Here is a 57,671-nt window from a genome sequence, read left to right as displayed (position 1 = left end):
ATTGTATTTTTACCCGTACTACTTATTCTACCGCAACCCGATCCGGGAAGCGCGCTTATTTATAGTATTTTCATAATTATATTGTATCGCGAAGGACTTCCTGCTTGGTATGTTTGGACTGGATTTACTGCAATATTATTATTTATGCTAACCCTGGTAATAGAGCCTCAATACGTCATTTTAATCGCCTTATTAGTGATAATTCTTATCCATTTTAAGTCCAGATTAGCTGACAGAAATATTATAGCAAGCAGCCTACTTTTTGTTCTAATTTCGGGTTTTGTTCTCTCTGTAGATTATGTTTTTGATAATGTTTTCAAACAACATCACCGTGATCGTTTTAATATCTTGCTTGGTAAAGCCGTCGATTTAAAAGGCATTGGATACAATACAAACCAATCTGAAATAGCAATTGGTTCAGGTGGTTGGATTGGAAAAGGCTTCCTTGAGGGAACACAAACCAAAGGTGGATTTGTACCGGAACAACATACTGATTATATTTTTACCACCGTTGGAGAAGAATGGGGCTTTGCAGGCTCACTAGTGGTTATCGGTTTATTTGTAACTTTATTTCTACGTGTTATTTATTTGGCCGAAAGACAAAAAACAAAATTCAGCAGAGTTTATGGCTATTGTGTTGCCGGTATCTTATTTACCCATTTCTTCGTAAATATCGCAATGGTTGTAGGTATATTTCCTACTATTGGAGTTCCATTACCGTTCTTTTCTTATGGAGGATCCGGTCTTTGGGGATTCACCATCTTATTGTTTATTTTCCTGAAAATGGATGCCAACAAGGTAAATGAATGGTAATTTCAAGACTATTTTTATGACTATTTAGAAAGCCAAGACTTATAACTGGTGCTTTTTTCTAATTCCTTTTCGATCTTATCATCTAATGCAGGGAAGAAATCTATCCCTGTCATTTTCTCAATACTATCCATAGAAACGACAAAGTCGTACAAAGGCTTATCACTTTTCTTGTTGGGCATCAAAAAAGCAATCATTTTAAAATTTCCTTTAGAATCATCTAATATAATTTTATAAAAAAACTCTGGCACTGCAACCTTCTCTCTACCAATAGTCTTCAAAGAGGGACTTAAAACACCCCCAGTAACTACAAAAACGTCATCATATTGCTCTGCCCAATAACGTACTTTCTCTTCTAGTCTGTTCCAAATACCACCATTGAAAGCGCGATCTTGCGGTGAGATATTTGACGTATAAAACGTATCATTATAAGCCTCACTATCAAATTGCATATCAGCCGCTGGACAAAGATGGCCTTTATCAAATCCCGAATTTTTAAAATTACGCCAATCTGCTGAAACAGTTTTAACTTTAGGATCTTCAATAAAAAAAGGTCTTTTGAACCTATTTTTTTTAATATATCCCTTTTTCAATTCGTAAGCTACCCACTCTGCTTGCTCCCATTTTTCATTATAGGACAAAGTATAATAATTATGAATCACTATTTGCCCCGATGTGGAAGTAGGCAGAAAATTAAACGAGCCAGAACTATTAACTTCTGAACGGTCTTTTGTATCCAATTCTTTGGCTTCCTCATAAGACAGCACTACATCTTCTTGAATCTCTTGAGAAGAATAAAGAATCATAGAACTAACCCCAACGACAATGATCAAAAAAAATTTAATATATTTCATCTATGAATTTATATTTTGGCTCAAAATTAATTGAAAGTATAGGCCAATAAAAAAAGCTCCAAAATTACTTAAATTTCTGGAGCTTTTTGTGCTATGTTGTTTATTACAAATCTGATTTATGACTTAACAAGCTTCTCTTTTTTTAGTTTAGAAGGAATACTTTTCTTCAAATCAGTCTTAGGCTGTAAATCATCCAAAACATTCAATGCTTCCTCGATATATACATCTTTAGACAAACCTTGATGCCATCTTTCTCTTTTTTCTTTTAAAACACTGTCTTTTGCAAATTCTTCAATCTCATAAGGCAAAGAATTAAATTTCAAATTATTTTTATATTGAGAGATAGGTTTGTATTTTTTAGCTTTTTGCTCTATTTCATTTTGAGCCATTCTAAATTTATCAATATTTAAACTATAAGTATTGTCATCTTTTCTACTGTCTATCCATTTTGCATTATCCTCAATCAACTGAAATTGTGGGTTACTAGCAATTCTATTTTTACTATTCAAAATAGCCTTATTAAAATTTTCGTTTTTATTCCAAACCGTATAGTCAGCAGCATCAATTTTATCCCAAGGCATCGCGTTTTCTACGTCACGTTCGCCCATTTTTAAATAAGCAAATCTATCCGGCATAACAATATCACTGCTCACACCTTCTAGCTGAGTTGAACCACCGTTTATTCTATAAAACTTTTGGGTAGTCGTTTTCAATGCACCCAAATCACCTACAGAACTATTGCGTACAAATTGATTAAAATCAATCACATTTTGCACCGTTCCTTTACCGTAGGTCTGTTTACTACCCACTATAATTCCTCTTTTATAATCTTGAATTGCAGCTGCTAAAATTTCTGAAGCCGATGCAGAGAAACTATTGACCATAATTACCAATGGTCCATCCCATTCAATTTTTTTATCTCTATCGTATAAGACTTCTTTTTTTAATCCAGCAGATTTAATTTGAACAATTGGCCCTTGCTCTATAAACAATCCGGCTATATCAACAACTGTCGATAAAGATCCACCGCCATCATCACGTACATCAAGAACAATTCCGCTTATTTTTTCTTTTTTCAATCGTTCTACTTCAAGGGCGATGTCTTTTCCGGCATCTCTGCCGCCTCGATCTGCAAAATCAATATAGAATTTAGGCAAATAAATCACGCCATATTTCAATCCGTCTTTAACTACCACACTGGACTTAACATAGGTCTCTTCAATTTCGACAATATCTCTTATTATCGATATTACTTTAATGGTTCCATCTACTTTTTTTACGGTAAGACGGACTTCAGAACCCTTAGGGCCTTTAATCTTTTTTACCACATCTTCAAGACGCATTCCTACAACATCTACCGGGTCTGCGTTTCCTTGAGCCACTTTAGTAACTAAATCACCTGCTTCAAGCTCTTTCCCTCTCCAAGCCGGACCACCGGATATCAATTCTGAAATTTCGGTATAGTCATTCTTCTTTTGAAGACGTGCTCCAATCCCTTCTAACTTTCCGCTGATATCTACATCAAAACGCTCTTTTTCCTCAGCTGCAAAATAATTCGTATGAGGATCAAAACGGGCTGTAATCGAATTAATATAAACTGAAAACCAATCGTCACGATCTAAATCTTTCATAAAACCGAAATACTCATCCAGTGCTTTCAAGGCATTATCTCTGGTTTCTTTCTCGAGCTCTGCAAAAGTTTTAATCTTATCTGTATCTCCAGATACTTTGTTTTTAGTTTTTATTAAATCATTTTCAATTTTATCTCCGCTTTTTACCAATGCTTCATCATCGTCAGTAGACTTACTTTCAACTCCTTTTAGCCTGTCTTCTTGCATCTTCAAACGGTCAGTCAAAGACGAAAGAGTAGACAATTTAATTTGTTTTCTCCAACGATCTTTAAGCTCCTTTTCATTTTTAGCATAAGGCGCCTTATCATAATCCGTATTAAAACTCTCATCAATAGAGTAATTAAACGGAACATTCAATACTTCTTTATAAATTTTCTTGCTTTCATCCATCCTTTTCATCAGACGATCATAAGTCAAACTAAAAAAGGTCAAATCCTTATTGATTAAAGCATCATCTAATTCTGTTTCAAATTTGGAAAACTCATCTATATCAGATTGCAAGAAAAAACGTTTAGACGGATCTAAAGCTTGTATATAATCCTTATACACCCCTTTTGAGAAGTTATCATCAATCGCGGCAGGACTATAATGTCCTTTTTCGATGACGAAAGTCAATAATTCCAAAAGCAACTTGTCTTTTCCTGGATCAGCCTCAGTTCCTGATTTGATTTCGAAAGCAAATAGTGTTACCGAAACAACAACAATTGCAAGAAGTATTTTATAATTTCTCTTCATAAAGTTAATAATAGTATTCATCCAAATTTTTAAACTAATTTACAGTAAAAAACATGCCAAGCCTTATGCTATCCACATAAATTTTTGTTAAAGATATAAAATAGTTCTTTTTGTTTTGGCATTAATCCACAAGTTAATAAATTTTGTTTCCTTTGCTTGAAAGATACAAATCTGTACAATTTGATTTAATTTTCCAAATCATAAAACTCAAAATAGAATGAATAAAGTCAAACCTTTAATTTTAATCACAAATGACGATGGGGTTTCGGCTCCCGGACTTAGAGCCTTAATTTCCGTTATGGCCGAAATCGGAGAAGTGGTAGTCGTGGCTCCTGATCAACCACAAAGCGGCATGGGGCACGCCATAACCACTAATAACACTTTATATTTGAATAAAATTTCAAAAGAAAATGACTCCATTTTAGAATACAGCTGTTCAGGTACGCCGGTGGATTGTGTAAAATTGGCAGTAAATGAAATCTTAAAAAAGAAACCGGATCTTTGCGTATCAGGAGTGAATCATGGCTCGAACTCCTCGATCAATGTAATTTATTCCGGAACAATGAGTGCTGCCGTAGAAGCGGGTATCGAAGGAATCCCTGCTATTGGTTTTTCACTTTTGGATTACGACTGGAATGCTGATTTTGAAACCATGAAGCCATTTATTCGAAAAATAACTTTGGAAGTTCTTAAAAATAGTCTGCCAAAAGACATCGTTTTAAATGTAAATTTCCCCAAGTTAAAAAAAGACGATATCAAAGGAATAAAAATTTGTCGTCAGGCCAAAGCGCTTTGGGTTGAAAAATTCTACAAACGCCAAACGCCCCAAGGAAGAGATTATTACTGGTTGGCAGGCGAATTTGTGAACCAAGACAAAGGAGAAGATACTGATGAATGGGCTTTGGCAAACGGTTATATTTCTGTGGTTCCCGTTCAATTTGATTTGACGGCGCATCACGCCACGCAACAACTTAACTGCTGGAACTGGAATGAATAAAATTGATTTATTAATCGGACTACTAATTGGCTTTATGGCAGCAATTGCCGGCTGTTTTATTTTTATAACTTTTTTCACCCCTTATGATTTTGTAAACGGATTTTACATCCTGAAATCACAAGGTTCACTAGGAAAATTAATCACCCTCGGATCCATTCTAGACTTAGTTGCATTTGCAGTTTTACTGAAATTAAACCAAGAACTGATGGCTCGTGGCGTTATATTGGCCGTTATTATAATGACGATTCTTACTTTGTTTGTATAAAAATAACATTCAATTCGCTTGATTGATGCACTATCAATACCTATTTTTGGTATCGAAAATTTTTTAACCCATTGACTATCTCAAAAATGAAATACTACATTATAGCTGGTGAAGCCTCAGGCGATTTACATGGTTCTAATTTAATGAAAGCCTTATACAAGGAGGATGTAAATGCCGACATTCGATTTTGGGGTGGTGACCTAATGCAAAAAGTGGGCGGTACCTTGGTAAAACATTATCGGGAATTGGCTTTTATGGGATTTGTTGAAGTGCTATTCAATCTGAAAACGATTCTTGGCAATATTAAAATATGCAAAAAAGACATTCTTGAATTCCAGCCTGATGTGATCATCTTCATTGATTATCCGGGATTTAATATGCGTATCGCAAAATGGGCCAAAGAATTAGGAATCAAAACACATTATTATATTTCTCCTCAAATTTGGGCTTGGAAGGAAAACAGAATTACAGCTATTAAACGCGATGTAGACAAAATGTATGTTATTTTGCCTTTCGAAAAAAACTTTTACGAAGACAAACACCATTTTCCAGTAGAGTTCGTAGGACATCCATTAATTGATGCCATTCAAAACCAAGCAAGCATTGATCCAACGACTTTTAGGGCGGAAAACCAACTGAGCGACAAACCTATTATTGCCTTACTTCCTGGAAGCAGAAAACAAGAAATCACTAAAATGCTTTCGGTAATGCTGAGTGTTGTCAATGATTTTCCGGAATACCAGTTTGTGATTGCCGGTGCTCCAAGTCAGGAATATGATTTTTATAAGTCCTTTATTTCTAACGAAAACATTAAGTTCATTTCCAATAAAACCTATGATTTGTTGAAAAATGCGACAGCAGCTCTGGTAACATCTGGAACAGCTACACTTGAAACGGCACTTTTCAAAGTACCAGAAGTCGTTTGCTATAAAGGCAGTTGGGCTTCGTATCAAATCGCCAAACGCATTATTACCTTAAAATACATTTCGCTTGTTAATCTTATTATGGATGAAGAAGTGGTAACTGAGTTAATTCAGGACCAATTTGATACGAAAAACATCAAAAAGGAATTAGAAAAAATACTGCAACCCGAATACCGCAAACAGCTTTTGGAAAAGTATGATTTGCTAGAGAAAAAACTAGGCGGAATAGGCGCTAGTGAAAAAACGGCCCAATTAATTGTTGCCGATCTTAAATAATATTAATTCGAAAAAAACACCTCTTTTGAAACAACTATTTTATCTGTTATTGCTAGTCGTTATTTTTACTTCCTGTAATTCTTCTAAAGCCGTTTCTAATTCGACTTCTAATAAAAACAGGGATAAATCAAGTCTTTTAGTAGAGCAAATAATCAATTCTGCTTCAGAAAATATTGGCGTACGTTACAAAATGGCTGGCACCACAAGATCAGGTTACGATTGCTCCGGACTAGTATATTCCACTTTTAATATGTACGACATCCAACTTCCAAGAACCTCTTTTGAACAGTCAAAAATTGGAACTGAACTAGGAAAGAATATCGAAAAAGCTAAAAAAGGAGATTTGATATTTTTTAAAACAAATAACCGATCCAAAATCAATCATGTAGGAATTGTTGTCGAAGTAGCCAATGATGAAATCCTTTTTGTACATTCTTCTACCTCAAAAGGAGTTATCGTATCCTCTACAAAAGAACCTTATTACCAAAAGGCTTTTGTTCAATTGAATCGTATTATTCAATAAAATCTTTCAAAAACAAACTATATCTTTTTCGCTAAAAAGCTGTACTTTAGAACTATGAAAGTACTTCAATTCCCTTTGGCGAGAATTACAGTGGGCTTTATTTTAGGAATACTAGCCGTCTTTTATCTAAAACCAAATCCAATATTTGTATTTGGTTTGCTCTTTATTGCTTTTTTATTTTTTATAATCAGCTACTTTTTACAAAAAAAGACCTTCGACAAAACCATTTATTTCGGAATAGCGACCTATTTTGTATCGTTTTTTATTGGAGCCGCAACTCAAATTACGCAAACCGATGCTTACCAAAAAAACCATTACACGCATAACAATGTTGCGTTTCATAAACCACAAACCGTATCAATCACCATTAGAGAAAAATTAAAAAATTCAAACTTTAACGACCGATACATCGCTCTTATCAATCAAATCAACGATGAAAAATATACAGGTAGAATTATCCTGAATATCCCGAAAGACAGTCTAAATCTCCCATTGGAAGTGGGGACAACATTACGCATTAAAGGAATCTTGTATAAAAATAAATCTCCGAACAATCCAAACCAATTTGATTACGGCGCTTATCTGGAAAACAAGCAAATCTATGCCCAATTGTACTCTGACCGTGAAAAGCTAGAAATAGGTCTTATACCCATAAAAGACATTTGGTATTACACCTCAAAATTAAGAACCAACATTATTCATAATTTAGAGAAAAGCGGATTTAGTAAAACCGAATTGAGTGTTGCCATTGCCTTAATTATGGGGCAGAGGCAAGATATCTCTCCGGAAATCAACCAAGATTATCAATATGCGGGCGCCATTCACATCTTGTCCGTTTCAGGGCTTCACATTGGATTTATATTTCTTTTTGTCAGCTTTCTACTGAAACCCGTTCCCAATACCAAAAAAGGAGCATTCCTAAAATTATTAATCATCTTACTTTCCTTGTCGTCATTTGCTATAATTGCGGGCTTAGCACCCTCTGTTGTGCGATCAGTAACTATGTTCTCCTTTGTAGCAATTGGCTATTCTCTTCGAAGAACTGTCAATATCTATCACACTTTATTAGTCTCGATTTTACTTATTCTACTTTTTCAGCCTTCTTTTCTTTTTGATGTTGGATTTCAGCTAAGCTATATTGCCTTGTTTTTCATTATTTGGTTTCAACCGTTATTAAGCGCTATTTGGAAGCCAAAACCTAAGGCACTAAATTACTTTTGGGAAATACTAACGGTCTCTTTTGCGGCACAACTAGGCACTTTACCACTAAGCATTTATTATTTTCATCAATTTCCGGGCTTATTCTTTGTGACTAATTTAGCCATTATTCCCTTGCTGAACTTCATCATGATTTTAGGAATAGTAGTCATGATTTTGGCCTCTTTGGGTTATGTCCCTCTGCTATTTGCCAAGCCATTTGAATACAGTATTTACTGTTTAAATAAAATTGTAAATTTCATTGCTTCATTCGAACAGTTCATAATCAAGGATATTCCGTTAAACATCTACTTATTAATTAGTTTCTATTTAGCGATTATTGCAATTATAATCTACTTTAAAAACCCTAATTTCAAAAAACTTATAATAGCATTAATGGCCATCATAGGCATTCAACTTGCCTTTATGACAACCCAATGGAACATCAAAAAACAACAAGAATGGCTCGTTTTTAACTTAAAAAAGAACACATTAATTACGGAACGCCATGGCAACAATGTGATTGTATACGCTAATGACAGCATCCTAAAAAACTCTAGTGAAACTAATATTCTTCAATCTTACTTAGTGGCAAACTTTTCTTCGGTGAATGTAAAAGAAAAACTAAAAAATGTATTGTATTACAAGGGAACAAAAATTCTTGTTATCGACAGCTTTGCCGTTTATCCAAAAAACGTGAATCCGGACGTCCTACTGCTTACTCAATCACCAAAAATAAATCTGGAACGAATGTTAGAAACTCTAAGGCCAAAAATAGTTATTGCCGATGCCTCGAATCAAAAAACGATTCAAAACTACTGGAAAGCAAGTTGTGAAAAACAAAAAATCCCTTTTCACGCAACTGCCGAAAAGGGATTTTATATATTAAATTGACGTTATTTTTTTTTGAGAATACCATTTGCTACTTCAAGCCAAGCAACTGGCCCACCTGCAACATAACCTGTACTTCCTAATCCGTCAAAATTGACTTTTCCTGCTTTATTAGTCACCTTGGCAAAATGAATCGTTGGATAGCCTTGAATACCAAAAGCTTTCTGTAATTCGTCATTTTGTTTCTTAATTTCTGGAGTCTGCGGAGTTCTTCTTGGATAATCTAATTCTACCAAAACCACATTTTCTTTAGCCCATTTCTCAAAATCGGCGGTTTTTAAAACCTCTTTTTGCAATCGAATACACCAACCGCACCAATCGCTTCCTGTAAAAAACAACAACAAAGGTTTTTTACTTTTTTTTGAAATTTCAATTGCTTTATTGACATCAGTATGCCAAACTAATTCTTGGGCTTCTACTGCAAAAGAACCTATCAAAAGCAATAATGTGATAAAAATCTTCTTCATTTGTTACTATTTTTATAAAAGTATTTCTCAAAAACCAAACCAAAGTTTATCGAACACCATGCATTAATTTTTTAATCACTGGAGTCATTGCAATCGAAAATAAAGCAACCACTAATGAAATGATCGTTAACATCCAGAAGAAGTAACTCAATCCATGTTCATCGGCAATTTTATCAATATTTTCACCAAACATACCCGCACCTTTCATTCCAATTGCCACTGCAAGATACCAAACACCAAACATGAAAGCAATCATCCTTGCAGGAACTAATTTACTCACATAAGACAAGCCTACCGGAGAAATACATAATTCTGCCATAGTATGGAACAAGTATACTAAAATAAGCCAAATCATACTTACCGAAGCTGTCTTTGCACCCGCTTCAATTCCATTGGCTCCAAAAGCGATACAAGCCATTCCTAAGGCTAATAATCCCATCCCGATACCGTATTTCAAGTTAGCAGAAGGATTGTATTTACTTTCCCACCATTTAGAGAATAAAGGCGCCAAAGTAATAATAAACAAAGAGTTTAGCGTAGAGAACCAGGTAGCTGGAACTTCCGTTAAAGCCGTAGTTACTTTATCAATTTTTAATAATGCCAATGTATCATCTGATAAATCTAAATAACCGGCAGTGTAATAATCTTTGGCCAACATCCAAATTGCAATAGTCCAAATAATGACAAAACTCACACTTAAAATTATATTAGCCAAGGCATAATCTTTAAATGTTCGTTTAAACATCAGATACAAAACATATGAAATGATCGTTAATGGTAAAATCGTAATCAAGGAATTCATAACCAAGAAAACAACGCTCCAGTTTCCTTCCAAAATTCGGTTCGTATAATCATTTGCAAAAATGGTCAAACTGTTTGGAGATTGTTCGAATATGGCCCAAAAGAAAATCGTCAAGAACGCAAAGAAAGTCACCGCAATTAGTTTTTCTCTTGTAATTTTTGAATATTGTGTAAATCGGTAAACCAATAAAATGATGAACAAAGCCAATGCAGAAACAATAGCAATCGAATTTCCATTTTCACCCAGGAAGCCAAAAACATTCACTTTACCTCCTGAAATTTTAGAAGCAGGATCGTTCAAAATCCAAAGCAAACCTAAAATAGAAGATATGGCGATAAGAACCAATTGCCAAGAAGTAAAAGGATTTCTTTTATCCGTATCCAAAGCAGCTGCCTTAGCTACACTTTCTTTGTTTGGTTTTAAACCAATATCTCCAAATATATTTTGTGACAACCAAAATTGTAACATTCCGAAGAACATAAAAATTCCAGCTAGTCCGAAACCATAACTCCATCCTACTTTTTCTCCTAAATATCCGCAAAGTAAGATCCCGAAGAAAGCACCGGCATTAACTCCCATGTAAAACAAGGTATAAGCTCCGTCTTTTTTCTCTGGACGATCCTTGTACATTTCGGAAATTATAGAAGTCATATTAGGCTTGAAAAAACCATTTCCAAAAACCAATAATAATAATCCCAAATAAATAGAAAACTCCGTCTCAACAGCCATCGAAGCGTGTCCAAGGGTCATTAAAACAGCACCAACTACAACAGCCCATCTAAAACCGATTACCTTATCAGCAAAGTAACCCCCCATCATTGTGGATAAGTATACTAAACCTACATAAGAACCAAATAAAGCAGATGCATTTTCACGAGTCCATTCCCAACCGCCATCGGCAAATGAAGTGGTTAAGAATAAAATTAACAAAGAACGCATTCCATAGAATGAGAAACGTTCCCACATTTCAGTGAAAAACAAAACGAATAATCCGGCTGGATGTCCTAAAACGGAATTATTAAAAAACTGGTCTGTAGTATTCTGACTCATATTATTAAATTATATATTTATTTTAAAGCTATTATTTTTCGTTATCTTCTGCTCCGTGAGTTAAGCGTTTCAATGGTTTCAACAGCATGATAAACAAAGAACCGATAATTATTGTGAAAACCAATATTCCTAAAAACACTGAATATTCCCCCAAATTACTAGCCGATTCTCCTACTATCCCAGCTACTTTGTTCCCTAATCCCGTTGCGGCAAAATAAACCCCCATCATCAATGAAGCATACTTCACAGGAGATAATTTAGTAATAAATGACAACGCCACAGGTGACAGACACAGCTCTCCAATAGTGTGGAACAAATAGGCTAATACTAACCAGATCATACTTGATGTTCCTGATTTTTCAAACTCCATCGCAGCAAAAACCATAAATAAGAAACCAAAACCCATAATGATTATACCTGTTGCCATTTTAAACAATGAAGAAGCTTCACTGCCTTTTAACTTGCGCTTAGCCCAATATCCGGCAACGACTGTTGCAAAAAGAATTATAAAACCGGCGTTCAAACTTTGAAACATCACCGTTGGCACTTCCCAACCTAGAAGCATTCTGTCCGTTTTAGTATCGGTATACAAATTCATCAAACCACCTGCTTGCTCAAATGCGCCCCAAAATATAATGACCATAATAAAGGACAACAGCAAAACCATAAAACGGTCCTTATCTTGTTGAGAAGTCAGTTCTTTATAAATCATCATCATCAAAGCCGTAATTATTGTCAGAAAGAAAAACAGCAAACCAAAACCCCATCCTAAAGTATACCATCCGTAGATTGATAAACCCGAAAGAATAACTGTAAATAACAATTGATTTTGGGATTTAAGGAGGTTCTTAAAAAGATGTCCGTACGAACTTTCATCTACCGTATTAGCTTGCTTCACTTCAAAATTCCCAACATGTGTTAAGTATTTTTGTCCCCATAAATAAACAACAAGTCCCAAAACCATAGCAATACCCGCTAAACCAAAACCTGCATGCCATCCCCATTGAGCCACAACAAAACCAATAACCATGGTTGCCAGCAAGGAACCCGTATTTATACCAATATAAAAAATACTAAACCCTTTATCTCTTCTAATATCTCCCTGAGGATACAAACCTCCCACCATTGTTGAAATGTTTGGCTTCAATAAACCCACTCCCAATATTACTAATCCTAAACCGGTATAAAATGCCCATGTATCGGTCAATACCAAAACACCATGTCCCAAACAAAGAATAATTGCTCCCAAAAGAACCGCCTTTTTTTGCCCAACGAGCTTATCGGCAATCATACCTCCTGGAATTGACATTACATATACTAACATTGTATACCAACCGTATAAAGCTAATGCTTCTTGACTAGTCCAGCCTAATCCTGGCCCTCTTACATCCCCCAATGTTTCAGTTGTCATATACAAAACCAATAATGCACGCATTCCATAATAAGAGAAGCGCTCCCACATTTCTGTAAGAAATAATATAAATAATCCGGTTGGATGACCGAATAAATTCGATTTTGAATAATCCACTACACTGGTTTTTGACATAATATAATTTTAGATTAGTATTCTTATTTAACTTCTTGCATTAATTTTTTGATCAGTGGCGAAACTATTATTAGCAGCAACCCCGCAATTAAAGCGTATACTGCCAATTGATAATAGCCTTCTGTATAGCCTTCTAATTTTGTGATTAAAGATGCGCTTTCATCTGGAGAAGACATCCCTGCTCCTAATAAACCTGCAACATACTGTCCATAGGCACTTGCCAAAAACCACATCCCCATCATCATCCCTGACAATCTTTTGGGAGATAATTTGGTCATAATTGACAATCCAATTGGAGATAAACACAGTTCAGCAAATGTGATTACTAAATAAGCCGAAGTAAAAACATTTAACGAAGTCATCCCTTGCGCATCGGCAAAAAACCGAGTATAATAGAAAACATAGAAAGCCGCTGCCAAAAACAAAAAGCCAATTCCAAACTTAATCACAGTATTAGGTTCAATTTTCTTTTTTGCCATAGCAAGCCATAACAATCCCACTATTGGACTAAAAATGATAACAAACAATGAATTGGATGTGTTGTTTACAATATTGGGATTAATTTCAAAAAACAACAAGTTATGATGTAAATTATCTTTTGCAAAAAGAGCTAATGAACCACCACTTTGCTCAAAAAATGCCCAAAAAACAACAGAAAAAAGAATAAAAATAAATGCCGCTATTAACTTTTTCTTCGATGCGGCATCTTTCTCTTTAAACGTTTCATATAGAAAATACAAAACGGCCAATGGCCCAATTGCATACATAAAGTAATCTGTGTAATCCGTATTTTTAATCATTATAAAAATCAATGGAATACTAATTAAAGCTCCTACATAGACCGCAATTTCCCTTGTTGTTCTTTTAGAAGAGTCTAAAGCTAACAAAGGTGAATCACCAATAGGACCTAATGAATGCTTGGTTAATAAAAAAGTAATCAAACCAATAACCATTACAATTGCAGCCGATAAAAAGGCGTAACTCCAGCCGTAGTCAGGACTTGTTCCTAAATAAACACAAAGGGCTCCTCCTAATAATGCTCCAATATTAATCCCGGAATAGAACAATCCAAAACCGGCATCTCTGCGGCTATCCCCTTCTTTATAAAGCTCGCCAACCATTGAAGAAATATTTGGCTTAAAAAAACCTGTCCCAATTATGGACAATGTAATCCCTAAATAGAAAAATCCTTGTGGAGAAAATGCAATTATTAAATTTCCAAGAATCATCACTGTTCCGCCAAAAAGAAGTGACTTTTTGAACCCTAAAATTTTATCTGCAAAAATTCCTCCAATAAAAGTAAAAGCATATACAAAAGCCTGAATCGCTCCATATTTTAAATTTGCTTCCTTGTCAGACAAGGCCAATCCTAAAATTTGGTCTGCCATGAAAATGGTTAAAACTCCACGCATTCCATAGAAACAAAACCGCTCCCACATTTCAACAAAAAACAAATACCACAATTGTTTTGGATATTTACCTTCAAAATTTTGAATTTCTTCTAAAGTTGGACTTGTAGTATTCATTTAGGTTTTATAAATTTTCTTTAATAAAATTAGTCATCTTGTTATACAATTGAACTCTGGTTTTTCCACCATAAATCCCATGATTTTTATCCGGGTAAATTTGAGAATCAAATTGTTTGTTAGCCTGGATTAAGGCTTCCATCATTTGCATCGAATTTTGTACATGTACATTATCATCTGCACTTCCATGAATCAAAAGAAATTTTCCTTTCAATTTATCCACATGGTTAATAGGCGAATTCTCATCATAACCGCTTGCATTCTCTTGTGGCGTTTGCATATATCTTTCGGTATAAATACTGTCATAAAATCTCCAATTGGTCACTGGAGCAACAGCAATGGCCATTTTAAAAACATCATTCCCTTTCAAAAGACAATTCGAAGCCATAAATCCACCATAAGACCAGCCAAATATACCTATTCTGGATTTATCCACAAATGAATAATTCCCAATCACTTTAGCGGCATCAATTTGATCTTCCACTTCATACTTCCCTAACTGCAGCTGCGTCACTTTCTTAAAATCGGCTCCTTTAAAACCGGTTCCTCTTCCGTCAACGCAAGCTACAATATAACCTTGTTGCGCCAGCATCATAAACCAATAATCATTGCTGCCAATACCTTGGTTAGCGACCTGCTGAGAACCTGGTCCAGAATACTGATACATAAAAACCGGGTATTTTTTGTTGGCATCAAAATCTTTCGGTTTAATCATCCAAGCGTTCAATTCAATTCCTTTCTCCGTTTTTAGAACAAAAAACTCTTTTGTAGGCAAGTCATAGGTTTTTAATTTAGAAGCCAATGCTGCATTATTTTCAATAACTTGCAGTTGTTTGCCCGCTTTAGACTCATTCAAAGTATAACTTACAGGCTGTGTGGCATTAGAAAAAGTTCCAATAAAATACTGAAAGTTTGGACTAAAGGTAGCGCCACTTGTTCCGGTTCCCGTAGACAAACGCACTTTGTTTTTTCCGTTAAGTCCTATTCTATAAACATCACGATTAATGGAACCATTTTCTACCGATTGATAGAAAATAGTATTTGTTTTTTCGTCAAAACCATAGTAATTAGTCACTTCCCAGTTTCCTTTGGTCACTTGGTTTTTCAATTTACCATTTTTATCGTAGAGATAAATATGATTGAAACCGTCTTTCTCGCTTGTCCAAATAAAGCTGTTGTCTTTTAAGAAAGTTAAATTATCAGTTACATCCACATAAGCCTTATCTTTTTCATTCAAAACCACTTTTGATGCGCCTGTGTTTCCATCAACAAACAATAAGTCTAAATTGTTTTGATGACGATTTAAAACCTGTGCCGATAAAACATTAGCATCATTAGTCCATTTCAATCTGGCAATATAAAAATCATTGTAATTCCCCAAATCTACTTTTTGAGTCCCTTTAGAAGCCGCATCATAAATATGCAAGGACACTAAAGAGTTTTTCTCTCCGGCTTTTGGATATTTAAAAGTTTCAATGGTAGGGTATAAATCTTTGTGAAACATCGACATCGAAAATTCAGGAACCTGACTTTCGTCAAAACGAATATAAGCCAGTTTTTTACTGTCTTTGCTCCAATCGAATGCTCTTACAAAAGCGAATTCTTCTTCATAAACCCAGTCCGTTATTCCATTGATAACCGCATTTTTCTTGCCGTCAGTAGTGATTTGAACCGTTGCTTTTGAATCGATATCATAAACATAAAGATTGTTTTCTTTGGCATAAGCAATCTTTTTCCCATCAGGTGAAAAAGTAGGTTCTTGCACCTGAAAATCGAATAATTTTGTCAATGCTTTAGTTGTCGTATTATATAAATAGTAATCAGCAGTAAAGGAATGACGGAAAATTTGCTTCGTATTACAGGCTAACAAAATATTTTTTTCTGCAGCATCGAAAGTGTAGCTGTCGATCATTGGTAAACCAGAATGGTTTTTTGTATCAATGAGTGTAGATGTTTTCTTAAGGGTTGCAAAATCATACAAATCGATTTGCATCGACCGTGCTGCCCTATTGAAATTCAAGACCGTATACTGGTTAGAATTTTTCATGGACTGCAATTCGTCCATTCCTTGGGCACGGAAAGTACCGTTATAAATTTCCTCAACTGATATCTTCTGTTGTCCAAAAACGGAAAAACATAAAAATAAAAATAAGACCGTAACTTGCTTAGAATTCATACTATTGATTTATATATAAAAAAGACCCCAATTTTAGTGAAAAAATTACAATTACATAACATTTTATATGTTAAATATTAAAAACAATATTTTTAAGCTCGTATTAATGACGATTAGAAAATGATTAATAAAACCGCTAAAAACGTATCTTTGCCACTAATTACATTATAATCTATTGAAAATGAATAAGCCTGTTGCCGGATTTTCAAAACTATCCAAAGAAGAAAAAATAAACTGGATTGCCAAAGAATACTTTTCAACGCCCCTTGAAGCCATAACTTTACTGAAAAACTATTGGAATTCAGACGAGAAAATACAAAAGTTACACGATGAATTCATCGAAAACACCATCAGTAACTTCTACATACCCCTTGGTGTAGCGCCTAATTTCCTCATTAATGGAAAATACCAAACCATTCCGATGGCAATTGAAGAAAGTTCCGTGGTTGCCGCCGCAGCTAAATCAGCTAAATTCTGGTCTACAAGAGGAGGATTTAAAGCTACAGTAATTAATACTGAAAAAATAGGTCAAGTGCACTTCTTGTTTAAAGGTGATGTTTCCAAATTAGAATTATTCTTTGCCCAAACAAAAGCAAAGTTTTTTTCGGAAACGAAAAGCATCACAAAAAACATGCAAAAAAGAGGTGGCGGAATCCTGGATATTATCCTGAAAGACAAAACCGATTTATTGGATAACTATTTTCAACTTCATGCAACTTTTGAAACCAAAGACAGCATGGGAGCAAATTTCATCAATTCCTGTTTGGAACAATTTGCCAAAACATTAAAACAAGAAGCCCAATCTTACGAACTTTTTACTGCTTCCGAAAAAGAACTTCAGGTCATCATGAGCATACTTTCGAATTATGTTCCCAATTGTATTGTACGTGCCGAAGTTTCCTGCCCAATTGAGGATTTAGCAGAAAAACACATCACAAACCCACAAGACTTTGCCGAACGCTTCGTTCAGGCGGTTCAGATTGCCGAAGTAGAGCCCTATCGTGCCGTAACCCATAATAAAGGAATCATGAACGGAATCGATGCCGTGGTGCTTGCCACTGGCAATGACTTTCGCGCAGTTGAGGCAGGAATCCATGCCTATGCCGCAAAATCCGGTCATTATTCCAGTTTATCACATGCCAAAATCGAAAATGGCATTTTCAAATTCTGGCTCGAAATTCCTTTAGCACTAGGAACCGTTGGCGGATTAACCTCTTTGCATCCACTGGTAAAACTATCTTTGGAAATGCTCGAGAATCCTTCTGCCAAAGAACTAATGCAGACTGTTGCAGTTGCCGGTCTAGCACAAAACTTTGCTGCCTTGCGCTCGTTGACCACCACAGGAATTCAGGACGGACATATGAAAATGCATTTGAACAATATCTTAAATCAGTTTGAAGCAAATGAAGACGAACGCATCTTAATTCAAAAGCACTTTAAATTGAATGCCGTTTCGCACAGTGCCGTTGTTGAATTGATTGAAAATTTAAGAAAATAATTATCGCTTTCAGAAAACCCTTCCAGAGTTTAAAACTCTGGAAGGGTTAAAAAGAACAAAAATGAAACAAGAATTTTACAGCAACGGAAAACTATTAATCACAGGAGAATATCTGGTTCTCGATGGCGCCAAAGCTTTTGCCCTACCTACTAAATTTGGCCAAAATTTAATTATTGGCGAAGGTAAAAACCAAGAAATAACTTGGAAAAGCTATGATTCAGATGGAAAAATCTGGTTTGATGAAAACATTTCATTTGCCGAAATTTCATCTTTTCAGATACCGGAAATGGAATCCGTAAAAACAACCTTATTAGAAATTCTACACCAAGCTTTTCTACTAAATCCTGATTTCATACAAACGTCCAAGGGTTACACCATCTCCACCCAACTTACTTTCCCCAGAAAATGGGGATTAGGAACTTCGTCCACGCTAATCAACAATATTGCACAATGGCTGCAAATAGATGCATTTGAACTATTGAATAATAGTTTTGGAGGCAGCGGTTACGATATTGCTTGTGCTCAAAATAATTTTCCTGTTTTGTATCATTTAGAGCAAGGAAAACCTATGGTCGAAAAAGTAATTTTTACTCCTGACTTCAGCCAAAACATCTATTTTGTTTATCTCAATAAAAAACAAAACAGCAAATCAGCCATAGCTAAATACCAAACCAGCAAAAGTTTCAAACCAGAAAAGACCATTAAAAAAATTGAAGCACTAACTCAAATCCTTTTACATACGAACGATTTGAACCTATTTGCAGAAACCATAAGCACCCACGAAGCCTTGATGAGTCATGTATTGGAAACAAGCACGATCAAAGAAACTTTATTTCCTGATTTTGAAGGAGCGATAAAAAGCTTGGGAGCTTGGGGAGGCGATTTCATTATGGTGGTTTCTAAAGAAGATCCCAGCCTTTATTTTAGTTCAAAAGGATTTGACACCATTATCACTTACAAAGACATGATTTTAAGCTAAACTAAGCCCATTCCTTTTTGCGCCGAATTATTTAAAATAAATGCATAAAAAAAAACCGATACACAATGCGTATCGGTTTTTTTATGAGTGAATTAGTAATTTACCTTAAGTGAAATTAATAATTAAATTGTTTTCTATTGTCTTTAATTTCTGCACTGTTTTTAAGAGCTGGTAAAACTCTGTTTACATCACCAGCAGACTGTGCTTTTAATTTAGCCACATAAGGCGCATGATCTTTCAAAGCAGGCGCTTTTACAGTACTGATGTTTTTCACAACATATACTCCTGTATTTCCTTCAATTGGAGCTGATAATTTATTTGCTGCTAAAGCAAATGCATTACCTACCACTTTAGGCTCTAAACCTACACCTGTTAACATTGGATTATCCATAGTTACATCTGCAGCCTGAAGCACTGTTGCGCCAACTGTTTTTGCAATAGCTTCCAAAGAGCTTCCTGTCATTTTGGCTTTGATTAATTCCGCTTTTTTCTTGTTTTTAAGAATTGATTCTACATAAGGTCTTGCCTGAGTCACAGAAACTAATCCTGAATCGTCAATACTCTTAACTTTAGCGATAACGTGACCAATGTTAGCCACTTCAAAACGTTTTACCGTACCTACTTTAGAATCACCTTCAAAAGCCCATCTTACAATTGCTCTTTGATTTCCAAGTGGTCCAAAGTTTTCATCCATTGCAGCAACAGTAACTGGAGCGGCGACAGTAAGCTTCATTTCTTTAGCTACTTTATTGAAATCTTTATCTGCAGCATCCATTTCAAATTTAGTTGCCTCTGTAAATATTTTATCAGAAGTGGCTTCAGAAGCTTCTACTTTTTGAGCTACAGTTGCCAGACGAATTCCGTCTTGCTTATCAGTAATTTTGATGATATGAAAACCAAAGTCAGTTTCTACTAAACCTACTTTTCCTATTCCATTATTGAATACGAAATCATTGAATGGTTTTACCATTTGATTTTGTTCAAAATAACCTAAATCTCCACCTTGTTGAGCCGAAGAATCATCAGAGTTTGTGAAAGCCAGCATCAAGAAACTATCCGGGTTCGCATTTACCTGAGCTAAAATAGCTTCTGCTTTTGCTTTTGCTTCTTCTTTAGTTCTTTTCTCTTTCTTATTAGGAACTTGTGTTCCTTCATAGCTAATCAAAATATGACTTGCTTTAGCACTTACACCTGCTTTTTTACCCATAGATTTAGAAATACAGTAGTATTTTCCAAACATATAAGGACCATAAACTTCTCCAGGAGCAAGATTGAATAATCTATCAGCATCTACTGCCGGCAAATCTTTCTTGGCCACATAAGTAGAATCATAAGGGACATCTGAATTTGAATTTACAAATTCAATAGTGTTTTTAGCAGCTTTAAAACCAGCCAAAGTATCGTTTTTACCCGTTGCTTGGTTATACACTACGCTACCTGAAAGCAAAGCTGTTATTCTTGACTTCACCTCTGCCTCATCAGCTGCAGACGCTTTATCTTCGATTAAAACATATTCTACTTCACGAGTTTCATCTGCTTTAAATTTCTTTTTATTTTTCTTCATATAATCCAAAATCTCAGCATCAGTCACTTTTACATCACTGTCTTTGATGGTAGAATACAATCCGGCAACATAAGCAAAGTTTACTTTGTTAGCTTCCATTTCATATTTCAGCTTTCCTTCACTTTCCGTTGTAAAAGCGCTTGCTTTGATCAAAGTATTATAGATTTGATATTTTGCGTTTAATTCAGCGTCTTTTTCTCTATCTTTTAAAAATTGAGCTTGAGCAGGATTTGCTTTGAAATATTCTTTGAATTTTGCAAGATCAAATATTCCTGCAGCATTCAAAAACATTGGGTTTCTACCAATATTTTGATCTGCTTTCAAAACTTCCATTAAGTGTTTCTCTCCAACTCTTAATCCAATTTTATCAAATTCAGAACTCAACAAAGCTATAGTAACCTCTTGATCCCAAACTCTGTTTGCAGCTGCTGTAGCAGTAATCCCTTGACCACTTTTCTCAACATTACCTACTTTAATTCTAAAATCTTCAAATGAAATATCCTTTCCATTGATACTCCCTACATCTTTTGATGTACTGTCGAAACTACCACTTTTAAATAAATCACCTATGATAAATGCAAATAAAGCCAATGCGATAACTGCAATCATTAAAGCGGAACGTTGTCTAATTTTTGATAAAACTGCCATTTTTATTGTTGTTAATTTTATATTCAGTTTGCGAAAATACAATTATATGATTAATATTTATACTAGTAGCGTTTTATTTTACAAAAAAAATGTTTTTATAAAATAAATTACTCTTTTATGGTCATTTTTACCAATTCAATTTTTTTATTTGTCGCTTCTTCTATCACAAAATGATAGTTTCCTATGACAATTACCTCCCCTTTTAACGGAATTTCCTTAGTAAAATCAACAATAAAACCACCCAATGTACCATAAGAATCACTCTCAGGAATCGATAGCTTGTAGGCCTGATTCAAATACTCGACATCAAATCGTGCCGAAAAAAGATAACTATCCTCATCCAGCTCTTTTTCAATCAGTTCTTCATCAGAATCGTGTTCATCCTCAATCTCTCCAAAAAGTTCCTCCACGATGTCTTCTATAGTAATAATCCCCGAAGTACCTCCGTATTCGTCCAGCACTACTGCGACGCTTTTTCGCTTTTTGGTCAGCAAATCCATTACATCTTTTATATAAATGGTTTCAGGAACAAATTCGACCGGAATAACGATCGACTTGATGCTTTGCGGTTTCTTGAACAAATCAAACGAATGTACATAACCCACAATGTCGTCCAATGAATTTTGATAAATCACAATTTTAGAATAACCTGTCTCTACAAATAAATCTTTCAGCTCCGCAACAGAATCGAACAAATCGATGGCCACAATTTCGGTCCTGGGACTCATGACATCCCTGGCTTTTACTCCTGAGAATTCCAGTGCATTTTGAAATATCTGAATTTCAGAATCCACCTCATCATGATCTTCAACCGTGCTCATTTGCTCCGTGATATAATTCCCAAGCTCAATTTTGCTAAAATAAAGCTGTATTTGATCTCCCTCGGTTTTAAAAAATGTTTTAAGAATAAAATCCGAAACCCAGATCAAAAAAGTAGAAATGAAATAAAACAGCAGGTAAAAAACATAAGCCGGAACAGCGAAAAACTTTATTAATGCATTAGCATAAATTTGAAAAAAAACCTTTGGCAAAAACTCTGCCGTGATCAACACAATTAATGTCGACAACAGGATTTGAATAAACAAGCTTAACGCATCCGAAAACTGATAATTGAGCGAATTGATCCATCGCATCAATAATTCACCCATAAAAAAACCGTAAACAACCAAAGCAATATTGTTACCAATAAGCATGGCCGCAATAAATTTTGACGGCTTTTCTGTAAGTTTAGTCAGTATTTTAGATAGAAAATTATCTTGTTTTTTTTCTATTTCAAGATAAATTTTATTGGAAGAAATAAATGCTATTTCCATTCCTGAAAAAAAAGCAGATAATATTAGACACAATATTATAATACTAATTTCCATGAATTATTGTTTTTTATTGCGCTCTTCTATTCTTTTTGCGAATTTCATTCTAAAGAAAAACATAAAAACAGCAAGTCCTGCAATTAAAAGACTCAGTTTAGGCGTAGCATCGGCCATTTCCCATTTAACAAATGCATCGTAAACAAAAACTGCTGCAAAAACAAGATAAAGATACGGTGTGTATTTTAAGTAACCCATAATTTAAAATTTAGATATTTATTCAGCGCTTTCCACTTCGCCGGTTATTCTTTGTGAATTTATAATTTTAAAGTCTTTACTGAAATCAATTCCCTGGCCATTAGAAACCCCTTTGATATCAGTAAATTTAAACTTTTTTTCAGTAAAAAACCATTCGTTTTTTTGATCGTAATAGAGTTGTTCCGTTTCAAGCACTTGCCCGTCTTCGGAAGCAATTTTCACTTTTCCCCTTAAATCAATAATCCCGGTCACTTTGTAAGAAACTGCGTAATTAGAAGTTATGCGTGTTTTCTTGGCCTTGGCATCATACAAGGTAACATCTATTCCCTTTGGAAATTCGGTAAACGGAAAATCGACGCTCGTAAAATCCAACATCTTCGGACTTAGCAAAACGGCTTTTATAAGTCCTGAATCCGTATATTTCAAATTAACGTTATCCGCATCACCATTAGGAGTAAATTCTGAAAAATTAATTTTTTGAACTTCCTTAAAATTACTTTCGCACCCAAAAAACAGAGTCATGGCAAAAACCATGACTACTGCGATTGTTTTATATTTATTAAATAAAATCATATATCGATACTGACAAAATGAAATACAAGTATTGTCGATTCTAAAAAATTATTCGAATTTTCGTTTCACAAACCATTTGTCGTTAAGAGAAAGTCCTACACTAATATTAGCATAGTTTTCTTGAACTAAATTAGACGAAGTTGTTCCTTTTTTCCCTAACTCAAAACCAACATTTACATTAGAAAAACTACCCGATATAGGAAAACCAAGCCCTAGAGTCAAGCCTATGTCATTTACAGATTCTGAATTAACCATTAAACCGGTTTTATCAAATTTTAAACCTCCTCTATAAACAATTCTCTTGGCATAGCTCGAAAAAGAATTGTAGTTAGGAATATAATATCCTCCAAGACTATACTTCATCGAATTCTCATAAGAGACATTATTCATATCATTATAAGTATTCACTAAATTTCCTTTACTTCCTGTTACTATCTGAGCTCCTACTAACCATTTTTGAGATTCTCCTATTCCAGCTCCGATAGACAACTTACTAGGCAACTTTAAATCCCTCGTAAATTTTTCCTGATCAAGAACATCATCAACTCTCATATCATAGCTCACGGTCCAAATGTTTCTGGTATTATTAGAAGTCAATGTGCTTTCTAAGGTATAATTTAAGCTGCTAAAGAAATTAAGCTTTTTACTTATCTTCGTTTTATACATTGTACCCACATTGAAATTGACTCCTGACAAAGTCGCAGTATTCAACTCTTGAGTTCCTAACGGAACTCCTGTAACAAATTCCAACCTACTGTTTTCAATTTTTCCGAAATTATATTGCACATCGGCACCAATACTGAAATTAGGTGTAATTTTATAACCCAATCCTAAAAAGGCCTTATTCAAACCTCCCGAACCAGAAAAACGCTTACTCCCAGCTTCCAAAGACTCCACTTTATAACCCACTGAAGAATAGGGAATCAATCCAAACCCAAGACCGAATTTTCCCATAGGCAGCCCTACAGCAAGATAATCCAAAGTCGTTCTTTTAGCCGTTTCAGCCTTGGAATCCGTTTTCAACTTATTGGTATTATAAGTACCTCCTAAAGAAAAAGTAGTGAGTTTTAAATTAGCAAAACTTGCCGGATTCTCTAAATTAAGATGTATACTGTCTTGTTCTACTGCTAAACCTGCCATTGAACGATTCTCTACCGCTCCTTTAAATCGCACATCACCAATCCCATAAAAAGAATAAGGAGACGAAGTTCCTTCTTGAGCAAAAGACACTAACGACAAAAGCAAACAAGTGCTTACTATAATTTTTTTAATCATTTTTGATTTTATATTGAAATGTTCGGTTCAAACTCTCTAAAAGAAAATTTGAATTGGCAAATATGGTATTTTTTAATCGTTTAGCCAAAAATTCTGTATCCCCACCCGTTAAAATTATTATAAATTTTAAACATTGTCCTTTATATTCATTAATAAATCCATCGATCTCACAAACCAATCCGTTCACCACACCGGAATGAATTGACTCAGAAGTAGATTTCCCAATAAAATGCTTCGGTTCATCCAAAGATAACAAAGGTAATTTGGAAGTAAAATTATGCAATGCCTCATACCTCAACCGCAGCCCTGGCGAGATCGCTCCACCCAGATAATTATCATTTTCATCAATAAAATCGTAGGTAACACAAGTCCCGGCATCAATGACCAATCGATTTTGATTAGGATACTGCAAAGTTGCTCCGGCAGCAAGAACCATCCTATCAATTCCTAAAGTTTGCGGAGTTTCATAGCTGTTGACAAACGGAAAAGAATCCTGATGCGAAACAAAATGTATTTTCACCTCTTTTTCTAACTCTAAAAAAGACTCTTTTTCTATATTTCCGACTGATGCCACAACCAAATGAGTCGTCTTCTTATATTTTTTTAAAATATTTTTAATTTTTTTTTGAAGTTCATTTTTCTCAAAAACAAAATACTCAACAAGGATATCCCCCTCAAAAACAGCACCTTTAATTCTTGTATTGCCAACATCAACCGTTAAAATCATAATTACATTTTTGTTTTTGCGAAGGTACGAATACATTTTTTTTAAAAAATGTATTGCACAAACAAAAAAACATCCTATATTTGCACCCGCAACAAGCACGGTACCTTAGCTCAGATGGTAGAGCAATGGACTGAAAATCCATGTGTCCCTGGTTCGATCCCTGGAGGTACCACTTTAAAACCCGAATAGAAATATTCGGGTTTTTTGTTTTTATCTTTTTTTAGTTGCATTGCATAAAAAAGGGAATCAGGTGAAAAGGGGTGGGATTTCAAAAATTATGCATAAAATGAAGTTAGCCTAAAAAGGAATAACTCAATAGTGCTCACTCTACTGCATTTTGATCTAAATACTTCTGTTTTTCTAATTAATCCTAGTGTCTTTTTGTAGGAATTCGATAAGTGTTTTTTAGAGCTTAGAATGCTGCTTCTTTAGTGTTTTATTGCCGCTTTACCGTTTTGATACTTCAGTCATACACTATCCATGCATTATCCATACACTATCCATGCTTTAACTATGCTTTATCCATTAGGCGATTTTATGCTGTTTTTTAGTCTAAAAGCTTAGATTTGTGTGTTTATTCTTATAATTAGAGGCTTTTCAAAAGATTAGCTTATTGTGGTTTAGCAAGCTCAATTTGTCCTACAAAAATGGATAATCGATGGCTTTACCTCAGATCAATTTTTAAAGTTATTGAGCGGTAAAAATTCAAGCTTGTAAAACAGTTGTCCTGTGGCAGAAGAAATTGAAGAATCGGGCTAAGTTCTTATTATTAGGACAGACGTTAAACTGTAATGCAGTAACTTTTAACCCCAAAAGCAGCCAAGCTTATCTTCTTCTACAATTTTTACAAAAAAAAGGAGCTAATCCTAGAACAGCTCCAATCAATCCTTTACTCAATCGTAAAATTATCCTACATTTTATTAAACTTGAACTTCTGTCCTCCTACGGATGCTTCATACATCAGCCCTCCTTTTTGCATGGTAAATACCATAACTCCATCAGAATATTTTACATTTGCCGAAGCTCCTTCCGTTACAGCGACTGCCGACACCTGAGCTGAGAACTCAAATCGACTGTCCTTGAAGCGTTCCAATTCCTTTTTAGATTCAAAAAATATCACTTCACGATAGGCTTGTCCTCCGGCTTGAAAACCTATACTCAACTGTGACAGCTTTGCCATACCTACCTTATTGTTACGCTCATAAACCACTCCATTTCCTGCTGCTCCACCTACACCAAGTCCTCCTTTACCCACATTAGGAAAAATAACATAGCCATACGCTTTTTCAAAAAGCCCTTTCATAAGTGGATCTGCCTTAATAAATTCGGCTTTTGCAATCTTGCTGTCGGCAATAATTTTGTTCTTCTTAGAAGTCGATTGTCCCAACATTGGCGTTACATTTATCAGAGCAACCATCACTATTATCCAAATACTATTTAAATTTTTCATCTCATCAGATTTTAATTGTTATAAAACATCTTCCTTCCTATTAGCGCTTTTAGACGTAAATCTAAAATTAAGATAATCTATTCAAATGTAGCAAAATTTATTCAAAAATTACCATTAAAACCATTGATTAACAGCTATATACGCTAAAATATAGCTTTTTTTTAACACCTAAAATAGCATGAAATTCAGTCTACTTCAATTTCCTTGTTTAGGCGCTTAAAATTTTCATTCAACATCTGTCGACGGAATATAAAAACGGCATCAAAAACAAGAGGCTAATTCCTCACAAAACAAACTAATTAGTTTTAAAGTTCCATAGTTGTCCCATTGTTTCACCGCCTTTATTATCTTTCACCACAACCCTCCAATAATAATTTTTAGAAGCTTCCAAATCAACAACCAAAGTGGTTGCCGTTTTATTCTCTCCCAGTTTTTGCGTAGGTGGATTAGTTGTACCAAAGAATACATCATAAAGCAGAATATCATTCACATCTACATCACTAGCATTCCACTTTAAGGTCACAGATGTCGTATTTAAAACCGCATTTGAGGCAGGAAACACCAGTTCCGGAGAAAAAGGCAAATGATTGCTAAATCCAGTTCCCTCTGTGTAAAAATTATATGTTGACGAATACTTACTCGCCAGATTTTTACTGTCTATTGCTTTCACACGCCAATAATAAGCCATTCCTTTTTCCAAAGAAATAGCTTGTGCATTGGCTGTTCCTTCGCTTGTTTTTACAATTTGTAAAAACTGATTGTCTTTCGCCACTTGGATCTGATAGCTAATTGGATTTTTTTCTGCATCGACAGCAACATCCCATTGAAAATTAACCAAATTATCGATACACAATTTATTATTTGTTGGTGACAGCAATACAGGAATTGTTGGTGCAGTGTTTTCTTTTTCTATCGAATTTCCGGAATCCTCGCTGCCTCCACAAGAAAAAATCGATAAACAAACAAACGATAGGCATAGATACTTTTTCATCATTATTTCTTTATTATGGTTAGCGTTTTAGGATCATCCGAATTAATTTTGGCAAAATAAATACCCTCCGGCTGGCTGGCGAGAGTCAGTTCTACTTTAGCATTGACAACAGAATAAACTTTCCTTGAAATCAATTGAGAAGCCACATTATAAAGTGCTATTTCTACGCTATCCTTAGAACCCGGCAATGTAATTTCAAAAATCCCGGCCGTTGGATTTGGATACAATGTCATCAATTCCAAAACAGTTTCTATTTTTTTCGAATAAATCCCCTCACAGGATTTTGCCGTTTTCACTTCAAAAAAATCACCCGCTTGTACTTCTATTGAAAAAGAAGATAATGTGGTTTCAAATTGTTCTTTCCCATTCACAATTATTTGATACGGCGCCGTTCCACCTTCGACCTCAACCAAAACCTTATTGGACGAAATGGTCGTTTTTCCAGTAACGGTTGTCCCTTTGGGAATCGTAATGTTATAGCATTGTTCGAATGTTTCTCCCGCTACCGAAATACAAACAGCATAAACACCAGGAACTAAATCAGGAATCCTCAAACTGTTATTGATAAAGGGATACGCTTTGCCGTTGACAATGGCGGTATAATCCAAAAACTCCTTAGCACTGATCGTTATTTCCCCATTATTTTTGCCAAGACAAGTTTCTCCTTTTGATTCAATCGAAAAATTATCCGCAGCCAATTCAAAATTTGACGGAGGCAAAACCAGTTTAGATTTCTGATTCCCATAAACTTTAAAACCTCCGGGCGGTAGCGAAATAGGAGCGTTTACATCTGCTACCTCAACAGCAGAATTATCCATCAGATTGTACCAGGTCCCTGCATACGGAAAACCACTAGTGACATTTTGCTGAGTCACATTGAAATTAGCCAAAATCAAAACATCTTTAAGTTCTGTATTGGCCAAGGCCGAATTTGTTATTTTAATATTCGGATACAACGAGCTAATGTTCGCCATTGTTGCCTTTCCGGAAAAAACAGCTTCAGTGGTTTTTAACGCAATCATGGTAGACCAGTTCTTATAAATTTTGTTTCTACTGGTATTTGCCAACCAATTGTCATTCCACTGCGGCTGCGGTTTTGTATCCAGCTTACAGTCGCCGGAGATGGCGTCAGCAGACGTATTCACCGAACCATTATTGCACGTAAAAATAGAAGAGTCCCAACCCAGTTCGCCAAATTGCCAAATCATTTTTGGTCCTGGAACCAATAGTGAAACCGCTCCTATTGCCGACATTCTGGATAATGCGGTATTCAGATTTTTGACATTATGAGTTGCATTTGTACTATTGCCAAATTGTAAATTTTTGTACATTAAACGTTCTTCGTCATGACTTTCGGCATAACCTATCAAACGATTAGCTGTAAACCCTCTGCTGGCGTTATTCATTCTGGAAATGTTAGCAGTATATCCCATAGAAAGTTCGTTATAAGCCCCGTTCATATTGCCCCACATCATAATCCCCTTACTTGGTGTTTCAGAAATCTTATAATTTGCCCATTGTTGCTCTTCGGCATCAGTCCCCAGATGTTCAAAAATAGTGTAATGTGTCGGATCCAAACTCCAGGAATAATCGGCATAGGATTTCAAAACATCCACGCGGTCTTGCTGATAGGAATTGGTACAACTCTCATCTGAAGCTGCACACTTTTGTGTAAATCCTTTGGTCAAATCCCAACGAAACCCATCAATCTTATATTCTTCAATCCATTGCTTGATGACTCTTTTCACATAATACTGTGTCCTGGCTTGCTGGTGATTAAAATCTTCGCCAACATTATAACTGTGTTTAGCAACGGTATTGAAATACGGATTCTCCGATGTTGGCGAACCAAAACCATCACCATCAGGATCGTTCATCCACATGCGCACCATTGGATTTCTTCCAAAAGCATGATTCAAAGCCACATCCAAAATCACTGCAATTCCGTTTTGATGGCATAAATCGATAAATTCTTTTAACTTATTCGAAGAACCATAAAATTTATCCAAAGCCATATGAAATGACGTATTGTAACCCCAACTTTCATTGCCTTCAAACTCCATTACAGGCATCAATTGAATCGCATTAATTTTAAGATTTTTAAAATAATCGATTCGATCTATTAAACTCTGAAAATTACGGCCGCTATCAAAATCACGAATCAAAGCCTCATAAACCACCAGTTTTTCTTTCTCCGGTTTTACGAAATTAGCCACCTGCCAATTGTAAGGCGTTTGCCCCGTTTTTAAAACGGTCACTTCAAATTTTTGTCCCAAAGGATATGCAGGCATGTTCGGATAATTGGCCGTTGGAATTCCGGAATCATCATAAGGAGACAAAACCAAAGTAGAATAGGGATCAGCTGTTTTTACCAGCGTGGGAGAGTTTGCAATTGGCGTTGTTTCAACCACCCAATATTGATAGCTATAATTTTCTCCCGAAACCAATCCGTTTATTTCTAACCAAAATTTCCCCGAAACAGGGTCCTTTTTCATCGCATACGCCAATGTAGGTTGCCAATTATTAAAACTTCCGGCGATGTAAACAAAATCTTTTAAAGGCGCGTCCAAAACCAAAGTGGCTTTTGTAGCATCGGCAGTATTATAATTGATTCCGTCGACTAAACCCGCAGGCATAGCTTCCGAAACCGTATTCGGATTGACCACAACCGAAAATTTTTTAGTAATCGTAGTGATTCCTTGAGTTATACTTAATTCATAATTTTGATTGGCAGCAATATTAGTGTGATTAAATACATAACTGGATGTTCCGGCATTAGAGTTTATTAGTATCCCGTTGGCCTTTAACTCATAACTTGCTGTACCATTTGTATTTGTTGCCGAAATTGTAAAATTAGATCCTGAAGTGATAATTGCAGTGCTGTTTTCGGCAGGAGCCGTTAATGTTACTTGAAACGAGCCAACCTCAGCTAAAATATCCTGTGATTTTTTATCTCCGGTTCCGTCTTTTGCTTTTATTAAAAAACCTATTTTTCCAATTGCTGTTGTGTTGTAATAAGCCGCTGGTGTTATTGTTTTAGTATAGGTGTCGTTTGCTGAATTATAGGTAAATTTTGCCGCTTCATCAGATGCTGTCCAAGTCCCATTGAGTGGAGTTCCTTTTTGAGTAGTATCATCTGTACCAAAAGCCCAAGCCCACAGATAAAGGGTATTTCCTGTCACTCCCCATGTGGCTTCATTAATACTACTCCCATTGATTGTAATGGTAATAGCGGTTGTTTCTTCAAATGTTGGAGGGCTTATCGAATAAGCAACTGTTTGTTGCTGGGCAGAGGCAACAATTGGAAGAAAAAACAACAGTAAAAGTATTATTTTTTTCATAGTTGGTTGATTGGTTAGTTTTATAAAAAAAGGGCTATCTACAGACAGCCCTTTTAAAAATCACATTAAATATTAGTTTAATGTAATCGTTTTAGTGATGGTATTGATTTTAAAAACTCTAAGAGCTGTAACTCCTGTATATTTAAAATTACTGTCGCCATCCATAGCATTTTCTAACTCCGAAGGAATGGTATATCCTTCTCCTGCATAGTAGAGATAGTTTTTACCTGTACCCCAATTTCCGTTTTCAGTTCCATCATTGCCAAAAAAGACTCTAAAAGCTTCTCCCGATTTCAATACCAATGGCACTTCAAAAATACCATCTGATATTAATGGTAATTCCGTTTCCTTATTGTCGACCCATGACCAACCACCAGGAGTAGCAGCTCCTACTAACCAAATCGATTTGGCAGCAGTTTCGCCTTGCGCAACGGTTAATGTTTTTGCTACCTGATCAACTTTAATGCGGTATTTTCCAGGTGTTCCTGTAAATCTGAAATTTGAATCCCCATCATTAGCGTTTACTAAAGAAGAACTAATTTTATATCCTGCGGCTATATACCAAGGATAATTTCTTCCGGATCCCCAATCTCCGTTAGTTGTAAAAAATCTAAAACTGTCATTGACTAAATCAGCGGTTGAAACTAAAACATTATCATTACAAATCAATGTTAATGGACTACCCCAGCCCCAACCCGCAGTTGGAACCCCGGCTCCTACAACATATTGATTAGCACAATTATTAGCTACTCTATTATTATAAGGAGTAACAGCAATTGTAATGACATTTTCAGAAAATAGAACAACAGCCCCAGAAACACTTGACATTACCTTAAGATCATAAAAACCTTCCGTGCCGGCTACACCGCCTAATTGTTTAACGTTGAAATTTAAATCTTTTACCAAAATGCTAAGTTGATTTAGATTACTGGTTTCACCCAGAACTTTGGCTTCACTAAAATTACCTCCTTTTTTATCAATCAATAAAGTGTAAGAAACCACTACTTTCGCTGAATATTTGGCGGCCGACCATTCAAATTTGCTTGCCTCTTTTGAGGCATTATCTTCATTTAAAATAAACTGTTTTCCCGTTGCAGGTGCAGTTAGTTCAGGGGACGAAAGAGCTTCAACAATTGGCCTATTATCCACATCATCCGCATTACATGACACTGCTAATAGTCCCATAAATGCAATTAAAGTTATATATATATTTTTCATTTTACTGTTATATAAGAGGTTAGTTGTATCCAGGGTTTTGTTTTAACGTAGGATTTGCTTGAATAATCCTGGAAGGAATAGGCATTAAATCTCTAAACGAAGCAGTAGCAGATCCGTTTTCTGTTCCGCCTTTCCATTGCCAGATTTTGTCCCCGCCTGTGAATTTTCCAAAACGAATTAAATCTGTTCTTCTATGGCATTCCCAAAACAATTCTCTACCTCTCTCATCCAAAATGAAATTAAGGTTCATGTCTGCAGCTGTAATTGTGGCAGCATTTGCTCTTGTTCTTAATTTATTGATGTAACCTACTGCTTTTGTCATATCAGTATCAGCTGCTCCTCTTACAGCACATTCAGCATACATCAAATACACATCTGATAACCTAAACATAGGAAAGTCTATGTCCGGAATGTCATTTCTTTTAGCAGCAGTACCATCCGAATTTTTATTGATGTATTTTGTAACAGCATAGCCATTTGTGAAAGTCCCTACATTAGCAATATCCAAGGTTTGACCGTTAGTATAGAAAGTTCCTCTTTTATCTGCCGTAGCGGTTTCATCCGGAAAAAGTGCTACAAATTCTTTGCGCGTTCTAATTCCCTGCCATCCACCGTCCATACCTCTGGAAGCGGCGTCCATACTACCTCCGATAGAAGCATGCATAATAAAACTCATTCCTCCACCAGTTGCTCTGATAGCGTTACCGTCACCTATGATTGGAAAAATAACTTCATTTTGCGCTCCGTTTCTGTCATTATCCGCAGAAAATAAATATTGATAAGGAACATTAGCAAAAGTATAAGCCGATGATGTTATGATTTCATTGCATAATGCCGCAGCTTCCTTAAATTTATCTGTACCCGTATATACCTTAGAATTCAAATAAATTTGTGCCAATAAAAATTTGGCCGCTGTTTTATCAATTCTACCATACTCATTTGCTTTTGAAGCAACTAAACTATTGTCTAAATCTTTCAATTCTGATTCAACAAAATCAAAAACTTCGGCTCTTGTTTTTTGCTGAGGATAAAAGAATCCAACAGGGTCATTTTCTGTAGTAATAGGCACATTACCGAACAAATCCATTAAGTTATAATATGAAAATGCTCTTAAAAAACGGGCCTCAGCCCTAAAAGTGGCAATCTCCGCTTTCAAATTGGCATCAACACCTCTTGCGGTCAATTTGTCATCGGCAGTTTGCCTTAAAAATTCATTGGCAACGCTAATTTCATAGAAAGCTCTTGAAAATGTTCCGGCTAAAAACTCATTAGTAGGCGACCATGTTTGAGTATTCAATGACGGCAAAGTACCATCCGCCCAAGCTATAATCGCTTCATCTGTAGTAAATTCCTGCGTTACGAAAAGCAATCTCAAATAACTGCTGAAATCCCCTCCGATTCCGGCAATATCCGGTTTTCCATCCCCATCGTTACCCCCTACATACAAACCGGCATATAATTTTGCCAATACTTGTTTGTACGATGCCGGATCTTGAAAAAAGGCTTCAGAAAGAAACTCATCATCATCTTTTGGCGTCACATCTAAGTCGCCCGTACAGGAAATAAGCGTCATATTCAATCCTAAAATAAATAGGAGAAAATAAGATATATATTTAAATGATATTTTCATTTTGTGTGTTTTAAAGTTTTATTTAATAATGTACTATTAGAAATTTGCATTTACTCCAAACAAGAAAGTTCTTGCTCTTGGATATACATTGCCATCGATTCCGTTGAATTTCTCCGGATCTAAACCGCCATATTTAGTCAATATCAAAACGTTTTGAACCCCGGCTGTAAATCGCAACGAAGCTGCTTTTAATAATGCTTTATCTAAAGTATAACCCACAGTTACATTGTCAAGTTTGATAAAAGACGCATCTTTTACAAAATAATTAGATAAGTAACGGCTTGTCCCATTATCCTCAAAATCAAAACCTGTATTTAGATAATCTGAACTAATATTAGCCAAATCAGAATCTCTTCTTAATCCTGCTTTTAAGTAGCCTTTATCTGAACTCACGTTATCAAAAATATAATTTCCTAAACTGGCTCTCCAGTTCATCGTGAAATCAAACTTTTTGTAGTTTAAAGTTGAAAACAAACCAAAGGTATAGTCCGGTGCCGCTTTATGAAATCTGTAACGATCTCCGTCATCAATCTTACCATCGTCATTTCTGTCTACATAAGCCCCTTGAATAGGCCTCTTATTTGCATCATATAACTGCTCATATACAAAAAATGAGTTTGGCGCATATCCAACCGAATTAATCTGAATATTATTATTTGCCCCTCCCGATATAGCTCCAGTTGTATAACCTTCAAATCCCGGAACAGTAATTCCTAATTCGGTAATCTTCTGATCGATATAAGTCGTATTAAAAGCCACATTCCAAGTTAAATTCTCATTTCTGATAATATCTGATTGAATGCTAAACTCAATTCCTTTGGTTTTCACACTACCAATATTAAAGAAACCTTGATTTCTAATATTTGCACCATCAGGAACCGCTATATCGGCTAACAAATCACTCGATTCTTTATCAAAATAGTTGATCGATCCTGTAATTCTATCATTAAAAAATCCGTAATCCAGACCTAAATTCATCTCTGCTAATTTTTCCCATTTGATATTTTCGTTATATCCTTCAGGCCTTGCTGTTGAATAAACTGTATTACCAAAAACATACTGCGAATTAATGGTTCCCAAAGTTACTCTTCTTAAATAGTCATACTGAGCCGAGATATCTTGTTGACCGGTAGTTCCGTATCCAAATCTTAGTTTTAAGCCCGAAAGAGTGGTATTGTCTTTTAAAAATGCTTCTTCGGCCACATTCCATGCTAAAGCAGCTCCGGCAAAATTACCCCATCTGTTTTCTTTAGAAAAACGGGAAGTTCCGTCTCTTCTGTAATTTAAGGTCACTAAATAACGACTGTCATAGCCTAAATTTAAACGGCCAAAATAAGATTGTAAGTTAATATCCGGATCAGTTATCACATCCTCATTAGGAGTTGGACGTCTCGTTTCTCCTGATTCGTATTTTTCCTTTTGAAATAATTGGTAGTTATAACCCGCCGTAGCATCAATTTTAAACTTTCCTACATCTTTAGTATAATTCAAATAAGTGTTTAAATTCTTGTTTTGAAGCGCATCGGTATAATGAGAATAATCACCCAGATTTACCCAATTGTTTTGAGGATTACTAAACGCATTTGGCTGATAGCCTAATGCACTTTGCGTACTCACTTCAGTAAATCCTTTACTGTCAAATCGATCAATACCTGCCTCAGCAACTATTCTTAAATCTTCAAAGAAATGAAATTTATAATCTAACCTCACATTCCCCCATTTTCTGGTAGAAGTAGCTCTTCTTTCATCCTGATTTAATCTGGCCACAGGGTTTCTTGCAGGTAATAAAGGTAAATTACCGTTAGGCTCTAACCATTCAAAATAGCCTCCATAACGAGAATTTGCACTATAAACTGATTGCGTAGGATCAAATCCGATAGCACTTCCTATAACAGCTCCTTCATCTTGAAATCTGTTTTTACCAAAAGATAAATTTCCGTTGATGTCAATTTTTAAATGATTGTCAAATAAAACAGGATTCAACGATATCGATGTCGTAGTTCTTTCAAAAGAAGTATTCTTTAAGATTCCCGGATTATTAACATTTCCCACAGATAATCTTACAGGTAACTTATCAAATAAAGCGCCACTAACCGAAATATTATTGTTAGTAGTTAAAGCGGTATGAAAAATTTCATCTTGCCAGTTTGTATTGGCCGTTCCCAATAACGCCTTTTGGGCATTAGATCCATTTTGGTTTACCACAGCGCGAAACTGATCCGCACTCAGTACATCAACGGTATTGGCAATGGTATTGACACCAACTTGAGAGCTGAAGTTCACTTTCACTCCGCCTTTTGTCCCTTTTTTAGTCGTAATAACAATAACTCCGTTTGCAGCTCTAGACCCGTAAATCGCCGCTGCCGAAGCATCTTTTAAAACTGTAAAAGACTCAATATCATTAGGATCAATTGTAGATAGAATACTGGTCGCTCCACTTGGAGTTGTATTACTCAAAGGAAGTCCGTCTAAAACAATCAAGGGCTCATTAGAAGCATTTAAAGAAGATCCACCACGAATTCTAATATCCGCTTTAGCTCCCGGCGCTCCTCCACCAGTAACATTAACTCCCGAAATACGGCCGCTAATCAAGCTTTCAGGAGTAACATTGATTCCTTTATTAAACTCTTTTGCAGAAATTTGAGAAACAGATCCCGTAGCATCTTTCTTCTTAACGGTTCCATAACCCACCTGAACCACTACTTCTTTTAATTGATTCTCATCTTCTCCTAAAGAAACATTTACTATTTTTTGGGAATCATAATTAATTATCGTGTTCTTATATCCAATAAAAGAGAATACTATTTTATCTCCTTTTTTAATATTCGATAATTTATATTTTCCGTCAAAATCTGTCGAAACACCATTTGTGCTACCCTGTATATTTATATTTACTCCCGGAATAGGTTGCCCTGATGTTTTATCCAGAACAATCCCGCTTATAGTATTCTGTGCCAGAACACCAAAAGGCAACAGCAGCAATAAAAATAACAACTTCTTATAAATTGTTTTCATACTTTTCGTTTAAGTTAATTTGGTTTTTACTGATTTTTACTCTTACTTCGAATGTTAAATTTATGTAAATTTTGGACCGCTCGACAAAAGCATTTTTCAAATAGCTTACGAAAACGTGGTAGTGTTGAAAACTTTATATATATTACATGTTTTTGAAGATATAATTAGCACAATCTAAATAATTAATCCCTTTATTTACGGAAACAAAATTTATCAAATTGTTATCATGAAGAAGAAAATAACCCTTAAACAAATAGCCCGAGAATTGGACGTGTCCATTTCAACAGTTTCGAAGTCACTTAGGGACAGTTCAGAGATTGGAGAAGAAACCAGATTAAAAGTACAGGCTTTTGCCAAATTCTATAATTACAAACCCAACAATATTGCCCTAAGTTTAAAAAACCGAAAGTCGAAAGCTATAGGGATAATCATCCCCGAGATTGTACACCATTTCTTTTCGACTGTCATTAATGGAATCGAACAAGTTGCTAACGAACACGGCTACAGCGTTATCATCTGTTTGTCTGATGATTCTTTTGACAAAGAAGTACTTAATATGGAAATGCTTGCTAACGGAAGTATCGACGGTTTTATCATGTCGCTATCCAAAGAAACCCAATTCAAGGCTGATTTTCACCATATCACCGAAGTCATCAATCAAGGAATGCCCGTTGTCATGTTTGACCGGGTTACCAATGAAATCCTGTGCGACAAAGTTATTATTGATGATAAATCAGCAGCTTACGAAGCAGTTCAAAGCCTGATTGACAATGGAAAGAAAAAGATTGCTCTAGTAACCACTGTCGATTATGTCAGCGTGGGCAAACTAAGAACCGATGGTTATATCAAAGCGCTTTTGGACAATGGCATCCCATTTGATGAAAATCTAATTATTAAGATTGAAAATGTAGATACTTGCGAAATCATCATCAGTAAATTACTGCAAGACAAAGCCATTGATGCTGTTTTTGCGGTAAACGAACTCTTTGCGGTAACCTGCATCAAAACAGCCAATAAAATGGGATTGAGAGTTCCTGAAGATTTATCCATTATTGCCTTTACCGATGGAATCATTTCAAAATACTCGACCCCTACCATTACCACTGTGAGTCAAAACGGAATAAAAATGGGCAATAAAGCCGCAAAAATGCTTATCGACAGATTAGAATCAGAAAATGAAGAAGAAGAAAATTACATCACTGAAGTAATTGAAACCCATCTGATTGAAAGAGAATCAACGAATTAACTCTTTAGTGATCAGTGTTCAGTATTTAGTAATCAGCCTCCGTTTGCAGTTAGCAACTGAATGCTGAATACTACAAAAACTGTATTATATTCATTACTACAACCTTGTAGTTGAAAATATTGCATTTTATTTGCTTCTAAAAAACAAAAGTTTAAAATAAATTTTTACATTTACCCCATCAAAGCTTTTACTTTTACTTCGAAAAACAAGTTAAGTTTTGATAAGCATCGCGCTTATCGTATTCATTTTAAATTACGATAATGGAAAAGCGTAAGTTAAGTTTCTGGGAAATTTGGAACATGAGTTTCGGTTTCTTGGGAATACAGATGGGTTTTGCCCTTCAAAATGCTAATGCCAGCAGAATTCTTCAAATTTTTGGTGCCGATGTGCATGAACTTTCGTGGTTTTGGATAATTGCTCCTTTAATGGGATTAATTGTACAGCCCATAATAGGCTATTACAGCGACAAAACTTGGGGAAAATTTGGACGAAGAAAACCCTTCTTTTTAGTTGGTGCCTTATTAGCTTCTATTGGTTTAATCTTAATGCCGCAAGCCGAAATTTTCATCGCCTTATTGCCCGCGATTTGGGTTGGTGCCGGAATGCTGATGATTATGGACGCCTCCTTCAACATTGCCATGGAACCTTTCCGAGCTTTAGTGGGAGACAATCTAAGAACAGATCAAAGAACCCTTGGATTCAGCGTTCAAACCGCATTAATCGGATTTGGAGCCGTAATCGGTTCTTGGCTTCCTTATGTCCTTACCAATTGGTTGGGTATTTCCAATAGAAATGAGAACGGAGGAGTTCCTTCGCATCTTATTTGGTCCTTCATCATTGGAGCCATCATTCTTATTGGATCCATACTCATCACCATTTGGACCACCAAAGAATATTCTCCGGAAGAATTAGCGCAATTTGAAGATGAAAGTGCCCATCAGGAAGTTTTTGAAACAACAATTAGCCCAAAAAAATCAGGCTTATTGGACATTTTTGAAGATTTCAGAAAAATGCCTACTACGATGAAACAATTGAGTTGGGTTCAATTTTTCTCCTGGTTTGGCCTTTTTGGAATGTGGGTATTTACCACGCCGGCCATAGCCCATCATGTGTATGGTTTGCCCATTACAGACAATAAAAGTGTTGCTTATCAAGATGCCGGCGACTGGGTTGGTGTCCTATTTGGAATTTACAATTTAGTTTCGGCTTTCTACGCCTTTGCCTTACCCTATATCGCTAAAAAAATAGGGCGAAAACTAACCCATTCGGCTTCACTAATCATTGGTGGATTAGGATTAATCTCGATGTATTTTGTACCCAATGAAAACTGGCTCGTCCTCTCCATGATAGGCGTGGGAATCGCTTGGGCAAGTATTTTGTCTATGCCTTACGCCATTTTAGCGGGTTCCATTTCACCAATGAAAATGGGAGTTTACATGGGGATTTTCAATTTCTTTATCGTTATCCCACAAATCATCAATGCCTTAATTGGAGGCCCCTTAGTTAAGTATGTCTATCATGACGACGCCATACTTGCCTTAGTCACCAGCGGAGTCAGTTTCCTTATTGCCGCCGTATTAGTGGTAAAAGTGAAAGATGTTGATGACGTAATAAAACAATAATCATGATTAAAAAAGCATTTATATTCGACCTTGACGGTGTAATTGTTGACACTGCCAAATACCATTTTTTGGCTTGGAAAAAAATTGCAACAGAACTAAATATCGATTTCACACTCGAACACAATGAATTATTAAAAGGAGTCAGCAGAGTACGTTCGCTGGACATCATTTTAGAATTAGGAAAAATTGAAGCTTCTCAGGAAGACAAAAACAAATGGCTCGTTCAAAAAAACGAAGACTATTTATCCTATTTGGTTGATATGGACCAAAGTGAAATTTTACCAGGAGTGCTAACTGTTTTAAAATTCTTAAAAGAACAAAACCAAGCTATTGCTTTGGGTTCAGCAAGTAAAAATGCCAGACCTATTCTGGAGAAAACCGGAATCATGTCCTATTTTGATGCAATCGTAGATGGCAATGATGTTTCAAATGCCAAACCCGATCCGGAAGTATTCCTGATTGCCGCTCAACTATTGGGGATTTCGCCGGAAAACACCATTGTATTTGAAGATTCTGTGGCTGGAATTCAGGCGGCTAATATTGGGAAAATGACCAGCATCGGTATTGGAGAAGAAGCTGTTTTGCATGAAGCCAAATACATCTTCGAAGATTTTACCCATATAGACAGCAGCTTTATAGAGGCTTTAATTAGAAAATAAAAAGATAGAATAAAAAGAGATAAGAAATACAGAAGTCTGTCATGAGTTTCTCAGTTTCAAACTTCTAAAGCTTACACTTTTTAAACTTTAAACAAAAGGAAAGAATGAACCAAGATTATATAAAACCAGACAATTGGTCCATCATTGAAGAGGGATTTGATGCAGAGAGAGTAAAATCGTCTCAAAGCCTATTCAGTATCGGTAACGGTGCTATGGGCCAACGCGCTAATTTTGAAGAAAAATATACCGGAGAAAGTTTCCAGGGAAGTTATATTGCAGGGATCTATTATCCGGATAAAACTAAAGTGGGCTGGTGGAAAAACGGCTATCCTGAGTATTTTGCCAAGGTTTTGAATGCCCCAAACTGGATTGGGATAGATATTGAAATCAACGGAGAAAACTTAGATTTAAACACTTGCGCTTCCATAAAAAACTTTCGTAGGGAATTGAATATGAAAGAAGGTTGGTACCATCGCTCTTTCGATGCCACTTTAAAAAACGGTACCGAAATTTCGGTTAAGGTGCGCCGTTTCCTTTCTATAGATTTGGACGAAGTGGGAATGATCAATTATGAAATTACTCCTTTGAATAAGGATGCAAAAATAATTTACAAACCTTACATTGATGCCGGAGTGACCAATGAAGACGCTAATTGGGACGAAAAATTCTGGGAACCGCTTAAAGTAAAAAAAACCGGGAATGAAGCTTTTATAACAGCGCAAACCTTCAAAACCCATTTTGAAGTAACCACCTTTATGCAAAACAGCATTTGGCAAAATGGAGAAAATTTGAGCATATCACCTTCGGCAATTGACAGCCTTCCGGACAAAATTAAATTCAGTTATGATGTCATTGTGGCTCAAGGCCAAAAATCATCCATTCAAAAGATAGGAGGATACACCGTTTCGCTGAACCATAAAAATACCCTTGTTGCAGCAGAAAAAGCAATCCAATCGGCATTAACCAAAGGCTACGAGCAATTATTGAATGACCAGATTGAAGCTTGGGCAAAAATTTGGGAAATGTCCGACATCACCATTGAAGGCGATGTAAAAGCCCAACAAGGAATCCGCTTTAATATTTTTCAGTTGAACCAAACCTATTTAGGAAAAGACAACCGATTGAATATTGGGCCAAAAGGTTTCACCGGAGAGAAATATGGAGGTTCCACTTATTGGGACACCGAAGCCTATTGCATTCCGTTTTACATGGCTACCAAAGATCAGGAAGTCGCCCGGAATTTACTGGCCTATCGTTACAATCACCTTGAAAAAGCGATTGAAAATGCCGAGAAAAATCTTGGTTTTAAAAATGGTGCCGCCTTATATCCTATGGTAACGATGAATGGTGAAGAATGCCACAACGAATGGGAAATTACCCATGAGGAAATCCATAGAAACGGTGCCATTGCTTTTGCTATTTACAATTACCACCGTTTCACGGGAGATTATTCTTATATTCCCGAAAAAGGACTGGAAGTTTTGATTGCGATTTCGCGTTTTTGGCATCAAAGAGCCAATTACTCTAATGATAAAAACCAATTCGTAATCTTGGGCGTTACCGGTCCAAATGAATACGAAAACAATGTCAACAATAATTTCCATACGAATTATATTGCTCAATGGTGTATCAATTATACGCAGGAACAAATTAAAAAAGTAGCCTTAGAATTCCCTTTGGATCACAAACGAATCGTAGAAAAAGTACAATTATCCGATGCTGAGATTCAGCAATGGAAAAAAGTGGCCGATAATATGTATTTTCCAAAATCAGAAGAATTAGGCATCTACTTGCAGCAAGACGGATTTTTAGACAAAGATTTGGTTCCTGTAAAAGATTTAGATCCTTCGCAAAGACCAATCAATCAAAAATGGTCTTGGGACCGTGTTTTGCGTTCGCCTTATATCAAACAGGCCGATGTGTTGCAAAGTTTTTATTTCTTTGAAGAACATTTTTCTAAAGAAGAACTGAAACGCAATTTTGAGTATTATGAATCTTTTACGGTTCATGAAAGTTCGCTTTCGCCTTGCGTACATTCCATTCAGGCTGCAGCGCTAGACAAGATGGATATGGCCTATGCTTTTTACCTGAGAACTTCCCGATTGGATCTCGATGATTACAATAAAGAAGTCAAAGAAGGTTGTCATATTACCTCGATGGCGGGAACCTGGATGAGTATCGTGGAAGGTTTTGGAGGAATGAGAATCAGAAACGACACTTTACATTTTTCTCCAAAAATTCCAAAAGAATGGAAGGCTTATTCTTTTAAAATTAATTTTAGAAATCAAATTTTGAAAGTAGCCGTTAGCCAAGACGGAACGAGTTTTACAGTAAACGGAGACACTGATTTAGCCCTTGTGGTCAATGGAAAAAGGATTCAGGCCCGCAAACTTGAAAACAGCATCATTAATAACCTATAATTTTTTAAAAACAGAAACATGAAGAATTTAATTGTAACAGCCTTCTTTTTGCTTGCATTTTGTACCCACAGCAAAGCACAACAGCTGAAATCCCCCGAAGGAAAATTTGTCATGGAATTTTCGTTGCTTAGCGATGGAACTCCAAGCTACAATCTTAAATACAAAAACAAAGAGGTTATTAAATCCAGTAAACTGGGACTGGAACTAAAGAACGATGCAAAATCATTGTTGAATGATTTCACTGTTGTTGATTCTAAAACAAGCACTTTTGACGAAAGCTGGAAACCGGTTTGGGGTGAGCAAAATCAAATTCGCAATCATTACAACGAATTAGCAGTCACTTTGAATCAAAAAGGAACAGACCGCCAAATTATCATTCGTTTCCGTCTTTTTGATGATGGTCTTGGATTCCGTTATGAGTTTCCAACACAAAAAAATCTGACTTATTTCGTGATTAAAGAAGAAAGAACGCAATTTGCGATGGCTGGTGATCATACCGCTTTCTGGATTCCGGGCGATTATGACACTCAAGAATACGATTATACCCAATCAAAATTATCTGAAATTCGTGGATTATCTGAAAAGGCCTATACTGCCAATGTTTCTCAAAAATCTTTTTCACCTACAGGAGTTCAAACTTCTTTGATGATGAAGTCAGCAGATGGGATATACATCAATTTACACGAAGCAGCTTTGATTGATTATTCTTGTATGCACCTGAATTTAGACGATAAAAACATGGTTTTCGAATCTTGGTTAACACCGGATGCCAACGGAGACAAAGGATATATGCAAGCACCAAATCATTCGCCTTGGAGAACAATTATCGTGAGTGATGATGCACGCCAGATTCTGGCTTCAAAAATGACTTTAAACTTAAACGACCCATGTAAGATTGAAGACACTTCTTGGATCAAGCCTGTAAAATACATTGGGGTTTGGTGGGAAATGATTACCGGTAAAAGTTCTTGGGCATATACTGACGAACTGCCTTCGGTACAATTAGGCACTACAGATTACACTAAAACCAAACCAAACGGTAAACACGGAGCTAATACAGCTCACGTCAAAGAATACATTGACTTTGCTTCTCAGCATGGTTTTGATGCCGTTCTAGTTGAAGGTTGGAACGAAGGTTGGGAAGATTGGTTTGGACATTCCAAAGATTATGTTTTTGATTTTGTAACCCCTTATCCGGATTTTGATGTAAAAGGTATTCAGGCTTACGCAAAATCAAAAGGAGTAAAAATGATTATGCATCATGAAACTTCTGGATCTGTGCGCAATTACGAGCGTCACATGGACAAAGCGTACCAGTTTATGAAAGACAATGGCTATGACGCCGTAAAAAGTGGTTATGTAGGTGACATTTTGCCAAGAGGTGAAAATCATTATAACCAATGGATTGTCAATCACTATCAATATGCGCTTGAAAAAGCAGCCGACTATAAAATCATGGTCAATGCGCATGAGGCGATTCGCCCTACAGGAATCAGCAGAACCTATCCAAATTTAATCGGGAATGAATCAGCAAGAGGAACGGAATATCAGGCTTTTGGAGGTTCAAAACCCAACCATGTGACTGTTTTACCTTTTACGCGTTTAATCGGTGGACCAATGGATTATACTCCGGGAATTTTTGAAATGGATATGACAAAACTAAATCCGGATAACAAATCACATGTAAACAGTACCATTGCTAATCAATTAGCATTGTACCTGACTATGTACAGTCCTTTACAAATGGCCGCCGATTTAATTGAGCACTACAATAAGTTTCCGGATGCGTTTCAATTCATCAAGGATGTTGCCATAGATTGGGATCAAAGTAATTATTTAGAAGCTGAGCCGGGAGATTACATCACCGTTGCCCGAAAAGCAAAAGGAACTAACAACTGGTTTGTGGGGAATGTAAACGGCGAAACCAGCCGTACGTCAAACATCAAATTTGATTTCTTGGAAAAAGGTAAAAAATATACCGCTACCATTTATGCAGATGCTAAGGATGCCCATTACAAAACGAATCCGCAAGCCTATACTATTCGCAAAATGACCGTGACCAACAAATCTAAATTGTCACAATTATCTGCTCCAGGCGGAGGTTATGCCATCAGCATTATCGAAAACAAATAATTTAGTAAGCCTTACACAAGAAATGTAAGTTCATTTAAACCAAAACTCCAAAAAGTTTAGTTAGATGTTCTTACATTTCTTATATGGTTTACATTCTATTGTGTTGTTTTTAAAACATTTTCAATAGAAGTCTAACATAAAAAAATAGATTTATGACTATTCAAAAACAACTTTCAAAAACAAGGACGAATCTGTTACATCAAATAATCGTACTCGTTCTGTTTTTATCTGTTTCCGCAAATGCCCAAATCCAGCGCACCGAACCTCCATTTTGGTATGCCGGGATGCACAATCCGGAACTTCAAATCATGTTTTACGGCAAAAACATCGCTCAAAATGATGTTAGCGTATCGAATAACGTTCCAATAAAAAACATTCAGAAAACTGAAAATCCAAACTATGTTTTCGTAACCATTGATACCAAAAACATTCCTGCATCTGAATTGGTTTTTTCGTTTTCGAAAAACAAAAAAGTAGCTTTCACCAAAAAATATGCTTTAAAACAAAGAAGAGAGAATTCCGCCTTACGCCGAAGTTTTGATGCTTCGGATATGATGTACTTGATCATGCCGGATCGTTTTGCCAACGGAAATCCAAAGAACGACAGCGAAAAATCGGTTACTGAAAAGGCGAATCGTCAATTGCCTAACGGCCGTCATGGCGGCGATATCGATGGCATTATCAACAATCTGGATTATCTGGAAAAACTGGGCGTTACCGCACTTTGGAGCACACCGCTTTGCGAAGACAATGATGCCGTAAATTCCTATCATGGTTATGCCCAATCTGATGTGTACAAAATTGATCCGCGTTACGGAACCAATGAGGATTATTTGCGTCTTTCGACAGAATTGAAAAAGCGAAACATGAAATTGGTCAAAGATTATGTGACCAATCACTGGGGAGCCGAACATTGGATGTATAAAGATTTACCAACCTATGACTGGGTGCATCAATTTCCTGGATATTCACAATCGAATTACAGAATGACCACGCAATTTGACAGCAATGCCTCGGCAATTGATACTAAAAATTGTATGGACGGCTGGTTTGTTCCTTCCATGCCTGATTTGAATCAATCGAATCCTTTGGTGTTGAATTATTTGATTCAAAATGCTATCTGGTGGATTGAATACGCCGATTTGGACGGATTTAGAGTCGACACCTACTCGTATAATGACAAAGTGGGCATTGCCAAATGGACCAAAGCAATCACAGATGAATATCCTTATTTTAACATCGTTGGAGAAGTTTGGATGCACGATCAGGCGCAAATGTCGTACTGGCAAAAAGACAGCCCGATCAGCGCCATTCAAAGCTATAATTCCTATTTGCCAAGCGTAATGGATTTTACGTTACACGATGCTTTTGGCAGTGTTTTCAACGAAGACAATGCTTCTTGGAACGATGGAATGATTAAGGTTTACGACAATTTCACGAATGATTTTTTATATGCTAATACAAACAATCTATTGACTTTTGCCGAAAATCACGACACCGGAAGATTCAATCAGAACTATAAAAACGATTTCAAAAAATACCAAATGGCCATGACACTATTGGCTACCGTTCGCGGAATTCCACAATTGTATTATGGCTCCGAAATCGGGATGGCAGGCGACAAAGGCAAAGGCGATGCCGACATTCGCCAAGATTTCCCCGGCGGATGGCAAGGAGACCAAAACAATGCTTTTAGCAAAGAAGGAAGAACCAAACAACAAAGTAACTATTTCGATTTTACCTCAAAACTTTTCCAATGGAGAAAAACGAATGAGGTGGTTCATTTTGGAAAAATGACACATTACCTTCCTGAAAACAATGTTTACATCTATTTTAGACATAACGACAAGCAGGCCGTGATGGTGGTCATCAACAATTCCGCTGAAGCAAAAACGATTAAAACCAATCGTTTTCAGGAGAACATCAAGGATTCGAAAACTGCGAAAGATATTTTATCCGGAAAAGCAATCGATTTAACTTCCGAAATTACTTTAGATGGAAAATCAGTTTTAGTCTTAGAATTGGAAAAATAAATTAAAAATTACCGCATCAAAACGCCTTTAGAAATGAAGGCGTTTTTTTTATGTTTACCTTTACCAAAAATAAACAGCAATGCTCAAAATAGGTCATCGTGGCGCCAAAGGATATGAACCCGAGAATAGCTTAATTGGTTTTCAAAAAGCAATTGAGCTGCATACAGATGGCATCGAGCTGGATGTACATTTGAGCGCTGACGGCGAAATCATGGTCATTCACGACGAAAGCATTGACCGAAAAACGAACGGCCAAGGACTTGTAAATAGCTTATCTTTGTCTGAGCTGAAAAGATTCCGAATAAAAAACAAACATAACATTCCCACACTGGCAGAAGTTTTTGATTTGGTAAACCGTCAATGTGTCATCAATATCGAGCTAAAAAGCTATGAAACGGCTGATAAAGTGGTGGATTTGATCGAAAAATATGTAGAACAAAAGAACTGGAAATACACTGATTTTCTGGTCTCCAGCTTTGATTGGAATGCTTTGCAGCAAGTTTCTTTTTTGAATGAAGCAATACCCCTTGGGGTACTGACAGAAACGGATTTGGATTTGGCCTTCGCTTTCGCCAAATTTATTCGGGCAAAATCCATTCATCCGCATTATCATTTATTGACAGCCGAAAACACCGCTCAATTCCAAGAAAAAGGACTGCAGGTTTTCCCTTGGACGGTCAATGAAATTGAAGATTTAAAAAAAATAAAATCATTTAACGTAAACGGAATCATCTCAGATTTTCCAGATAGAATATGAACCAGAATTTTGATATCATTATAGTGGGCGGTGGCGCTGCAGGTTTTTTTACAGCCATCAATATTGTTGAAAAAAATCCAAAACTAAAAGTGGCTATTTTAGAACGCGGTGCCGAAGTACTCCAAAAAGTGCGTATTTCAGGCGGCGGACGTTGCAATGTGACCCATGCCTGTTTTGAGCCCAACGAATTAGTGAAATTTTATCCGCGTGGTGAAAAAGAATTGCGAGGTCCTTTCCATCAATTTTGTTCCGGTGACACTATCGAATGGTTCGAAAAACACGGAGTTGAACTAAAAATTGAGGACGACGGGAGAATGTTTCCTGTTTCAAATTCCTCCCAAACCATTATTGATTGCTTCCTGAAAGCCACCCAAAAACTGGGGATTTCAGTTCTTACAGGCCAAAGCGTACAGTCGATTTTCAAGAAAGACAATTTTTGGAAAGTAGAAACTCAAAATGAAAATTATATCGTGGGGAAATTAATTCTCGCCACGGGAAGCAACCCAAAAATGTGGGAAATGCTGCAGCAGTTTGGTCATGCCGTTATTAATCCGGTTCCTTCTCTTTTTACTTTCAACATCAAAGATTCCAGAATCAAAGAATTACCCGGCGTTGCGGCACAGGTCAGCGTAAAAGTCAAAGACAGTAAATTGACCTCAACAGGACCATTGTTAATCACGCATTGGGGAATGAGCGGTCCGGCAATTTTGAAACTCTCCGCTTGGGGCGCCCGAATTTTACATGACAAAAACTATCAATTTACGATATTTATCAATTGGCTGAATGACGTAGAAACCAACGAGGCCGAAAAAATCCTCAAAGATTTAAAACAAGAACAGGCCAAAAAGGCCGTTTCTAAAAAATCCCCTTTTGATTTTCCTAACCGTTTATGGGAAAGTTTGGTTCTGGCTTCGGGCATTGAAACGGAAACCAAATGGGCCGATTTATCTAAAATTCAATTGCAAAATTTGGCTCATCAGCTAACGAATGCCACTTTTCAGGTTAATGGGAAAAGTACTTTTAAAGAAGAATTTGTAACCGCAGGCGGAATTGATTTAAAAGAAATTAACTTCAAAACTATGGAAAGCAAACTGCATCAGAATCTTTATTTTGCAGGTGAAATTGTAAATATCGATGCCATTACCGGCGGATTTAATTTTCAGAATGCCTGGACGAGTGGGTTTATTCTAGCCAACAACATTTGACAAATTACTAAACCATTGAAAACATACAAATTATAATTAAGAAAGAATTGATTTTTGATTAACATTAATTTATAAGATATTTCTCAGCTACATCAGTCCAATTTGAATATGTTTGTATCCAAATTGATGTAAATGCTTAAATATCATATCTCTGCGCTATTCGTTTTCTTAGTTGCACAAGTTGGTTTTTCACAATCCGAAAGAATAATCCGTGGCAAAGTTGTACAGGAACAATTTGCTTTAGGAAAAGTCGAAGTTGCGAATTTCAATTCAAAAGAAACAACCATTACAAACGCCGCAGGGGAATTTTCTATACTTGTAAAAAAAGGGGATGAACTGGTTTTTGTTTCGAAAAACCACATTATCAAAAAAATTGTAATGGATCAAAATACCCTTGACAAAAACAATCTCCTGATTCAATTGGTTCTTAAGCCCGAAGAACTGGAAGAAGTTTTAATTACAACAATGCCTTCCATCCAATTGGAATTAGACAGTCCGTATGAACAAGAAAAGCTATCTGAATTAGCAATTAAAAAAGCAGCCAGAGACCCAAAAATTATTGGAGTCAACAATGGAACAATTGAAAATGGAATGAATTTTATGCGAATTGGAGGCCTCCTTTTTGGCCTATTTGCCAAAGAAAAAGAGAAAGTCAGGAAAAAAATTCCCCCTATTCCATTTACATCACTGGCAAAAAGCAGCTGTGATCAAAAATTTTACACTGAAACTTTAAAGTTAAAACCGGATGAGATTGAACTCTTTCTTCAATTTTGTGATGCCGATCCCAAATCCAAAACACTTTTAGAGAGCAGCACCGTCCTGTCTATGATGGATTTTTTAATGAGCAAACATCTTGAGTTTAAAAAACTGTAAAGCAAATTCCTAACGGTTCAGCCACCAAATACTGGCATTCAACACCATTGCAAAACTAACCCAAGCCAAATAAGGCAAGATTAAATAACCCGCTATTTTATTGATTTTGGAAAAATGGATATAGGTTTCATAAATTAATAACCACAACAATACAATCTCGATTCCGGCAAGCATCGGGTTGTGTAATCCAAAAAACAAATAGGACCACAAAGCATTTAAGGCCAATTGAATTGCAAAAATAAGCAAGGCTCTTTTCACCGCTTCCTTATCGGATTCCATTCGATCCCAAACTAATGCCGCCGCAACTCCCATCATAATATACAGCATACTCCACACTGGAGCAAAAACCCAATTTGGCGGATTAAAACTCGGTTTTACCAATGTCGGGTACCAGGTTTCAATACTGGAACGAGTCACAATGCCAGAAAAATAACCAATGGCAAGACAAGTCACAACAACGATAAGTATTTTAGTAATTTTATTCATTTTGATAATTTTAAAATTTGAAATCAAACGTTTTTAAAACAGTAACAATTTAAGCTGGTCTAAGCGCAGTCACTCTAGAAAACTTAATTGATTGCATCTAAAAAGGCGCAATATTAAACTAATTTTTAAAATAGGAATACTAATACAGGATTCTTTTTCTAAGATCAAATTTAATTAAAAATTTCTACTGATTAAATTCAACTAAAGAAATAAAGCTATTCACCAAAAAAGGTATCTTTGTCAAAATTTTAAAATTCATGTTTTCAGCAAACGATTTTATACCTGCTCCTTATTCTCAAAATGTGGAACAAGGCAATTTCCAATGGAGCGCGCCCAGTAATATTGCTTTGGTAAAATATTGGGGAAAAAAAGACAATCAAATTCCGGCCAATCCATCGGTGAGTTTTACTTTGAACAATTGTAAAACGATTACCAAACTGGCTTTTGCCAAGAAAGAAAAGCAAGACATTTTTTCTTTTGATTTATTTTTTGAAGGAAAACCCAAAGAAGATTTCAAACCCAAAATCCAAAAATTCTTGGAACGAATTGAAATTTATTTGCCTTTTTTGAAAGACTATCATTTTACGATTGACACTGAAAACACCTTTCCACACAGTTCAGGAATTGCCTCTTCGGCTTCCGGAATGGCCGCTTTGGCGATGAATCTGATGAGTCTGGAGAAAGAGCTGAATCCCGAAATGACCGAAGAATACTTCTATCAAAAAGCCTCTTTCCTGGCCCGATTAGGATCTGGCAGCGCCTGCCGCAGTGTAAAAGGCGAGGTAGTCGTTTGGGGAAATCAGGCTAATATTAATGACAGTTCCGATTTGTATGGCGTGGAATTTCCTTATACCATTCACGAGAACTTCAAGAATTACCAGGATACCATTTTATTGGTTGACAAAGGCGAAAAGCAGGTTTCCAGCACTGTGGGACATGACTTGATGCATGATCATCCTTTTGCCGAAAGGCGATTTGCCCAGGCCCATGAAAATCTGGATAAGCTGATTTCCATTTTTGAAAGCGGAAATCTGGAAGAATTCATTAAAGTTGTCGAAAGCGAAGCTTTGACCTTACACGCGATGATGATGACTTCGATGCCTTATTTCATTTTAATGAAACCCAATACCTTGCAAATCATCAATGCCATTTGGAAATTCAGAAACGACACTAAAGTTCCAATTTGTTTCACGCTGGATGCCGGAGCTAATGTTCATATTTTGTATCCCGAAAACGTTAGCGAAACGGTACTACAATTTATTCAGCAAGAATTAGTTGACTTTTGTCAAAATGGGCAGTACCTTTGCGATTCGTTAGGAATTGGCGCAATGCAGTTATAATACATTTTTTTTCATACCTTTAGCTCTAAATAGCTGAAATCATGGACCTTCAATCAGAAAAACTGGAATTGATAAAAATGATACTGGAAACGAATGACAAAGTTACAATTGAAACGCTAAAAAGCATTTTACAATCGGAGAAAAAAAATTCTTTCAAAGAATTATCTTCGGAACAACAAGAGGAAATCAATCTTGTTATACAAAAAGAAAACCGAGGCGATATCGTCGATTTTTAAAATTAGTCAAAACCAAATTACCACTATTAAGTTGTTAATTTTCAAATACATATGAAAGGACCCTTATTTTACTCAAAAATATTACTCTTTGGAGAATACGGAATTATTCGCGACTCTAAAGGACTGTCTATTCCTTACAATTTTTATAACGGGGCACTAAAAAGAGATGAAAATCCTTCTGCCGAAGCCATTGCATCCAATGCCAGCTTGAACCGTTTTGCCACTTATTTAGGCCATTTACAAAGTGAACAGCCTGAATTAGTCACTTTTGATTTAGAGACATTAAAAAATGATATTGAAACTGGAATGTATTTTGATTCCAGCATCCCACAAGGCTACGGAGTAGGGAGTAGTGGCGCCTTAGTTGCTGCTATTTACGACAAATATGCCCAAGATAAAATTACGGTTCTTGAGAATTTAACCCGCGAAAAACTATTGCAACTCAAAGCGATATTTTCTCAAATGGAGAGTTTTTTTCACGGAAAAAGTTCCGGATTAGATCCTTTAAACAGCTATTTAAGTATCCCAATTTTAATCAATTCCAAAGACAATATCGAGGCTACCGGTATTCCGAATCAAAGTTTTGACGGCAAAGGAGCCGTGTTTCTATTAGATTCAGGAATTGTGGGAGAAACCGCTCCAATGGTCAATATTTTCATGGAAAACCTAAAAGACAAAGGATTCCGTGCGATGCTAAAAAACCAATTTGTAAAATACACTGACGCCTGTGTTGAGAATTTCTTGGGCGGAGATATGAAATCATTGTTTTTGAATACCAAGAAACTTTCAAAAGTAGTCTTGAACAACTTCAAACCCATGATTCCAGAGCAATTTCATGCCATCTGGCAAAAAGGGATTGACACCAATGATTACTATCTAAAGTTATGTGGATCCGGTGGTGGCGGTTACATACTTGGTTTTACCCAAGACTTAGAAAAAGCAAAAATCGCTTTGAAGGATTACAAGCTGGAAGTGGTTTATCAGTTTTAATTTAATTCAAAAAATACAATCTTATCATACCCTAAACAAAACGGAAGGGTTAAACTTTAAAATCCTATAATGTTAAGCAGACAGCACAAACTTCTCATCATGAAAATTGTCAGTTTGTTCTCTGTCGTTAGAGGGTACAACATTCCCGTTATTATTCTTGCCCAATATCTTTCGGCCATATTTATTCTTGCACCCGAAAAAAGAGCGCTTGCCGTATTATTAGATTTTCATTTGTTCCTGCTGGTTTTTGCTTCGGCAATAACAATTGCTTCCGGCTATATTATCAATAATTTTTACGACAGCAAAAAAGATTTAATCAATCGTCCTAATAAATCCATGCTGGATCGATTGGTCAGCCAGAAAACGAAACTAAACGTCTACTTTACACTAAATTTCATTGCGTCTTTGATGGCTCTGATTGTTTCTTGGCGTGCTTTTTTATTCTTTTCGGTTTATATTTTCCTGATCTGGTTCTATTCTCATAAAGTAAAAAAAATCCCTGTCGCAGGAAATCTAATGGCGGCTTTACTGGCTGTAATTCCTTTTTTTGCCATATTGTTGCATTATTATTACAAACTCACTTTTGAAGAAATTGAAAACTATAAGGATCATCTTGCCGTAATTTTTGCTCATGCCAACTTCCTGTTTCTGCTACTGCTTATACGGGAAATGATTAAAGATTTAGAAAACATAAAAGGAGATTTGGCCAATGGATACCGAACTATCCCAATTATTTTGGGCGAATTGGTTGCTAAAAAAATCATAACGGCTTTAACTTTATTGACGATAATCCCCGTCTATGTCCTGATTGACATCTATGACGTGGGCTATATGGACATTTATTTTTATTCATGCCTGATTGTCCTTATTTTCTTTCTGTTATACTTATGGAAATCCGATCGTAAAGGAGAATATCTGCTGCTTCACAACATCTTAAAGTTTCTTATTGTTGCCGGCGTTTTTTCGATTGTTCTTATCAATCCGTCTGTATTGTGGAATGGCAAAAAGATACTTTTAATCATTTCGCTTTTTTAAAAAACAGCAACAAAAGACTTCCTAAAATATTAATACCTTTACATAAAAAAATTCTTGATTACAGCCGCCGATATATTTGCCATTTCAAACCAGAAGCAATTTGAAAAAATAGCCTTAAAAGTATTTCGTTACCAATATGAAAACAATTTAGTCTATCACGAATTCTGCAATCACCTAAAAGTAGATATTCATAAGGTAAAATCATTGGTTCAAATTCCCTTTTTGCCTATTCAGTTTTTCAAAAGCCATGCTGTAGTTTCGAATACTAATGCTATCGAAGAGACTTTTACCAGCAGCGGAACCACCGGAATGATCACCAGCAAACATCTGGTAACTGATGCTTCCATCTACGAAGAAAGCTACCGAAAAGGGTTTTCTCAATTTTACGGAAACATTGAAGATTATGTTGTTTTGGCCTTGCTCCCATCCTATTTAGAACGCGAAGGTTCGTCACTGATTTATATGGTTGAAGATTTGATTCAATTATCCAATCAGCCAGAAAGCGGTTTTTATTTGCACAACCACGATGAATTAATCAAGAAACTAATCGAATTAGACCAAGCCGGACAAAACGTCATTCTTATTGGTGTTACTTATGCCTTATTGGATTTAATCGAAAAACACCCTTTTCAACTGCAACACACCATCATCATGGAAACCGGCGGAATGAAAGGCAAGCGCAAAGAAATGATTCGCGAAGAATTGCACGAACAACTTTGCCAAGGTTTTGGCGTTTCGGCTATTCATTCAGAATACGGTATGACCGAATTGCTTTCACAAGCTTATTCTCTTGGCGAAGGCGTATTTGAATGTCCTTCCTGGATGCAAATCCTCATTCGCGATACCGAAGACGCTTTAACTTACATAAAAGACGGAAAAACCGGCGGCATCAACGTGATTGATTTGGCCAATATCAATTCCTGTTCCTTTATCGCCACTCAGGATTTGGGCAAAAAAAATCCCAACAACTCTTTCGAGGTATTGGGACGTTTTGATAATTCTGATATTCGAGGTTGTAATTTGATGGTCTTGTAAAAGTTTATTTGTTTATAATCGGTTAACCGAATTTACTATTAAACAAGTTACCTAAACGGTTAAACCACTCTCACCACAAAATAATTTTTCTTTCCGCTTTGCAACAATACAAATTGATTGTTGATTAGGTCTTTGGTCGAAAGCACAAAATCTTCGGCTACTTTTTCTTTGTTAACCGAAATAGAGTTAGCTGTCAAAGCGCGTCTGGCTTCGCCATTCGACTTCATAAATCCTGTTTTTTCATTCAAAACAGCCACAATATCAAGTCCCGCTTCGATTTCGTTTCGGCTGATTTCTGCCTGAGGAACGCCGTCAAAAACATCTAAGAAAGTAGCTTCATCCAATTGTTTCAAATCATCTGAAGTAGAATTCCCAAACAAAATATTCGATGCTTTAATCGCATTTTCTAAATCTTCTGCCGAATGTACCATTACCGTAATTTCTTCGGCCAAACGTTTTTGCAACAAACGCAAATGCGGTGCTTCTCTGTGTTTTTCAGTTAAAATTTCAATTTCTTCTTTGGTTAAAAAAGTAAAAATCTTGATGTATTTCTCTGCATCAACATCCGATGTATTCAACCAATATTGGTAAAACTTATATGGAGAAGTCCTTGCAGCATCCAACCAAATATTTCCGCCTTCGGATTTTCCAAACTTGGTTCCATCCGCTTTGGTGATTAACGGACAAGTCAACGCATAGGCTTTTCCGCTGGCTATTCTGCGCACTAATTCAGTTCCAGTGGTAATATTTCCCCATTGATCGCTTCCGCCCATTTGTAACGTACAGTTTTTCTCTCTGTACAAATGCAAAAAATCATATCCTTGAACCAGTTGGTAGGTAAACTCTGTGAATGACATTCCTTCGGCAGCTTCAGAAGACAAACGTTTCTTTACCGAATCTTTGGCCATCATATAGTTTACGGTAATGTGTTTCCCCACATCACGAATGAAATCCAAAAAGGAAAAGTTTTTCATCCAGTCGTAATTATTCACTAATTCGGCCGCATTTGGCGCATCCGAAGTAAAGTCCAGGAAACGGGATAATTGTCCTTTTATCGCTTCCTGATTGTGGCGCAAAGTCGCTTCGTCCAATAAATTTCTTTCATTTGATTTTCCTGACGGATCACCAATCATTCCTGTAGCACCGCCCACTAAGGCCAATGGTTTGTGTCCAGATAGCTGAAAATGCTTCAATAACATCACTCCAACCAAATGTCCTATATGCAATGAATCGGCAGTTGGGTCAATTCCCACATACGCCACACGCATTTGTTCCATCAAATGTTCTTCTGTGCCTGGCATAACATCGTGGAGCATTCCTCTCCAAGTCACTTCTTCAATAAAATTCTTCATCTTTTAATCAATTTACTTTCGTCAGTTCAGCCATTAAGGCTTCGTGTGCGCAAAGATAAAATTTATTGTGGATTCAGTTATTTGTTTATTGGCTTATTCGAAAAAAAATATTCGTATTTTCGTAGCATGATTTTAGTTACAGGAGGAACAGGTTTAGTCGGTGCGCATTTATTGCTTCATTTAATTGAAAATGGAGATAAAGTACGCGCTATTTATCGCAATACAGCAAGTGTCGAAAAGACTAAAAACCTATTTGATTTATACAAAAAGCTTGATTTATTTAAAGCTATCGAATGGATGCAGGCAGATATTACGGATATCCCCGCCTTAGAACACGCTTTTGAGGGAATTGATCATGTCTATCATTGTGCGGCCCTCATTTCATTTGATCCCAAAAAAGAGAATTTAGTTCGAAAAATCAACATTGAAGGAACCGCAAACATCGTTAATTTTTGCCTTGCTTATGATATTAAAAAATTGTGTTACATCAGTTCGATAGCGGCTCTGGGCGATCTAGCAGCACATGAAACGATTATTACCGAAGAAACCGAATGGAATCCGGAGAAACCACACAGTGATTATGCCATTTCTAAATATGGTGCCGAAATGGAAATTTGGCGCGGCCAACAAGAAGGATTAAAAGTTCTAATTGTAAATCCGGGCGTTATCCTTGGCCCTGGTTTTCAAGAACAAGGAAGCGGTTTGCTTTTTAAGAAAGTAGCCCAAGGCTTATCATTTTATACTCTTGGAACTACCGGATTTATCGCAGTGCGTGATGTGGTGAGCATTAGCTATCAATTGATGAGCAGCGCTATTTGCAACGAAAGATTCACTTTGATTGCCGAAAACCTGATTTTCAGAGATGTTCTAAACAGCATTGCCGATGCCCTGAACGTAAAAAAACCGAAACTTCATGCAACACCTTTTTTGATGGAAATGGTTTGGCGACTGGATTGGATTTCAGCTACTTTTTTCATGCAAAAAAGACAATTTACAAAAGCCACAGCAAAAGCTTCCTATTCTAAAAATGACTATTCAAACCTGAAAATTAAAGATCTCCTGAATATTGAATTTACTCCTATTGATTCCTACATCAAAGAAATCAC

The 57,671-nt window shown here is 36.1% G+C and carries 44 protein-coding genes and 1 tRNA gene (2 of these 45 cut by a window edge); 24 read left to right on the top strand and 21 right to left on the bottom strand.

All coding sequences use genetic code 11. The features are described 5' to 3' along the window. On the top strand, nucleotides 1–813 hold the 3' portion of the coding sequence (gene rodA / locus BUB25_RS09765) for a rod shape-determining protein RodA (RefSeq protein WP_072943603.1). 423 nt of this gene lie to the left of the window's left edge; the window shows 813 of its 1,236 coding nt (coding positions 424–1,236); its start codon lies off the left edge, out of view; its stop codon occupies nucleotides 811–813. Between the two features lie 20 nt (nucleotides 814–833). Here rodA and BUB25_RS09760 read toward each other — a convergent pair whose 3' ends face one another. Together BUB25_RS09760 and BUB25_RS09755 are read right to left on the bottom strand one after the other, a co-directional pair. Beyond that, entirely contained in the window at nucleotides 834–1,664 is an 831-nt protein-coding gene (locus tag BUB25_RS09760) for a DNA/RNA non-specific endonuclease (protein WP_072943600.1), read from the bottom strand. A 116-nt stretch (nucleotides 1,665–1,780) separates the two neighbouring features. Beyond that, entirely contained in the window at nucleotides 1,781–4,051 is a 2,271-nt protein-coding gene (locus BUB25_RS09755) for a carboxy terminal-processing peptidase (protein ID WP_072943598.1), read from the bottom strand. Between the two features lie 196 nt (nucleotides 4,052–4,247). On the opposite strand from BUB25_RS09755, the gene surE reads away from it, so the two are divergent. The 5 genes from surE (at nucleotide 4,248) to BUB25_RS09730 (ending at nucleotide 9,105) form a co-directional block, all read left to right on the top strand. Next, on the top strand, nucleotides 4,248–5,027 hold the full coding sequence (gene surE / locus BUB25_RS09750) for a 5'/3'-nucleotidase SurE (RefSeq protein WP_072943596.1): 780 nt from the start codon (nucleotides 4,248–4,250) through the stop codon (nucleotides 5,025–5,027). Beyond that, complete coding sequence (locus tag BUB25_RS09745) at nucleotides 5,020–5,292, top strand: hypothetical protein (RefSeq protein WP_072943594.1); 273 nt, start codon at nucleotides 5,020–5,022, stop codon at nucleotides 5,290–5,292. Before surE ends, BUB25_RS09745 begins: the two co-directional genes overlap by 8 nt. An 86-nt stretch (nucleotides 5,293–5,378) precedes the next feature. Further along, entirely contained in the window at nucleotides 5,379–6,491 is a 1,113-nt protein-coding gene (gene lpxB / locus BUB25_RS09740) for a lipid-A-disaccharide synthase (RefSeq protein ID WP_072943592.1), read from the top strand. A gap of 25 nt (nucleotides 6,492–6,516) precedes the next feature. Beyond that, nucleotides 6,517–7,014 carry a C40 family peptidase gene (locus tag BUB25_RS09735; protein WP_072943837.1) on the top strand — a complete coding sequence of 166 codons (498 nt, stop codon included), beginning with the start codon at nucleotides 6,517–6,519 and terminating at the stop codon, nucleotides 7,012–7,014. A gap of 54 nt (nucleotides 7,015–7,068) precedes the next feature. Beyond that, nucleotides 7,069–9,105, top strand: a complete 2,037-nt coding sequence (locus BUB25_RS09730; protein WP_072943590.1) for a ComEC/Rec2 family competence protein — start codon at nucleotides 7,069–7,071, stop codon at nucleotides 9,103–9,105. 2 nt (nucleotides 9,106–9,107) lie between these two features. On the opposite strand, the gene BUB25_RS09725 is transcribed toward BUB25_RS09730, so the two are convergent. From BUB25_RS09725 to BUB25_RS09705, 5 genes are read right to left on the bottom strand one after another with little or no spacing between them, the layout of a single operon-like run. Then, nucleotides 9,108–9,569: a thioredoxin family protein gene (locus BUB25_RS09725; RefSeq protein WP_072943587.1), complete on the bottom strand. Its 462-nt coding sequence runs from the start codon at nucleotides 9,567–9,569 to the stop codon at nucleotides 9,108–9,110. A 46-nt stretch (nucleotides 9,570–9,615) separates the two neighbouring features. Further along, on the bottom strand, nucleotides 9,616–11,421 hold the full coding sequence (locus tag BUB25_RS09720; protein ID WP_072943585.1) for a peptide MFS transporter: 1,806 nt from the start codon (nucleotides 11,419–11,421) through the stop codon (nucleotides 9,616–9,618). 31 nt (nucleotides 11,422–11,452) lie between these two features. After that, nucleotides 11,453–12,967, bottom strand: coding sequence for a peptide MFS transporter (locus BUB25_RS09715; protein WP_072943582.1), 1,515 nt, complete (start codon nucleotides 12,965–12,967; stop codon nucleotides 11,453–11,455). A 23-nt stretch (nucleotides 12,968–12,990) separates the two neighbouring features. Continuing rightward, nucleotides 12,991–14,493: a peptide MFS transporter gene (locus BUB25_RS09710; protein WP_072943579.1), complete on the bottom strand. Its 1,503-nt coding sequence runs from the start codon at nucleotides 14,491–14,493 to the stop codon at nucleotides 12,991–12,993. Between the two features lie 7 nt (nucleotides 14,494–14,500). Beyond that, nucleotides 14,501–16,669, bottom strand: a complete 2,169-nt coding sequence (locus BUB25_RS09705) for a S9 family peptidase (RefSeq protein WP_072943577.1) — start codon at nucleotides 16,667–16,669, stop codon at nucleotides 14,501–14,503. 181 nt (nucleotides 16,670–16,850) lie between these two features. Here BUB25_RS09705 and BUB25_RS09700 point away from each other — a divergent pair, with 181 nt between their 5' ends. Both BUB25_RS09700 and BUB25_RS09695 read left to right on the top strand, forming a co-directional pair. Continuing rightward, on the top strand, nucleotides 16,851–18,167 hold the full coding sequence (locus tag BUB25_RS09700) for a hydroxymethylglutaryl-CoA reductase, degradative (RefSeq protein ID WP_072943574.1): 1,317 nt from the start codon (nucleotides 16,851–16,853) through the stop codon (nucleotides 18,165–18,167). 61 nt (nucleotides 18,168–18,228) lie between these two features. Then, nucleotides 18,229–19,146, top strand: a complete 918-nt coding sequence (locus tag BUB25_RS09695) for a GYDIA family GHMP kinase (protein ID WP_072943572.1) — start codon at nucleotides 18,229–18,231, stop codon at nucleotides 19,144–19,146. Between the two features lie 115 nt (nucleotides 19,147–19,261). Here BUB25_RS09695 and BUB25_RS09690 read toward each other — a convergent pair whose 3' ends face one another. The 6 genes from BUB25_RS09690 to BUB25_RS09665 form a co-directional block, all read right to left on the bottom strand. Then, nucleotides 19,262–21,358, bottom strand: a complete 2,097-nt coding sequence (locus BUB25_RS09690) for a peptidylprolyl isomerase (RefSeq protein ID WP_072943571.1) — start codon at nucleotides 21,356–21,358, stop codon at nucleotides 19,262–19,264. 107 nt (nucleotides 21,359–21,465) lie between these two features. Beyond that, entirely contained in the window at nucleotides 21,466–22,725 is a 1,260-nt protein-coding gene (locus tag BUB25_RS09685; protein ID WP_072943568.1) for a hemolysin family protein, read from the bottom strand. Between the two features lie 3 nt (nucleotides 22,726–22,728). After that, complete coding sequence (locus BUB25_RS09680) at nucleotides 22,729–22,923, bottom strand: hypothetical protein (RefSeq protein WP_072943565.1); 195 nt, start codon at nucleotides 22,921–22,923, stop codon at nucleotides 22,729–22,731. A gap of 18 nt (nucleotides 22,924–22,941) precedes the next feature. After that, entirely contained in the window at nucleotides 22,942–23,496 is a 555-nt protein-coding gene (lptC, locus tag BUB25_RS09675; protein ID WP_072943563.1) for an LPS export ABC transporter periplasmic protein LptC, read from the bottom strand. A gap of 48 nt (nucleotides 23,497–23,544) precedes the next feature. Then, nucleotides 23,545–24,771, bottom strand: coding sequence for a BamG family beta-barrel-assembly machinery protein (locus BUB25_RS09670; protein WP_072943561.1), 1,227 nt, complete (start codon nucleotides 24,769–24,771; stop codon nucleotides 23,545–23,547). Further along, nucleotides 24,764–25,498: a type III pantothenate kinase gene (locus BUB25_RS09665; RefSeq protein WP_072943835.1), complete on the bottom strand. Its 735-nt coding sequence runs from the start codon at nucleotides 25,496–25,498 to the stop codon at nucleotides 24,764–24,766. Before BUB25_RS09665 ends, BUB25_RS09670 begins: the two co-directional genes overlap by 8 nt. Before the next feature lie 99 nt (nucleotides 25,499–25,597). Here BUB25_RS09665 and BUB25_RS09660 point away from each other — a divergent pair. Further along, a tRNA-Phe gene (locus BUB25_RS09660) sits at nucleotides 25,598–25,670 on the top strand. Between the two features lie 738 nt (nucleotides 25,671–26,408). Here the strand turns inward: BUB25_RS09660 and BUB25_RS09655 are convergent. From BUB25_RS09655 to BUB25_RS09625, 6 genes are all read right to left on the bottom strand, one after another. Further along, nucleotides 26,409–26,948 (bottom strand): lipid-binding SYLF domain-containing protein, encoded by a 540-nt coding sequence (locus BUB25_RS09655; protein WP_072943559.1) that lies wholly within the window; start codon nucleotides 26,946–26,948, stop codon nucleotides 26,409–26,411. A 295-nt stretch (nucleotides 26,949–27,243) separates the two neighbouring features. Continuing rightward, nucleotides 27,244–27,939 carry a fibronectin type III domain-containing protein gene (locus BUB25_RS09650; RefSeq protein WP_139256903.1) on the bottom strand — a complete coding sequence of 232 codons (696 nt, stop codon included), beginning with the start codon at nucleotides 27,937–27,939 and terminating at the stop codon, nucleotides 27,244–27,246. A 2-nt stretch (nucleotides 27,940–27,941) separates the two neighbouring features. Then, complete coding sequence (locus tag BUB25_RS09640; RefSeq protein WP_084089489.1) at nucleotides 27,942–31,280, bottom strand: alpha-amylase family glycosyl hydrolase; 3,339 nt, start codon at nucleotides 31,278–31,280, stop codon at nucleotides 27,942–27,944. Between the two features lie 72 nt (nucleotides 31,281–31,352). After that, nucleotides 31,353–32,498 (bottom strand): SusE domain-containing protein, encoded by a 1,146-nt coding sequence (locus tag BUB25_RS09635; RefSeq protein WP_084089487.1) that lies wholly within the window; start codon nucleotides 32,496–32,498, stop codon nucleotides 31,353–31,355. 19 nt (nucleotides 32,499–32,517) lie between these two features. Continuing rightward, nucleotides 32,518–34,128, bottom strand: a complete 1,611-nt coding sequence (locus BUB25_RS09630; RefSeq protein ID WP_072943553.1) for a RagB/SusD family nutrient uptake outer membrane protein — start codon at nucleotides 34,126–34,128, stop codon at nucleotides 32,518–32,520. Nucleotides 34,129–34,164: 36 nt separating this feature from the next. Continuing rightward, nucleotides 34,165–37,143 (bottom strand): SusC/RagA family TonB-linked outer membrane protein, encoded by a 2,979-nt coding sequence (locus BUB25_RS09625; protein WP_072943551.1) that lies wholly within the window; start codon nucleotides 37,141–37,143, stop codon nucleotides 34,165–34,167. Between the two features lie 226 nt (nucleotides 37,144–37,369). Here BUB25_RS09625 and BUB25_RS09620 point away from each other — a divergent pair, with 226 nt between their 5' ends. The 9 genes from BUB25_RS09620 (at nucleotide 37,370) to BUB25_RS09580 (ending at nucleotide 50,091) form a co-directional block, all read left to right on the top strand. Next, a complete protein-coding gene (locus BUB25_RS09620; RefSeq protein WP_072943548.1) occupies nucleotides 37,370–38,389 on the top strand; it encodes a LacI family DNA-binding transcriptional regulator in 1,020 nt (339 codons plus the stop codon). A 260-nt stretch (nucleotides 38,390–38,649) separates the two neighbouring features. Beyond that, entirely contained in the window at nucleotides 38,650–40,011 is a 1,362-nt protein-coding gene (locus BUB25_RS09615) for an MFS transporter (protein WP_072943545.1), read from the top strand. Nucleotides 40,012–40,013: 2 nt separating this feature from the next. Then, on the top strand, nucleotides 40,014–40,670 hold the full coding sequence (gene pgmB / locus BUB25_RS09610) for a beta-phosphoglucomutase (protein ID WP_072943542.1): 657 nt from the start codon (nucleotides 40,014–40,016) through the stop codon (nucleotides 40,668–40,670). A gap of 104 nt (nucleotides 40,671–40,774) precedes the next feature. Next, nucleotides 40,775–43,090 carry a glycoside hydrolase family 65 protein gene (locus tag BUB25_RS09605; protein ID WP_072943541.1) on the top strand — a complete coding sequence of 772 codons (2,316 nt, stop codon included), beginning with the start codon at nucleotides 40,775–40,777 and terminating at the stop codon, nucleotides 43,088–43,090. Nucleotides 43,091–43,108: 18 nt separating this feature from the next. Next, complete coding sequence (locus tag BUB25_RS09600) at nucleotides 43,109–45,223, top strand: glycoside hydrolase family 97 protein (protein WP_072943538.1); 2,115 nt, start codon at nucleotides 43,109–43,111, stop codon at nucleotides 45,221–45,223. Between the two features lie 152 nt (nucleotides 45,224–45,375). After that, nucleotides 45,376–47,256, top strand: a complete 1,881-nt coding sequence (locus BUB25_RS09595) for a glycoside hydrolase family 13 protein (RefSeq protein ID WP_072943535.1) — start codon at nucleotides 45,376–45,378, stop codon at nucleotides 47,254–47,256. 79 nt (nucleotides 47,257–47,335) lie between these two features. After that, nucleotides 47,336–48,013, top strand: a complete 678-nt coding sequence (locus BUB25_RS09590; RefSeq protein ID WP_072943533.1) for a glycerophosphodiester phosphodiesterase — start codon at nucleotides 47,336–47,338, stop codon at nucleotides 48,011–48,013. Further along, on the top strand, nucleotides 48,010–49,218 hold the full coding sequence (locus BUB25_RS09585; RefSeq protein ID WP_072943530.1) for a BaiN/RdsA family NAD(P)/FAD-dependent oxidoreductase: 1,209 nt from the start codon (nucleotides 48,010–48,012) through the stop codon (nucleotides 49,216–49,218). Before BUB25_RS09590 ends, BUB25_RS09585 begins: the two co-directional genes overlap by 4 nt. Nucleotides 49,219–49,350: 132 nt before the next feature. Next, nucleotides 49,351–50,091, top strand: coding sequence for a hypothetical protein (locus BUB25_RS09580; RefSeq protein ID WP_072943529.1), 741 nt, complete (start codon nucleotides 49,351–49,353; stop codon nucleotides 50,089–50,091). Nucleotides 50,092–50,100: 9 nt separating this feature from the next. Here the strand turns inward: BUB25_RS09580 and BUB25_RS09575 are convergent, their stop codons facing one another. Further along, nucleotides 50,101–50,577, bottom strand: coding sequence for a TspO/MBR family protein (locus BUB25_RS09575; protein ID WP_072943528.1), 477 nt, complete (start codon nucleotides 50,575–50,577; stop codon nucleotides 50,101–50,103). A gap of 257 nt (nucleotides 50,578–50,834) precedes the next feature. On the opposite strand from BUB25_RS09575, the gene BUB25_RS09570 reads away from it, so the two are divergent. From BUB25_RS09570 to BUB25_RS09550, 5 genes are all read left to right on the top strand, one after another. Then, nucleotides 50,835–51,917 carry a diphosphomevalonate decarboxylase gene (locus BUB25_RS09570; protein ID WP_072943527.1) on the top strand — a complete coding sequence of 361 codons (1,083 nt, stop codon included), beginning with the start codon at nucleotides 50,835–50,837 and terminating at the stop codon, nucleotides 51,915–51,917. Between the two features lie 41 nt (nucleotides 51,918–51,958). After that, on the top strand, nucleotides 51,959–52,153 hold the full coding sequence (locus BUB25_RS09565) for a hypothetical protein (protein ID WP_072943526.1): 195 nt from the start codon (nucleotides 51,959–51,961) through the stop codon (nucleotides 52,151–52,153). Nucleotides 52,154–52,204: 51 nt separating this feature from the next. Next, nucleotides 52,205–53,143: a mevalonate kinase family protein gene (locus BUB25_RS09560; RefSeq protein WP_072943525.1), complete on the top strand. Its 939-nt coding sequence runs from the start codon at nucleotides 52,205–52,207 to the stop codon at nucleotides 53,141–53,143. Between the two features lie 69 nt (nucleotides 53,144–53,212). Further along, on the top strand, nucleotides 53,213–54,178 hold the full coding sequence (locus BUB25_RS09555; protein WP_072943524.1) for a geranylgeranylglycerol-phosphate geranylgeranyltransferase: 966 nt from the start codon (nucleotides 53,213–53,215) through the stop codon (nucleotides 54,176–54,178). A gap of 54 nt (nucleotides 54,179–54,232) precedes the next feature. Then, nucleotides 54,233–55,213, top strand: a complete 981-nt coding sequence (locus tag BUB25_RS09550; RefSeq protein WP_072943523.1) for a LuxE/PaaK family acyltransferase — start codon at nucleotides 54,233–54,235, stop codon at nucleotides 55,211–55,213. A 59-nt stretch (nucleotides 55,214–55,272) separates the two neighbouring features. Here BUB25_RS09550 and tyrS read toward each other — a convergent pair whose 3' ends face one another. Then, on the bottom strand, nucleotides 55,273–56,565 hold the full coding sequence (gene tyrS / locus BUB25_RS09545) for a tyrosine--tRNA ligase (RefSeq protein WP_072943522.1): 1,293 nt from the start codon (nucleotides 56,563–56,565) through the stop codon (nucleotides 55,273–55,275). Between the two features lie 126 nt (nucleotides 56,566–56,691). Here tyrS and BUB25_RS09540 point away from each other — a divergent pair, with 126 nt between their 5' ends. After that, nucleotides 56,692–57,671, top strand: the 5' portion of a protein-coding gene (locus BUB25_RS09540; RefSeq protein ID WP_072943520.1) for an NAD-dependent epimerase/dehydratase family protein. 16 nt of this gene lie beyond the right edge of the window; 980 of the gene's 996 nt are visible here — the first part of the coding sequence; its start codon is at nucleotides 56,692–56,694; its stop codon lies beyond the right edge, outside the window.

It is taken from the genome of Flavobacterium granuli (assembly GCF_900129705.1).
GTDB classification, from domain to species: Bacteria; Bacteroidota; Bacteroidia; order Flavobacteriales; family Flavobacteriaceae; genus Flavobacterium; species Flavobacterium granuli.
Note: the sequence above shows the minus strand (reverse complement) of the source record. Positions and strands in the feature narration are given on the sequence as shown.

What these genes read in the sequence shown, in the direction of transcription:
- BUB25_RS09715 (WP_072943582.1), bottom strand. Translation starts at nt 12,967, where the DNA reads ATGTCAAAAACCAGTGTAGTGGATTATTCAAAATCGAATTTATTCGGT.
- BUB25_RS09555 (WP_072943524.1), top strand. Translation starts at nt 53,213, where the DNA reads ATGTTAAGCAGACAGCACAAACTTCTCATCATGAAAATTGTCAGTTTG.
- BUB25_RS09695 (WP_072943572.1), top strand. Translation starts at nt 18,229, where the DNA reads ATGAAACAAGAATTTTACAGCAACGGAAAACTATTAATCACAGGAGAA.
- BUB25_RS09730 (WP_072943590.1), top strand. Translation starts at nt 7,069, where the DNA reads ATGAAAGTACTTCAATTCCCTTTGGCGAGAATTACAGTGGGCTTTATT.
- BUB25_RS09650 (WP_139256903.1), bottom strand. Translation starts at nt 27,939, where the DNA reads ATGAAAAAGTATCTATGCCTATCGTTTGTTTGTTTATCGATTTTTTCT.
- BUB25_RS09725 (WP_072943587.1), bottom strand. Translation starts at nt 9,569, where the DNA reads ATGAAGAAGATTTTTATCACATTATTGCTTTTGATAGGTTCTTTTGCA.
- BUB25_RS09615 (WP_072943545.1), top strand. Translation starts at nt 38,650, where the DNA reads ATGGAAAAGCGTAAGTTAAGTTTCTGGGAAATTTGGAACATGAGTTTC.
- BUB25_RS09590 (WP_072943533.1), top strand. Translation starts at nt 47,336, where the DNA reads ATGCTCAAAATAGGTCATCGTGGCGCCAAAGGATATGAACCCGAGAAT.
- BUB25_RS09600 (WP_072943538.1), top strand. Translation starts at nt 43,109, where the DNA reads ATGAAGAATTTAATTGTAACAGCCTTCTTTTTGCTTGCATTTTGTACC.
- BUB25_RS09685 (WP_072943568.1), bottom strand. Translation starts at nt 22,725, where the DNA reads ATGGAAATTAGTATTATAATATTGTGTCTAATATTATCTGCTTTTTTT.
- BUB25_RS09745 (WP_072943594.1), top strand. Translation starts at nt 5,020, where the DNA reads ATGAATAAAATTGATTTATTAATCGGACTACTAATTGGCTTTATGGCA.
- BUB25_RS09560 (WP_072943525.1), top strand. Translation starts at nt 52,205, where the DNA reads ATGAAAGGACCCTTATTTTACTCAAAAATATTACTCTTTGGAGAATAC.
- BUB25_RS09700 (WP_072943574.1), top strand. Translation starts at nt 16,851, where the DNA reads ATGAATAAGCCTGTTGCCGGATTTTCAAAACTATCCAAAGAAGAAAAA.
- BUB25_RS09605 (WP_072943541.1), top strand. Translation starts at nt 40,775, where the DNA reads ATGAACCAAGATTATATAAAACCAGACAATTGGTCCATCATTGAAGAG.
- BUB25_RS09580 (WP_072943529.1), top strand. Translation starts at nt 49,351, where the DNA reads ATGCTTAAATATCATATCTCTGCGCTATTCGTTTTCTTAGTTGCACAA.
- tyrS (WP_072943522.1), bottom strand. Translation starts at nt 56,565, where the DNA reads ATGAAGAATTTTATTGAAGAAGTGACTTGGAGAGGAATGCTCCACGAT.
- BUB25_RS09640 (WP_084089489.1), bottom strand. Translation starts at nt 31,280, where the DNA reads ATGAAAAAAATAATACTTTTACTGTTGTTTTTTCTTCCAATTGTTGCC.
- lptC (WP_072943563.1), bottom strand. Translation starts at nt 23,496, where the DNA reads ATGATTTTATTTAATAAATATAAAACAATCGCAGTAGTCATGGTTTTT.
- BUB25_RS09630 (WP_072943553.1), bottom strand. Translation starts at nt 34,128, where the DNA reads ATGAAAATATCATTTAAATATATATCTTATTTTCTCCTATTTATTTTA.
- BUB25_RS09665 (WP_072943835.1), bottom strand. Translation starts at nt 25,498, where the DNA reads ATGATTTTAACGGTTGATGTTGGCAATACAAGAATTAAAGGTGCTGTT.
- BUB25_RS09595 (WP_072943535.1), top strand. Translation starts at nt 45,376, where the DNA reads ATGACTATTCAAAAACAACTTTCAAAAACAAGGACGAATCTGTTACAT.
- BUB25_RS09755 (WP_072943598.1), bottom strand. Translation starts at nt 4,051, where the DNA reads ATGAATACTATTATTAACTTTATGAAGAGAAATTATAAAATACTTCTT.
- surE (WP_072943596.1), top strand. Translation starts at nt 4,248, where the DNA reads ATGAATAAAGTCAAACCTTTAATTTTAATCACAAATGACGATGGGGTT.
- pgmB (WP_072943542.1), top strand. Translation starts at nt 40,014, where the DNA reads ATGATTAAAAAAGCATTTATATTCGACCTTGACGGTGTAATTGTTGAC.
- BUB25_RS09710 (WP_072943579.1), bottom strand. Translation starts at nt 14,493, where the DNA reads ATGAATACTACAAGTCCAACTTTAGAAGAAATTCAAAATTTTGAAGGT.
- BUB25_RS09620 (WP_072943548.1), top strand. Translation starts at nt 37,370, where the DNA reads ATGAAGAAGAAAATAACCCTTAAACAAATAGCCCGAGAATTGGACGTG.
- BUB25_RS09565 (WP_072943526.1), top strand. Translation starts at nt 51,959, where the DNA reads ATGGACCTTCAATCAGAAAAACTGGAATTGATAAAAATGATACTGGAA.
- BUB25_RS09705 (WP_072943577.1), bottom strand. Translation starts at nt 16,669, where the DNA reads ATGAATTCTAAGCAAGTTACGGTCTTATTTTTATTTTTATGTTTTTCC.
- lpxB (WP_072943592.1), top strand. Translation starts at nt 5,379, where the DNA reads ATGAAATACTACATTATAGCTGGTGAAGCCTCAGGCGATTTACATGGT.
- BUB25_RS09625 (WP_072943551.1), bottom strand. Translation starts at nt 37,143, where the DNA reads ATGAAAACAATTTATAAGAAGTTGTTATTTTTATTGCTGCTGTTGCCT.
- BUB25_RS09670 (WP_072943561.1), bottom strand. Translation starts at nt 24,771, where the DNA reads ATGATTAAAAAAATTATAGTAAGCACTTGTTTGCTTTTGTCGTTAGTG.
- BUB25_RS09690 (WP_072943571.1), bottom strand. Translation starts at nt 21,358, where the DNA reads ATGGCAGTTTTATCAAAAATTAGACAACGTTCCGCTTTAATGATTGCA.
- BUB25_RS09655 (WP_072943559.1), bottom strand. Translation starts at nt 26,948, where the DNA reads ATGAAAAATTTAAATAGTATTTGGATAATAGTGATGGTTGCTCTGATA.
- BUB25_RS09635 (WP_084089487.1), bottom strand. Translation starts at nt 32,498, where the DNA reads ATGAAAAATATATATATAACTTTAATTGCATTTATGGGACTATTAGCA.
- BUB25_RS09570 (WP_072943527.1), top strand. Translation starts at nt 50,835, where the DNA reads ATGTTTTCAGCAAACGATTTTATACCTGCTCCTTATTCTCAAAATGTG.
- BUB25_RS09760 (WP_072943600.1), bottom strand. Translation starts at nt 1,664, where the DNA reads ATGAAATATATTAAATTTTTTTTGATCATTGTCGTTGGGGTTAGTTCT.
- BUB25_RS09680 (WP_072943565.1), bottom strand. Translation starts at nt 22,923, where the DNA reads ATGGGTTACTTAAAATACACACCGTATCTTTATCTTGTTTTTGCAGCA.
- BUB25_RS09575 (WP_072943528.1), bottom strand. Translation starts at nt 50,577, where the DNA reads ATGAATAAAATTACTAAAATACTTATCGTTGTTGTGACTTGTCTTGCC.
- BUB25_RS09585 (WP_072943530.1), top strand. Translation starts at nt 48,010, where the DNA reads ATGAACCAGAATTTTGATATCATTATAGTGGGCGGTGGCGCTGCAGGT.
- BUB25_RS09720 (WP_072943585.1), bottom strand. Translation starts at nt 11,421, where the DNA reads ATGAGTCAGAATACTACAGACCAGTTTTTTAATAATTCCGTTTTAGGA.